46 protein-coding genes and 2 tRNA genes (1 of these 48 only partly in view) are annotated in these 57,671 nt (G+C 61.7%); 28 read left to right on the plus strand and 20 right to left on the minus strand.

What is annotated here, in order from left to right:
- Positions 1-708: 708 nt before the first annotated feature.
- From EGJ09_RS07490 to EGJ09_RS07500, 3 genes are all read right to left on the minus strand, one after another.
- On the minus strand, positions 709-3,519 hold the full coding sequence (locus EGJ09_RS07490) for an FAD-binding and (Fe-S)-binding domain-containing protein (protein WP_125923554.1): 2,811 nt from the start codon (positions 3,517-3,519) through the stop codon (positions 709-711).
- Between the two features lie 73 nt (positions 3,520-3,592).
- A complete protein-coding gene (gene lldD / locus EGJ09_RS07495) occupies positions 3,593-4,738 on the minus strand; it encodes an FMN-dependent L-lactate dehydrogenase LldD (RefSeq protein ID WP_012312630.1) in 1,146 nt (381 codons plus the stop codon).
- Positions 4,739-4,801: 63 nt separating this feature from the next.
- Positions 4,802-6,472 carry a lactate permease LctP family transporter gene (locus tag EGJ09_RS07500; protein WP_046788144.1) on the minus strand — a complete coding sequence of 557 codons (1,671 nt, stop codon included), beginning with the start codon at positions 6,470-6,472 and terminating at the stop codon, positions 4,802-4,804.
- A 256-nt stretch (positions 6,473-6,728) separates the two neighbouring features.
- Between EGJ09_RS07500 and EGJ09_RS07505 the strand changes: the two genes are divergently transcribed.
- The gene (locus EGJ09_RS07505; protein ID WP_012312632.1) at positions 6,729-7,496 is read left to right on the plus strand and encodes an FCD domain-containing protein; all 768 of its coding nucleotides are present in this window, start codon (positions 6,729-6,731) and stop codon (positions 7,494-7,496) included.
- Between the two features lie 161 nt (positions 7,497-7,657).
- Here the strand turns inward: EGJ09_RS07505 and smpB are convergent, their stop codons facing one another.
- A complete protein-coding gene (gene smpB, locus EGJ09_RS07510) occupies positions 7,658-8,140 on the minus strand; it encodes an SsrA-binding protein SmpB (protein ID WP_012312633.1) in 483 nt (160 codons plus the stop codon).
- Positions 8,141-8,302: 162 nt separating this feature from the next.
- Between smpB and EGJ09_RS07515 the strand changes: the two genes are divergently transcribed.
- Complete coding sequence (locus tag EGJ09_RS07515) at positions 8,303-8,737, plus strand: type II toxin-antitoxin system RatA family toxin (RefSeq protein WP_012312635.1); 435 nt, start codon at positions 8,303-8,305, stop codon at positions 8,735-8,737.
- A gap of 62 nt (positions 8,738-8,799) precedes the next feature.
- Here the strand turns inward: EGJ09_RS07515 and EGJ09_RS07520 are convergent, their stop codons facing one another.
- Positions 8,800-9,336, minus strand: coding sequence for an outer membrane protein assembly factor BamE (locus EGJ09_RS07520; RefSeq protein ID WP_119688246.1), 537 nt, complete (start codon positions 9,334-9,336; stop codon positions 8,800-8,802).
- A gap of 97 nt (positions 9,337-9,433) precedes the next feature.
- On the opposite strand from EGJ09_RS07520, the gene fur reads away from it, so the two are divergent.
- Positions 9,434-9,838, plus strand: a complete 405-nt coding sequence (gene fur / locus EGJ09_RS07525; protein WP_008096237.1) for a ferric iron uptake transcriptional regulator — start codon at positions 9,434-9,436, stop codon at positions 9,836-9,838.
- 112 nt (positions 9,839-9,950) lie between these two features.
- On the opposite strand, the gene recN is transcribed toward fur, so the two are convergent.
- Positions 9,951-11,624, minus strand: a complete 1,674-nt coding sequence (gene recN, locus EGJ09_RS07530; RefSeq protein WP_046788148.1) for a DNA repair protein RecN — start codon at positions 11,622-11,624, stop codon at positions 9,951-9,953.
- A 191-nt stretch (positions 11,625-11,815) separates the two neighbouring features.
- On the opposite strand from recN, the gene grpE reads away from it, so the two are divergent.
- The 8 genes from grpE to EGJ09_RS07570 all read left to right on the plus strand — a co-directional run bounded on the left by grpE (position 11,816) and on the right by EGJ09_RS07570 (position 22,280).
- Positions 11,816-12,370 carry a nucleotide exchange factor GrpE gene (gene grpE / locus EGJ09_RS07535; protein WP_012312638.1) on the plus strand — a complete coding sequence of 185 codons (555 nt, stop codon included), beginning with the start codon at positions 11,816-11,818 and terminating at the stop codon, positions 12,368-12,370.
- A gap of 101 nt (positions 12,371-12,471) precedes the next feature.
- Positions 12,472-14,397, plus strand: coding sequence for a molecular chaperone DnaK (gene dnaK / locus EGJ09_RS07540; protein WP_046788149.1), 1,926 nt, complete (start codon positions 12,472-12,474; stop codon positions 14,395-14,397).
- Positions 14,398-14,594: 197 nt separating this feature from the next.
- The gene (gene dnaJ, locus EGJ09_RS07545; RefSeq protein ID WP_039602362.1) at positions 14,595-15,719 is read left to right on the plus strand and encodes a molecular chaperone DnaJ; all 1,125 of its coding nucleotides are present in this window, start codon (positions 14,595-14,597) and stop codon (positions 15,717-15,719) included.
- A 13-nt stretch (positions 15,720-15,732) separates the two neighbouring features.
- Positions 15,733-16,536: a 4-hydroxy-tetrahydrodipicolinate reductase gene (gene dapB, locus EGJ09_RS07550; RefSeq protein WP_046788150.1), complete on the plus strand. Its 804-nt coding sequence runs from the start codon at positions 15,733-15,735 to the stop codon at positions 16,534-16,536.
- A gap of 374 nt (positions 16,537-16,910) precedes the next feature.
- Entirely contained in the window at positions 16,911-18,047 is a 1,137-nt protein-coding gene (carA, locus tag EGJ09_RS07555; protein WP_039602472.1) for a glutamine-hydrolyzing carbamoyl-phosphate synthase small subunit, read from the plus strand.
- Positions 18,048-18,152: 105 nt separating this feature from the next.
- The gene (carB, locus tag EGJ09_RS07560) at positions 18,153-21,374 is read left to right on the plus strand and encodes a carbamoyl-phosphate synthase large subunit (RefSeq protein ID WP_012312643.1); all 3,222 of its coding nucleotides are present in this window, start codon (positions 18,153-18,155) and stop codon (positions 21,372-21,374) included.
- A complete protein-coding gene (gene greA, locus EGJ09_RS07565) occupies positions 21,371-21,853 on the plus strand; it encodes a transcription elongation factor GreA (protein WP_012312644.1) in 483 nt (160 codons plus the stop codon). The genes carB and greA overlap by 4 nt, the downstream gene beginning before the upstream one ends.
- Complete coding sequence (locus EGJ09_RS07570; protein ID WP_012312645.1) at positions 21,831-22,280, plus strand: hypothetical protein; 450 nt, start codon at positions 21,831-21,833, stop codon at positions 22,278-22,280. The genes greA and EGJ09_RS07570 overlap by 23 nt, the downstream gene beginning before the upstream one ends.
- Positions 22,281-22,292: 12 nt before the next feature.
- On the opposite strand, the gene yhbY is transcribed toward EGJ09_RS07570, so the two are convergent.
- Complete coding sequence (gene yhbY, locus EGJ09_RS07575; RefSeq protein ID WP_003249945.1) at positions 22,293-22,601, minus strand: ribosome assembly RNA-binding protein YhbY; 309 nt, start codon at positions 22,599-22,601, stop codon at positions 22,293-22,295.
- A 102-nt stretch (positions 22,602-22,703) separates the two neighbouring features.
- Between yhbY and rlmE the strand changes: the two genes are divergently transcribed.
- The 16 genes from rlmE to EGJ09_RS07660 all read left to right on the plus strand — a co-directional run bounded on the left by rlmE (position 22,704) and on the right by EGJ09_RS07660 (position 38,672).
- Positions 22,704-23,330 carry a 23S rRNA (uridine(2552)-2'-O)-methyltransferase RlmE gene (gene rlmE / locus EGJ09_RS07580; RefSeq protein WP_012312646.1) on the plus strand — a complete coding sequence of 209 codons (627 nt, stop codon included), beginning with the start codon at positions 22,704-22,706 and terminating at the stop codon, positions 23,328-23,330.
- A 203-nt stretch (positions 23,331-23,533) separates the two neighbouring features.
- Positions 23,534-25,438, plus strand: coding sequence for an ATP-dependent zinc metalloprotease FtsH (gene ftsH / locus EGJ09_RS07585; RefSeq protein WP_012312647.1), 1,905 nt, complete (start codon positions 23,534-23,536; stop codon positions 25,436-25,438).
- An 8-nt stretch (positions 25,439-25,446) separates the two neighbouring features.
- Complete coding sequence (folP, locus tag EGJ09_RS07590) at positions 25,447-26,298, plus strand: dihydropteroate synthase (protein WP_125923555.1); 852 nt, start codon at positions 25,447-25,449, stop codon at positions 26,296-26,298.
- Positions 26,299-26,314: 16 nt separating this feature from the next.
- Positions 26,315-27,655: a phosphoglucosamine mutase gene (glmM, locus tag EGJ09_RS07595; protein WP_046788152.1), complete on the plus strand. Its 1,341-nt coding sequence runs from the start codon at positions 26,315-26,317 to the stop codon at positions 27,653-27,655.
- A gap of 66 nt (positions 27,656-27,721) precedes the next feature.
- Positions 27,722-28,477: a triose-phosphate isomerase gene (tpiA, locus tag EGJ09_RS07600; RefSeq protein ID WP_039603947.1), complete on the plus strand. Its 756-nt coding sequence runs from the start codon at positions 27,722-27,724 to the stop codon at positions 28,475-28,477.
- A gap of 4 nt (positions 28,478-28,481) precedes the next feature.
- A complete protein-coding gene (gene secG / locus EGJ09_RS07605; RefSeq protein ID WP_012312651.1) occupies positions 28,482-28,874 on the plus strand; it encodes a preprotein translocase subunit SecG in 393 nt (130 codons plus the stop codon).
- Between the two features lie 21 nt (positions 28,875-28,895).
- A tRNA-Leu gene (locus tag EGJ09_RS07610) sits at positions 28,896-28,981 on the plus strand.
- Positions 28,982-29,079: 98 nt separating this feature from the next.
- Positions 29,080-29,156, plus strand: a tRNA-Met gene (locus tag EGJ09_RS07615).
- 130 nt (positions 29,157-29,286) lie between these two features.
- On the plus strand, positions 29,287-29,745 hold the full coding sequence (gene rimP / locus EGJ09_RS07620; RefSeq protein ID WP_042111874.1) for a ribosome maturation factor RimP: 459 nt from the start codon (positions 29,287-29,289) through the stop codon (positions 29,743-29,745).
- A gap of 59 nt (positions 29,746-29,804) precedes the next feature.
- Positions 29,805-31,286: a transcription termination factor NusA gene (gene nusA, locus EGJ09_RS07625; protein ID WP_046788153.1), complete on the plus strand. Its 1,482-nt coding sequence runs from the start codon at positions 29,805-29,807 to the stop codon at positions 31,284-31,286.
- A 27-nt stretch (positions 31,287-31,313) separates the two neighbouring features.
- Positions 31,314-33,845 (plus strand): translation initiation factor IF-2, encoded by a 2,532-nt coding sequence (infB, locus tag EGJ09_RS07630; RefSeq protein WP_046788154.1) that lies wholly within the window; start codon positions 31,314-31,316, stop codon positions 33,843-33,845.
- A 116-nt stretch (positions 33,846-33,961) separates the two neighbouring features.
- On the plus strand, positions 33,962-34,360 hold the full coding sequence (rbfA, locus tag EGJ09_RS07635; protein ID WP_012312655.1) for a 30S ribosome-binding factor RbfA: 399 nt from the start codon (positions 33,962-33,964) through the stop codon (positions 34,358-34,360).
- 3 nt (positions 34,361-34,363) lie between these two features.
- A complete protein-coding gene (gene truB / locus EGJ09_RS07640; protein WP_046788155.1) occupies positions 34,364-35,281 on the plus strand; it encodes a tRNA pseudouridine(55) synthase TruB in 918 nt (305 codons plus the stop codon).
- A 146-nt stretch (positions 35,282-35,427) separates the two neighbouring features.
- A complete protein-coding gene (gene rpsO / locus EGJ09_RS07645; RefSeq protein ID WP_012274241.1) occupies positions 35,428-35,697 on the plus strand; it encodes a 30S ribosomal protein S15 in 270 nt (89 codons plus the stop codon).
- A gap of 251 nt (positions 35,698-35,948) precedes the next feature.
- The gene (gene pnp / locus EGJ09_RS07655) at positions 35,949-38,054 is read left to right on the plus strand and encodes a polyribonucleotide nucleotidyltransferase (RefSeq protein WP_046788156.1); all 2,106 of its coding nucleotides are present in this window, start codon (positions 35,949-35,951) and stop codon (positions 38,052-38,054) included.
- Between the two features lie 264 nt (positions 38,055-38,318).
- On the plus strand, positions 38,319-38,672 hold the full coding sequence (locus tag EGJ09_RS07660; RefSeq protein WP_039603841.1) for a BON domain-containing protein: 354 nt from the start codon (positions 38,319-38,321) through the stop codon (positions 38,670-38,672).
- Positions 38,673-38,796: 124 nt separating this feature from the next.
- Here EGJ09_RS07660 and EGJ09_RS07665 read toward each other — a convergent pair whose 3' ends face one another.
- On the minus strand, positions 38,797-39,051 hold the full coding sequence (locus tag EGJ09_RS07665) for a putative quinol monooxygenase (protein WP_125923556.1): 255 nt from the start codon (positions 39,049-39,051) through the stop codon (positions 38,797-38,799).
- Positions 39,052-39,111: 60 nt separating this feature from the next.
- Between EGJ09_RS07665 and EGJ09_RS07670 the strand changes: the two genes are divergently transcribed.
- On the plus strand, positions 39,112-39,525 hold the full coding sequence (locus EGJ09_RS07670) for a VOC family protein (protein ID WP_046788159.1): 414 nt from the start codon (positions 39,112-39,114) through the stop codon (positions 39,523-39,525).
- Positions 39,526-39,658: 133 nt separating this feature from the next.
- Here EGJ09_RS07670 and EGJ09_RS07675 read toward each other — a convergent pair whose 3' ends face one another.
- From EGJ09_RS07675 to gluQRS, 12 genes are all read right to left on the minus strand, one after another.
- Positions 39,659-42,595: a DUF748 domain-containing protein gene (locus tag EGJ09_RS07675; protein ID WP_125923557.1), complete on the minus strand. Its 2,937-nt coding sequence runs from the start codon at positions 42,593-42,595 to the stop codon at positions 39,659-39,661.
- Positions 42,596-42,675: 80 nt separating this feature from the next.
- The gene (locus tag EGJ09_RS07680; protein WP_125923558.1) at positions 42,676-43,545 is read right to left on the minus strand and encodes an oxygenase MpaB family protein; all 870 of its coding nucleotides are present in this window, start codon (positions 43,543-43,545) and stop codon (positions 42,676-42,678) included.
- Between the two features lie 42 nt (positions 43,546-43,587).
- Entirely contained in the window at positions 43,588-45,522 is a 1,935-nt protein-coding gene (acs, locus tag EGJ09_RS07685; protein WP_125923559.1) for an acetate--CoA ligase, read from the minus strand.
- Positions 45,523-45,651: 129 nt separating this feature from the next.
- Entirely contained in the window at positions 45,652-47,316 is a 1,665-nt protein-coding gene (gene pgi, locus EGJ09_RS07690; protein ID WP_125923576.1) for a glucose-6-phosphate isomerase, read from the minus strand.
- Positions 47,317-47,459: 143 nt separating this feature from the next.
- Entirely contained in the window at positions 47,460-48,323 is an 864-nt protein-coding gene (panC, locus tag EGJ09_RS07695; RefSeq protein WP_125923560.1) for a pantoate--beta-alanine ligase, read from the minus strand.
- A complete protein-coding gene (gene panB, locus EGJ09_RS07700) occupies positions 48,320-49,120 on the minus strand; it encodes a 3-methyl-2-oxobutanoate hydroxymethyltransferase (protein ID WP_046788164.1) in 801 nt (266 codons plus the stop codon). Before panB ends, panC begins: the two co-directional genes overlap by 4 nt.
- A 263-nt stretch (positions 49,121-49,383) precedes the next feature.
- Positions 49,384-49,863 carry a 2-amino-4-hydroxy-6-hydroxymethyldihydropteridine diphosphokinase gene (gene folK / locus EGJ09_RS07705; protein WP_012312667.1) on the minus strand — a complete coding sequence of 160 codons (480 nt, stop codon included), beginning with the start codon at positions 49,861-49,863 and terminating at the stop codon, positions 49,384-49,386.
- Positions 49,860-51,248, minus strand: a complete 1,389-nt coding sequence (locus EGJ09_RS07710) for a polynucleotide adenylyltransferase PcnB (RefSeq protein ID WP_046788165.1) — start codon at positions 51,246-51,248, stop codon at positions 49,860-49,862. The genes folK and EGJ09_RS07710 overlap by 4 nt, the downstream gene beginning before the upstream one ends.
- 776 nt (positions 51,249-52,024) lie before the next feature.
- Entirely contained in the window at positions 52,025-53,464 is a 1,440-nt protein-coding gene (locus EGJ09_RS07720; protein ID WP_125923561.1) for a sigma-54 dependent transcriptional regulator, read from the minus strand.
- Positions 53,465-53,468: 4 nt separating this feature from the next.
- The gene (locus EGJ09_RS07725; RefSeq protein ID WP_161872474.1) at positions 53,469-56,444 is read right to left on the minus strand and encodes a sensor histidine kinase; all 2,976 of its coding nucleotides are present in this window, start codon (positions 56,442-56,444) and stop codon (positions 53,469-53,471) included.
- The gene (locus EGJ09_RS07730) at positions 56,428-56,604 is read right to left on the minus strand and encodes a hypothetical protein (protein ID WP_003250005.1); all 177 of its coding nucleotides are present in this window, start codon (positions 56,602-56,604) and stop codon (positions 56,428-56,430) included. Before EGJ09_RS07730 ends, EGJ09_RS07725 begins: the two co-directional genes overlap by 17 nt.
- A 244-nt stretch (positions 56,605-56,848) precedes the next feature.
- A protein-coding gene (gluQRS, locus tag EGJ09_RS07735) for a tRNA glutamyl-Q(34) synthetase GluQRS (RefSeq protein WP_125923562.1) crosses the window boundary here: on the minus strand, positions 56,849-57,671 show its 3' portion. It continues 65 nt past the right edge of the window; the window shows 823 of its 888 coding nt (coding positions 66-888); its start codon lies beyond the right edge, outside the window; it ends in the stop codon at positions 56,849-56,851.

Here is a 57,671-nt window from a genome sequence, read left to right on the forward strand (position 1 = left end):
GGTTCGCCGGCGTGGGTGCGGCAGTGTTCGTCGATGGTTTCGGCGACGCCGCGCAGCAGTTCGCTGGCGTGGGCCAGGGCATCTGGAGGGGGCATGTCTGTGTGGATGGAGAAGTAAGGGTTGGTGAGAAGTTTGGAGCGGGGTGGGTCGGGTACGATTTTCTTCATGGTGCAGATCCGATCGTGGCTGGATTTGAGCTGCCCTTCGTCTTCCTCTCACAGAATAAGGTGGCAGCCGAACGCGGGGTGAGAGACCGGCAAAGATCGGCATAAGCCAGCCAGGCCGAAGCCTGCCCGCGTTGCGGCTGCCATAGCAGTACTGCCGAAGTTTGCGGGCTCTCACACCCAAATCGTCAAAGATGACGACCCAGGGAAGTTAGCCCTGATGGTTGTGAGCAACAACAGCGAAACGGCAGCGGCGGTCGTAGGATAAATCCCAAAGCATTTAATCCTGAAGCATTTGGTTGCAGGTTAGGAAATGTCTTACGGGTGGAGGGCGTAGGCGAGGGCTGTGCCCTCGATCGCCGGCAAGCCAGCTCCCACATGGATTGCGCCGGCTTTTAGAAATTGGGCAAGACGGTTGCTTCCACAGGTAAAGCGCAGGCCTGAAGAACTGCGCGCTCCCACAGGGATCGCGCCAGCTTTTAGAGGTTGAGCAAGACAGTTGCTACCACCGGGGGCAGCGTTTGCCGGCGAATCAGCGGGCAGATCAGAGGGTACGTGGGCGGGTGACGCGATCCACCAGGTAAACCAACCCGTGGTAATCGATCCCGCTGTGGCTGGACAACCCGATCTCACAGGTCCGGCTGGTGGAAATCCCTTCGCTGCAATGCTGTACCGCGTCCTTCAGGCTGCGCAGTGAGTGGGCATTGAGCTCTGGTGTGGTAAAGCCCTTGTCACCGGCAAACCCGCAACAGTGAATCCCTTCCGGGATCACCACTTGCGTGCTGCAGCGCCGCGCCAGGTCGATCAGCGCCTGGCTTTCACCCAGGTGCTGGGTGCTGCAGGTCACGTGCACCGCCACCGGTTCGTTTTGCGGGGTGAACTCCAGCTTGTCCATCAGGTGGGTGCGGATGAAGCGCACCGGGTCGTACAGGTCCAGGCGGGTGTCGCCCAGGTCCTGCACCAGGCGCAGGGTGCAGGGGCTGGTGTCGCAGTAGATGGGGTCGAGGCCGCCGCGGCTGGCGTGCAGCAGCGCGTTGATCAGCTCTTGGCGCTTGTGCTCCGCTTGCTCGGGGTAACCTTTGGACGCGAACGGCTGCCCGCAGCACAGGCTGTCGGCGTTGCCGGGGAACACCACCTGGTAACCGGCCTTTTCCAGCAGGGCGCGGGTCTTGTCCATTAGTGAACTTTGCTCGCGGTCGGCATAGGCCGGGCCCATCACTCGTGACACGCAAGCCGCCAGGTACACCACCCGTGGCCGGGCATCGTTGCTCGCCGGGCCGAAATCGATGCTGCGCAACGGCTGTGGCATGGCGGGGGACCATTGCGGCAGGCGGCCTTTGCTGGCCTTGCTCAACGAGGCACTCAGGCGGCCCAGGCGTGGGGCGCCGAGCAGCTTGCGGGCGGTGTTGGCGGCGGTCAGGGTCAGGCGGGCGCCACCCAGTGCAGTAGGGAAGTGCTCGGCCAGCCAGTCGGCGGTCTTTGCATGCTCGGCGGCCTGGCTGCGCAACTTCTTCACCAGCTCGCCGGTATTGATGCCCACCGGGCAGCGCTGGGCGCACAGGCCGGTGGCGGCGCAGGTGTCGATGCCTTGGTACTGGTAAGTCTGCAGCAGTGCGCGGGTATCGATGCCGGCGCGTTTTTTCGCCTGAATGTCACGCCACATGACGATGCGCTGGCGTGGGCTGAGGGTCAGGCCTTTGGAGGGGCAGACCGGTTCGCAGAAGCCGCACTCGATGCATTTGTCGACGATCTCGTCGGCGGCGGGCAGCGGCTTGAGGTTTTTCAGGTGAATGTCCGGGTCTTCGCTCAACACCACGTCGGGGTTGAGGATGCCGTTGGGGTCGAGCAGGCGCTTGAGCGTCCACATCAGCTGATAGGCGTCATGCCCCCACTCCAGCTCCACGAACGGCGCCATGTTGCGGCCGGTGCCGTGCTCGGCCTTGAGCGAGCCGCCGAACTCCACGGCCACCAGTTGCGCCACGTCATCCATGAAGGCCTGGTAGCGCGCGACTTCTTGCGCGCTGTTGAAACCCTGGGTGAAGACAAAGTGCAGGTTGCCCTCCAGCGCATGGCCGAAAATGATCGCTTCGTCGTAGTGGTGCTTGTCGAACAGCTGGATCAGGCGGTTGACGCCTTCGGCCAGTTGCTCGACGGGGAAGGTGACGTCTTCGATGATCACCGTGGTGCCGGTCTGGCGCACGGCGCCGACGGCGGGGAAGGTGTCCTTGCGGATCTTCCACAGCTGGTTGTACACCGCCGGGTCTTCGCTGAAGTCGACTTTCTGTTCCAGCGGGTATTCGGCGATAGAGGCCATGACCTGTTGCAGTTGTTCGTGCAGCAGGCTCTGGCTGGCGGCCCTGGACTCGATCAGCAGCGCGCAGGCATTGTCCGACAGGCCTTTTACCCACAGCGGCATGCCCGGCATGTTTTGCACCGAACGCAGGCTGCGGCGGTCGAGCAGCTCCACGGCGGACACCGGCTGGCGCTTGAGCACGGTCACCGCGCGGCAGCAGCTTTCCACGCTGGGGAACACCAGCAGCGCGCTGGCCTTGTGCGGGTGATCGGGCACGGTGTCGTAGGTGACGGCGCTGATGAAGCCCAGCGTACCTTCAGACCCAACCAGCAAATGCTGGAGGATATCCAGCGGCTTGTCGTAGTCCACCAGGGCGTTGAGCGACAGACCGGTGGTGTTCTTCAGCCGGTACTTGTGCCGGATGCGCTCTGCCAGTGCGGTGTTGGCGCGGGTTTCGCGGCCAAGCCGGGCCAGCGCTTCGAGCAGGTCGGCGTGGCTGTTTTCAAAGGCGGCAACGCTGGCCGGGTCTTCGCTGTCCAGGCGCGTGCCGTCAGCCAGTACCAGGCGCAGGCCGGCCAGGGTGTGGTAGGTGTTCTGCGCGGTGCCGCAGCACATGCCGCTGGCGTTGTTGGCAACGATGCCGCCGATCTTGCAGGCATTGATCGAGGCCGGGTCCGGGCCAATCTTGCGCCCGTAAGGGGCCAGCCAAGCGTTGGCCTGGGCACCGATAACCCCCGGTTGCAGGCGGATCTGTTCGCCTTGGCCACGGATCTCTTTGTTGCCCCAGTTATCGCCGAGCACGATCAGCACCGAGTCACTGATAGCCTGGCCGGACAGGCTGGTGCCCGCGGCGCGGAAGGTCACCGGCACGCGCTCGCGCTGGGCCAGTTGCAGCAGCCCGACCACTTCGTCTTCCGACTCCACGCGCACGACCAGCTTGGGGATCAGCCGGTAGAAACTGGCGTCGGTGCCGAAGGCCAGGGTGGACGTGGCGTCGTCGAAACGGCGATCGGCGGGTATCAGGCGCTCGGCATCACGCAGGAATGCGGCGGGCAGGCTCATGCTATCTCCTCACCGGGCCACGGCGTCTGGCGCGCCGCATGCCCGGTCATACAGGCGGTGTTTTTGCAGGCGCTCAAGCGCCCAGTTCGCGTACCAGCGAGTCGCGGCTGATCTCGCTGATCGCCTTGGCGCCCGTGAGCACCATGGCCACGCGCATTTCCTTTTCGAACAGTTCGAGCAGGTTCTTCACCCCGGCCTGGCCGTGCACGGCCAGGGCCCAGAGGAAGGCGCGGCCGATCAGTACGGTGTCTGCGCCCAGGGCGATCATGCGCACTACATCGAGGCCGCTGCGGATGCCGGAGTCGGCGAGGATTTTCAGGTCGCCTTTCACTGCGTCGGCAATCGCCGGCAACGCACGGGCGCTGGACAGCACGCCGTCGAGCTGGCGGCCGCCGTGGTTGGAGACGACGATGCCGTCGGCACCGAACTTGACCGCGTCACGTGCGTCGTCGGCGTCGAGGATGCCTTTGATGATCATCGGGCCGTCCCAGAATTCGCGGATCCATTCCAGGTCCTTCCAGGAAATCGATGGGTCGAAGTTGCTACCCAACCAGCCGATGTAGTCGGCAAGGCCGGTGGGGTTGCCGCGGTATTTGGAAATGTTGCCCAGGTCGTGCGGGCGGCCCATCACGCCAACGTCCCAGGCCCATTCGGGGTGGGTCATGGCCTGCAGCACGCGGCGCATTGGCCCGTTGGCACCGCTCATGCCGGAGTGTGCATCACGGTAACGGGCACCTGGCACCGGCATGTCGACGGTGAACACCAGGGTTTTGACCCCGGCGGCCTTGGCCCGCTCCAGCGCGTTGCGCATGAAACCGCGGTCTTTGAGCACATACAGCTGGAACCACATCGGCCGGTCGATGGCTGGCGCCACTTCTTCGATCGGGCAGACCGACACGGTAGACATGGTGAAGGGGATGCCATGGGCGGCTGCCGCACGGGCTGCCTGCACTTCGCCGCGGCGGGCATACATACCGGTGAGGCCGACCGGGGCGAGGGCCACGGGCATGCTCAGGGTTTCGTCGAACAGCCTGGTTTCCAGGCTCAGCTCGGACATGTTCTTCAGCACCCGCTGGCGCAGGGCAATGCCGGCCAGGTCCGAGACGTTGTGGCGCAGGGTGTGCTCTGCGTACGCGCCGCCGTCGGCATAGTGGAAGAGGAAGGGGGGCAGCTTGCGTTGGGCCGCGGCGCGATAGTCGGTGGAGGCGGAAATGATCATGGATTCTCGCAGCGTGGGTTGAAGGAGATGCCGGGCGCTCGGTGGCGCCCGGCCCCTTTCACTTTAGTGATGGACCAGCATGCCGGTCAGCCAGTAGGCCTGGACCAAGGTGATCAGGCCGACGATGGTGGCGAAGAACAGGCTGTGCTTGACGGTGAAGCGGAACAGGTCGGACTCCTTGCCGACCAGGCCGGTGGCTGCGCAGGCCACGGCGATCGACTGCGGCGAGATCATCTTGCCGGTCACGCCGCCGCTGGTGTTGGCCGCTACCAGCAGGGTGTCGTTGACCCCGATCTGGTGGGCGGTGGTGGCCTGCAGCGAACCGAACAGGGCATTGGACGAGGTGTCGGAGCCTGTGAGGAACACACCCAGCCAGCCCAGGAACGGTGAGAAGAACGGGAACGCGGCGCCGGTGCCGGCCAGTACCAGGGCCATGGTCGAAGACATGCCCGAATAGTTGGTGACGAAGGCGAAAGCCAGAACCATACCGATCGACAGGATCGGCCAGCGCAGCTCCCAGAAGGTTTCCTTGAAAGTGGTAAGACCAGTTTTGAAGTTGATCTTCAATACGGCCATGGAGATCAGCGCGGACAGGAAGATCGCCGTGCCGGTGGCGGAGATCGGGTCGAGCTTGAACACCGCTGGCATGGCGGTCGGCGCGGCGACGATAGGCGCGGTCTTGATCACCAGTTGGTCGAGGTGCGGGATGGCGAAGTTGAACACGAAGTTGTACATCGCGCCGCCCGGGGCGAACGCTGCCTTGAACGGTTTCAGGGTCCAGATGGTGACCAGCACGGTGAGGATCAGGAACGGCGACCAGGCCTTGAAGATTTCACCGAAGCTGTAAGGGCTTGGCTGGCTGCCGCCGCTGCTGACCACGGCGGCGCCGACGCTGCCTTTGGCTTCGGCGAACGAGCGCTTGGGCTGCCAGACCTTCAGGAACAGGGTCAGGGCGACAAGGCTGGCCAGGGCCGAGGTGATGTCCGGCAGTTCCGGGCCGATGAAGTTGGAGGTGAAGTACTGGGTGACGGCGAAACTCAGGCCGGCCACCAGGGCTGCAGGCCAGGTTTCTTTGACGCCGCGCAGGCCGTCCATCATGAACACCAGCCAGAACGGCACGAACAACGACAGCAGAGGCAGCTGGCGGCCGGTCATGGCGCCGATGTGGAAGGCGTCGATGCCCGTGACCTGGCCGGCGACGATGATCGGGATGCCCAGGGCGCCGAACGCCACGGGGGCGGTGTTGGCGATCAGGCACAGGCCGGCGGCGTACAGCGGGTTGAAGCCCAGGCCCACCAGCAGCGCGGCAGTGATTGCCACTGGTGCGCCGAAGCCGGCCGCGCCTTCGAGGAAGGCACCGAAGCAGAAGCCGATCAGCAGCACCTGCAGGCGCTGGTCGTCGGTGATCGACAGTACCGAGCTGCGGATCACCTCGAACTGGCCGCTCTTGACCGTGAGTTTGTACAGGAACACCGCGGCTACGATGATCCAGGCGATTGGCCAGAGGCCGTAGAGGAAGCCATAGCCCGCGGCAGCAAGGGCCATGTCGACCGGCATCTGGAAGGCGAAGATCGCCACCAGCATCGATAATCCAAGGGTAATGCTGCCGGCGACGTGGCCTTTGAGGCGGAACACGGCGAGGGCCAGGAAGAAGAACACGATGGGTATGACCGCCGCCAGTGCGGACAGGCCAAGACTACCAAGCGGGGAATAGAGTTGTTGCCAGGTTTGCATATGGGGTAGCCCCTAATTGTTGTTGGTCAGGCACTGGCATTGGATAATTGGTAAGACCAATTTACAATGGCTGGACGCTAGGTTAAAAGCGCTGTCATGGGTGTGTCAATTTGTCCTGTGCAAAACTTTGGTCGTGTGCCGATGAGCGGGCGGCTGATGGTGTTTGAAAATCGTCGCCTGATGGGTGTCGGCGTGGCGTGGATCGGCGAGAATAGACGCCCCCTGAACTTTGCCGGGGGTTTGTGGAGAGCATGTGATGGTTTTTGATCAGGTCCGCCAGCGGCGCCTGTCCGACGACATCGTCGATCGGTTGGAAGGGATGATTCTCGAAGGCACGCTGACCTCAGGCCAGCGGCTGCCGGCCGAGCGCGCCCTGGCCGAGCAGTTCGGTGTGTCGCGCCCCTCACTGCGCGAGGCGATCCAGAAGCTGGTGGCCAAGGGGCTGTTGGTCAGCCGGCAGGGTGGCGGTAACTATGTGGCCGAATCGCTCGGTTCAACCTTCAGTGACCCGTTGCTGCAGCTGCTGGAGCACAGCGCCGAGGCGCAGCGCGATTTGCTGGAGTTCCGTCACACCCTGGAGGCGTCGTGCGCCTACTACGCTGCCCAGCGCGCCACCGAGCCTGATCGGGCGCGCCTCAAGGCTGCATTCGACACCCTGCAGGACTGTTATGCGCGGGCTGACCAGGTCACGCGTGCAGAGGAGGGCGCGGCGGATGCGCGATTCCACCTGGCGATTGCCGAAGCCAGCCACAATGCCGTGCTGCTGCATACCATTCGCGGGTTGTTCGACCTGCTAAAGCGCAACGTGGTGACGAATATCGGGGGCATGTACCAGCAGCGTACCGAGACGCGGGACATGCTGATCAGCCAGCACCGTGAGTTGTACCAGGCGATTGTCGAGGGCAGGGCGGACGATGCGCGGGAGGTGTCCAGCCGGCACATTCTGTATGTGCAGGAGGTGCTGGAAGAGGCGCAGAACGAAGCCCAGCGCGTAGCGCGGGCAGAGCGGCGCAGCGGGCGCTGATCGGTTGCCGCTGAATGCGCGCCCTGTAGGAGCGGCCTTGCGTCGCGAAAGGGCCGCAAAGCGGCCCCAGGGATCTCGGCAGCGCCGCAGAAAGCTGGGGCTGCTACGCAGCCCTTTCGCGACACAAGGCCACTCCTACGGCGGCCGCGCAAGGGCGGGAATTAGTCTTCCTTGCCCTTGTTCCGCACCGCACGCTGCAGCTCGCGGTTGGAATCGCGTTCGCGCACGGTGTCGCGCTTGTCGAATTCCTTCTTGCCCTTGCCAAGCGCAATCTCGCACTTGATCAGGTGCTTGCTCCAGTACAGCGCCAGGGCCACACAGGTGTAGCCCTTTTGCGCCACCGCAGCTTCCACACGCTCCAGCTCGCGCTTGTTCAGCAGCAGCTTGCGCGAGCGGATAGGGTCGGCGATGACGTGGGTGCTGGCAGTGGTCAGCGGGGTGATGTGGCTGCCGAACAGCCAGGCTTCGCCATCCTTGAGCAGCACGTAGCTGTCGGTCAGGTGCGCCTTGCCGGCCCGCAGGCTTTTTACTTCCCAACCGGACAGGACCAGCCCGGCCTCGAACTTGTGTTCGATGAAGTAATCGTGTCGCGCCTTTTTGTTTTGCGCGATGGTCCCGGTCGGATGTTTCTTTTGTTTAGCCATAGGGGCGGCATTATAGGCAAGTCACCGCGTGGTCGGCTACGGGATTTAGGTGCGCTTGAGCCACCGCAATGAATACCGGACAATACAGGCCCTGTCTTACGCACAGAACCTGTTTTTGGCACGCTGCGAAGCCCGCCACCCAGCCTTGGAAGTGACGCCTGGATGACTACCCATATTCAACGCTCCGCCCTGCTGCCGTACCCTGCCCAGGCGCTGTACGACCTGGTCAATGATGTAGCCAGCTACCCGCAGTTCCTGCCCTGGTGCTCGGCCTCGACGGTGCTCGAAGCCAGTGACACGCACATGCGCGCCAAGCTGGAGGTGGCCAAAGGGGGCATGAGCCAGCAGTTCGTGACCCGCAATGTGCTGGTGCCGGGGCAGTCCATCGAGATGAACCTGGAAGAAGGGCCGTTCACCCAGCTGCACGGCGTGTGGGTGTTCAAGGCATTGGGTGAAAAAGCCTGCAAGATCAGCCTGGACCTGTCCTTCGATTACGCCGGGCCGATTGTGCGGGCGACCTTGGGGCCGCTGTTCAATCAGGCCGCCAACACGCTGGTGGATGCGTTCTGCCAGCGTGCCAAGCAGCTCAATACGTGATGCTGCCAAGTCATCAGGCACAAAAAAGCCCGGACTGATCCGGGCTTTTTTTGCGCCTGCATTTACTGCGGCGAAGTATCCAGCGGGGCAGGTGTCGGCACCGGTGTGGTCTCGATGGTGTCGATCTCGCGCTGGATGGATTCTTCCACCGAACCAGGTTTGGCCGGCTTCTCTTCCGGTTGCGACGCTGGCTGGCCTGGCTGGGTGGCCGGGCTGACCGTGGTATCACCGCTGCCGCCCAGGATTTCCTGGTCGCGGCTCACGCCTGGCATGAAGTCGCCCGACAGGCTGACCAGTTGGTCGCTGTCGTTGAAGAAGATGCTCATGCGCTCCTGCTGGCGTTGGCCGCCACCAGGTTGCAGGCTGTACAGGTAATCCCAACGATTGGTGTTGAAAGTATCCTGGAGCAGAGGGTTACCCATGATAAACCTTACTTGCCGGCGGGTCATTCCGGGGCGTAATTGGTCTATCATGTCTTGCGTAACGACATTGCCCTGCTGGATGTCGATTTTGTAAACCCCGGGAAACGAGCAACCGGCGAGTGCGAGCAGTCCCACGAAGGTGAGGCTGGTTAGCAAGAGCTTGGTGTTGTTTTGCATCGGTGGGCGACTTCCACTATCTTGGCTGGACAACGTAAACCCCGATCATACCCGTATTAAGAGAAGCTGCGAAGCAGCATCGGCGAGAAAGCTGACCATGGTTGAAAATAGCGAATTGCGCAAAGCCGGTCTCAAGGTGACACTGCCTCGAGTCAAGATCCTTCAGATGCTCGACTCGACCGAGCAACGTCACATGAGCGCCGAGGATGTCTACAAGGCGCTGATGGAGGCTGGCGAGGACGTCGGCCTGGCAACCGTTTATCGCGTACTCACCCAGTTCGAGGCTGCTGGGCTGGTGGTACGGCACAACTTCGATGGCGGTCACGCAGTTTTCGAGCTGGCGGACGGCGGTCACCACGACCATATGGTCAACGTGGAGACCAGTGAAGTCATCGAATTCATGGACGCCGAAATCGAGCGGCGCCAAAAAGAGATCGTGGCCGAGCATGGCTACGAGTTGGTGGACCACAATCTGGTCCTCTACGTGCGTAAGAAAAAGTAACGATTGCGGTCGTTATGAAGAGCAAAGGCGACCCTGAGGTCGCCTTTGTGCTTTCTGCGGCAGGGGTAACTGCCGAAGCCGGCTATCGGTGATGACGCCAGTGCAGGCAGCATTACGCCTTACCGGACACCACCATCTTGCGTGCATGCGCCAGCGATTCCTTGGTCAGGTCGATCCCGCCCAGCATCCGCGCCACTTCCTCGACCCGTTCGCGCTTGCCAAGGCTGGCCACGGCAGTGTGCGTGGTGTCGCTATTGCGCACCTTGTGCACGAACAAATGATGATGCCCCTGCGCCGCGACCTGCGGCAGGTGGGTGACGGTCAGCACCTGGCCTCGCTCACCGAGGCGGCGCAACAGCTGGCCGACGATCTCGGCCGTCGGGCCACCGATGCCCACGTCAACCTCATCGAAGACCAGTGTCGGGATGCGTGAGGTTTGCGCCGTGATGACCTGGATCGCCAAGCTGATCCGTGACAGTTCGCCGCCCGAGGCCACCTTGGCCAAACCTTTGAGCGGCTGCCCGGGGTTGGCGCTGACCAGTAGCTCGATCTGCTCCAGGCCGTGTGGCGACAGGTCGCTGCTTTCGTTGGGTGTGAGTTCGATGCAGAACCGCCCGCCAGGCATGCCCAGGCGCTGGATCTCCTGTTCGACCGCGATGGCGAGCTGCTGGGCCGCCTGCTGGCGCAGGGCGCTCAACTCGATCGCCCTTTCCTGATAGTGCTTGGCATAGGCCGACAGTTCTTCGCCCAGGCGCTCGATCGATTCGTCGCTGGCATTCAGGCCTTCCAGCTCCTCCATCAACTGCTGCTGCAGGTGGGGCAGTTCGGTCGGGTGCACGCGATGTTTGCGTGCCAGGGTGTAGATGGTGTCGAGGCGCTCTTCCAGGGCTTGCAGGCGCATGGGGTCGGCGTCGAAATTGTCGAGGAAGCGGTTGAGTTCGCCTACGGCTTCTTCTATCTGGATCTGTGCGCTGGCGATGAGGTTGGCGGCTTCACCCAGCGCCTTAGGGGTGTTGGCTGCGGCGCCCAGGCGATTGAGGCTGGAGGTGAGGGCGCCTAGCACATTGCCTGAGTCGCTTTCGCTGCATTGGTCGATGACCTGGCGGCAGATGCCGAACAGGGCCTCGGCGTTGGTCAGGTTCTTGTGTTCCTGCTCCAGCTGCTCCAGTTCGTTTTCACCCAGGCCAAGGTTGTCGAGCTCTTCCAGCTGATAGCTGAGCAACTGGTGGCGTGCGCGCTGCTCATCGCCGGAGTTGGACAGGCGCTCGAGCTCCAGGCGGGTCTGGTTCCAGCGCTTGGCTGCGAGCTGGACCTGGCGGGACAGGTCGATGGCGCCGGCATATTCGTCGAGCAGGCGGCGGTGGGTGTCGGTCTTGAGCAGTGACTGGTGCTCATGCTGGCTGTGGATGTCGATCAGCAGTTCACCGAGCGCCTTCAGGTCACCCAGCGGGCAGGGCGTGCCGTTTATGTAGCCGCGGCTGCGGCCTTCGGCCGTGATGACGCGGCGCAGGATGCACGGGCCGCCGTCGTCCAGGTCGCGCTCGGCCAGCCAGGTGTGCGCTTCGGGGATATCCACCAGATCGAAGGTGGCCAGGATGTCCGCCTTGTCCGCGCCAGGGCGCACCACGCCGCTGTCGGCGCGATCACCAAGGGCCAGGCCGAGGGCGTCGAGCATGATCGATTTGCCTGCGCCGGTCTCGCCGGTGATGACGGACATGCCGCGGGCGAGTTCGAGGTCGAGGTGTTCGACGATGGCGTAGTTGTGAATGGACAGATGCACCAGCATGGGGCGGCTCCCGAGAAGTCAGGTCTGGTTATTTATACAGTACTTTTTTCGAGCCTGCCAATGCCTGCTCGCAGTTTCCATCGTCGACCTGAAAACCGCTTTGCCCCTTGAAGCTGATTTTTCCGGCCCCATATAGCCGGCAGACACGGCGAGCTTTGCTCGTACTACAGAGATTGCGGAGGAGAGACCCCATGGCTGACGAACAGCTGAATGAGAAAGACCTTAACGCCGAAGAGGCTGGTGCAGTGGATAACGGCGCCCGCGTTCAAGAGCTCGAGGAGCAGCTGGCCGCCGCCAAGGATCAGTCCCTGCGTGCCGTCGCCGACCTGCAGAACGTGCGTCGCCGCGCCGAGCAGGATGTCGAGAAGGCGCACAAGTTCGCCCTGGAGAAGTTTGCCGGCGACCTGTTGCCGGTGATCGACAGCCTGGAGCTGGCTCTGGCGCACTCCAGCGCTGAAGATGAGCAGGTCAAGAAGATCCGTGAAGGCGTCGAACTGACCCTCAAGATGTTCCAGGACACCCTCAAGCGTTACAACCTCGAAGCCATCGACCCGCACGGCCAGCCGTTCAATGCCGAGCACCATCAGGCCATGGCCATGCAGGAAAGCGCCGAGGTAGAGCCCAACAGCGTGCTGAACGTGTTCCAGAAGGGCTACCTGCTCAACGGCCGCCTGCTGCGCCCTGCCATGGTGGTGGTCAGCAAGGCGCCGAGCGCGCCGCAGCCTTCGATCGATGAAAAGGCTTGAAATCTGACGGGCCATCCCCATCTAGGTGTCAAGCCTTCAAGTATTACCGCAGTTGGCCAAAGTAGTCGCTGCTACCAAATTCAAGTTTCGGGAGAGTAAACATGGGCAAAATCATCGGTATCGACCTGGGGACCACCAACTCGTGCGTCTCCATTCTGGAAAACGGTAACGTCAAGGTCATCGAAAACGCCGAAGGTGCGCGTACCACCCCTTCGATCGTGGCCTACGCCAATGATGGCGAAATCCTGGTTGGCCAGTCGGCCAAGCGCCAGGCCGTCACCAACCCGCACAACACCCTGTTCGCAGTGAAGCGCCTCATCGGCCGCCGCTTCGAAGAAGATGTCGTGCAGAAAGACATCAAGCTGGTGCCGTACAAGATCGTCAAGGCTAACAACGGTGACGCCTGGGTCGAGGCTGCCGGCAAGGAAATGGCGCCGCCGCAGATCAGCGCCGAAGTTCTGAAAAAGATGAAGAAGACCGCCGAAGACTACCTCGGCGAGCCAGTCACCGAAGCGGTCATCACCGTTCCGGCCTACTTCAACGACAGCCAGCGTCAGGCCACCAAAGATGCCGGTCGCATCGCGGGTCTGGACGTAAAGCGCATCATCAACGAACCGACCGCTGCTGCGCTGGCCTATGGCATGGACAAGGCCAAGGGCGACCACACTGTCATCGTTTATGACCTGGGTGGCGGTACCTTCGACGTATCGGTCATCGAAATCGCCGAAGTTGACGGTGAGCACCAGTTCGAAGTGCTGGCCACCAACGGCGACACCTTCCTGGGTGGCGAAGACTTCGACATGCGCCTGATCGACTACCTCGTCGACGAGTTCAAGAAAGAGTCGGGCATGGACCTGAAGAACGACCCTCTGGCCCTGCAGCGTCTGAAAGAAGCCGCGGAAAAGGCCAAGATCGAACTGTCCTCCGCTCAGTCGACCGACGTCAACCTGCCGTACATCACTGCAGATGCGACCGGTCCGAAGCACCTGAACGTGAAGATCTCCCGCGCCAAGCTGGAGTCGCTGGTGGAAGATCTGGTCAACCGTACCATCGAGCCTTGCCGCATCGCCCTGAAAGACGCAGGCATCGACGCCAGCAAGATCGACGACGTGATTCTGGTCGGTGGCCAGACCCGTATGCCGCTGGTTCAGAAGGCCGTTGCCGACTTCTTCGGCAAGGAAGCCCGCAAGGACGTCAACCCGGACGAAGCAGTTGCCATGGGCGCTGCCATCCAGGGTGCCGTACTGGCCGGTGACGTGAAAGACGTACTGCTGCTGGACGTCAGCCCGCTGACCCTGGGTATCGAAACCATGGGCGGCGTGATGACCCCGCTGATCGAGAAGAACACCACCATTCCGACCAAGAAGTCGCAGGTGTTCTCGACTGCCGACGACAACCAGGGCGCAGTGACCATTCACGTGCTGCAGGGTGAGCGCAAGCAGGCTTCGCAGAACAAGTCGCTGGGCAAGTTCGACCTGGCTGACATCCCGCCAGCACCGCGTGGTGTTCCGCAGATCGAAGTGACCTTCGACATTGACGCCAACGGCATCCTGCACGTCGGCGCCAAAGACAAGGCCACCGGCAAGACTCAGTCGATCGTGATCAAGGCCAACTCCGGTCTGTCCGACGAAGAGATCGAAAAAATGGTGCGTGACGCCGAGGCCAATGCCGAGGAAGACCGCAAGTTCGAAGAGCTGGCCGCTGCCCGCAACCAGGGTGATGCGCTGGTTCACTCGACCCGCAAGATGGTCGCTGACGCCGGTGACAAGGTCACTGCCGAAGAGAAGACTGCCATCGAAGCGGCCGTGGTTGCCCTGGAAGCCGCTGTCAAAGGCGACGACAAGGCTGCCATCGATGCCAAGGTCGAAGAGCTGTCCAAGGTCTCCGCGCCAGTAGCCCAGAAGATGTACGCCGAGCAGTCGGCCGAACAGCCTCAGGGCGGCGCTCAGCAGGCCGAGCCGGAAGCCAAGCACGATGACGTGGTTGACGCCGAGTTCGAAGAAGTGAAAGGCGACGACAAGAAGTAATCGTTGCATGTTGTCGGCCAGCCCACCGCCGTTTGGCGGTGAGCTGGTAGGATGTCGCCGCGCGGGGGCTTGCTCCCGCGTTGGCGTATCTGGAATTCGAGAATTTTTACAGCATCTGTCTGGGCCGCATCGGGTCTTCAGGCGGGTGCTGACGGCGCGGCGCGGATGCCGAACGCCCAACAAGGTGCAAATGACCTATGTCCAAGCGTGATTATTATGAGGTCCTGGGTGTCGAGCGCGGCGCCAGTGAAGCAGACCTGAAAAAGGCTTATCGCCGCCTGGCGATGAAGTACCACCCGGACCGCAACCCGGGCGATAAAGAGTCCGAAGACAAGTTCAAGGAGGCCAACGAGGCCTACGAAGTACTGTCTGACGCGAGCAAGCGGGCGGCGTTCGACCAGTATGGTCACGCCGGCGTCGACCCGAGCATGGGTGGCGGCGGTGCAGGCTTCGGTGGCGCCAACTTCTCCGACATCTTTGGCGATGTGTTCAGTGACTTCTTCGGTGGTGGTCGTGGCGGTGGTCGTGGTGGTGCTTCGCGCGGCAGCGACCTGCGCTACACCCTGGAGCTGAACCTGGAAGAAGCCGTGCGCGGCACCACGGTCAGCATTCGGGTGCCGACCCTGGTCAACTGCCAGCCTTGTGACGGCAGTGGTGCGAAGAAGGGTTCGACCCCGTCGACCTGCCCGACGTGCGGCGGTATCGGCCAGGTGCGCATGCAGCAGGGCTTCTTCTCGGTGCAGCAGACCTGCCCGCGCTGCCATGGCCAGGGCAAGATCATCACCGACCCTTGCGGTTCGTGCCACGGTGAAGGCCGTGTCGAGGAATACAAGACCCTGTCGGTCAAGGTGCCGGCCGGCGTCGACACTGGCGACCGCATCCGCCTGTCCGGCGAAGGCGAGGCAGGCACCCATGGTGGCCCGACCGGCGACCTTTACGTGGTGATCAACGTGCGTGAGCACGAGATTTTCCAGCGTGACGGCAAGCACCTGTATTGCGAAGTGCCTATCAGCTATACCGATGCCGCTCTGGGTGGCGAGCTGGAAGTGCCGACCCTCGATGGTCGTGTGAAGCTGAAGATCCCGGAAGGCACGCAGACCGGCAAGCAGTTCCGCTTGCGTGGCAAGGGTGTGGCACCGGTGCGTGGTGGTGGTGCGGGTGACCTGCTGTGCCGCGTTGCGGTCGAGACCCCGGTCAACCTCAGCCGTCGCCAGCGTGAACTGCTCGAAGAGCTGCGCGACTCGCTCGAAGGCGACAGCTCCCACTCGCCCAAGGCCAATGGCTGGTTCGATGGCGTGAAGCGCTTCTTCGGCGATCTCTGACAAGGAACAGGCTATGCGACGTATTGCAGTGATGGGCGCGGCTGGGCGGATGGGCAAGACCCTGATCGAAGCCGTGCAGCAAACCCCGGGTGCCGGGCTGACGGCGGCGATCGACCGCCCGGACAGCTCGCTGGTCGGTGCGGATGCCGGTGAGTTGGCGGCGCTCGGTCGGATCGGTGTGCTGTTGTCGGATGACCTGGCCAAGGTTGCCGACGAATTCGACGTGCTGATCGACTTCACTCACCCTTCGGTGACCCTGAAGAACCTGGCGTTCTGCCGCAAGCATGGCAAGGCGATGATCATCGGCACCACCGGTTTCACCAGCGAGGAGAAGCAGCTGCTGGCCGAGGCAGGCAAGGACATCCCGATCGTCTTCGCCGCCAACTTCAGCGTAGGCGTCAACCTCAGCCTGAAGTTGCTGGACATGGCGGCGCGTGTGCTGGGCGATGATGTCGACATCGAGATCATCGAGGCGCACCACCGCCACAAGGTCGACGCGCCGTCAGGCACTGCGCTGCGCATGGGTGAGGTGGTTGCCAATGCCCTGGGCCGTGATCTGCAGGAAGTGGCGGTGTATGGTCGTGAGGGCCAGACGGGCGCGCGTGATCGCCAGACCATCGGCTTTGCCACCGTGCGTGCCGGCGATGTGGTCGGTGACCACACCGTATTGTTCGCCGCTGAAGGTGAGCGCCTGGAAATCACCCACAAGGCTTCCAGCCGCATGACCTTCGCCAAGGGTGCGGTGCGTGCCGCGCTGTGGCTGGATGGGCGCGAGGCGGGCTTGTACGACATGCAGGATGTGCTAGAGCTGCGTTAAGCCGTTCCCTCGGGGTGCATGTGATCCCTGGTAGGAGCGGCCTTGTGTCGCGAAAGGACTGCGCAGCAGTCCCAGGATATCTGTGGCGCCGCTGATATCCTGGGGCCGCTTTGCGACCCTTTCGCGACACAAGGCCGCTCCTACACGCGTGTGCATTGCCCAAGAAGGTCAGTCTGTCGCAATCATGTGTTTTAGAGGCACATTTGCGGTAGACCAAAAAAGCACTTTTCTGTAAGCTACAGCTTTAGTGTGTCCACTAAAAGCGCGCAGCGAATTGAATTCAGCACATAGAAGCGGGGTGACGTGTCCATACGTCACTCCGCTTTTTTGCAACCTGCGATCGCCCTTTCATGCTTGATTTACGGGAGGTCTTCTTGACAAAGCCAGCCATACTCGCCCTTGCCGACGGCAGTATTTTTCGCGGTGAAGCCATCGGAGCCGACGGTCAGACCGTTGGTGAGGTGGTGTTCAACACCGCTATGACCGGCTACCAGGAAATCCTTACAGACCCTTCCTACGCGCAGCAAATCGTTACTCTGACCTACCCGCACATTGGCAACACCGGTACCACCCCGGAAGACGCCGAGTCGAACCGTGTATGGTCCGCCGGCCTGGTCATCCGTGACCTGCCGCTGCTGGCCAGCAACTGGCGTAACACCCAGTCGCTGCCCGACTACCTCAAGGCCAACAATGTCGTTGCCATCGCCGGCATCGACACCCGTCGCCTGACCCGTATCCTGCGTGAAAAGGGCGCTCAGAACGGCTGCATCCTCGCCGGTGACAACATCAGCGAAGAAGCCGCCATCGCCGCTGCCCGCGCCTTCCCTGGCCTCAAGGGCATGGACCTGGCCAAGGTCGTTTCCACCAAGGAGCGTTACGAGTGGCGCTCCAGCGTGTGGGAGCTGAAAACCGACAGCCACCCGACCCTGGAAGCTTCCGAGCTGCCGTACCACGTTGTTGCCTTCGACTACGGCGTCAAGCTGAACATCCTGCGCATGTTGGTCGCCCGTGGCTGCCGCGTGACCGTGGTGCCTGCCCAGACCCCGGCCAGCGAAGTGCTCGCGCTCAACCCCGATGGTGTGTTCCTGTCCAACGGCCCTGGTGATCCGGAGCCATGCGACTACGCGATCCAGGCGATCAAAGAGATCCTCGACACCGATATTCCGGTGTTCGGCATCTGCCTGGGCCACCAGCTGCTGGCGCTGGCCTCTGGCGCCAAGACCGTGAAAATGGGCCACGGCCACCATGGTGCCAACCACCCGGTCCAGGACTTGGACACCGGTGTGGTCATGATCACCAGCCAGAACCACGGTTTCGCCGTAGACGAAGCCACCCTGCCGGGTAACGTCCGCGCCATCCACAAGTCGCTGTTCGACGGCACCCTGCAGGGTATCGAGCGTACCGACAAGAGCGCGTTCAGCTTCCAGGGCCACCCTGAAGCGAGCCCGGGCCCGACCGACGTCGCGCCACTGTTCGATCGTTTCACCGATGCCATGGCCAAGCGCCGCTGAGCATCCTGCTTCAAGGCCCCGGGCCGGCACCTGCCGCGCCCGGAAGCGCCTGACCCAGATTGTTCAAAGCGGCTTGCCGACTGACCCCGGATTTGAGTGACCACCATGCCAAAACGTACAGACATCAAAAGCATCCTGATTCTCGGCGCTGGCCCGATCGTGATCGGCCAGGCCTGCGAATTCGACTACTCCGGCGCCCAGGCCTGTAAAGCCCTGCGCGAGGAAGGTTTCCGCGTCATCCTGGTGAACTCCAACCCAGCCACCATCATGACCGACCCGGCCATGGCCGACGCCACCTACATCGAGCCGATCAAGTGGCAGTCGGTGGCCAAGATCATCGAAAAAGAGCGCCCGGACGCCGTATTGCCGACCATGGGTGGCCAGACCGCACTGAACTGCGCCCTGGACCTGGAGCGCCACGGCGTTCTGGAGAAGTTCGGCGTAGAGATGATCGGTGCCAACGCCGACACCATCGACAAGGCCGAAGACCGTTCGCGCTTCGACAAGGCCATGAAGGATATCGGCCTGGAGTGCCCGCGCTCCGGTATCGCCCACAGCATGGAAGAGGCCAATGCGGTCCTTGAGAAGCTTGGCTTCCCATGCATCATTCGCCCGTCGTTCACCATGGGTGGCACAGGCGGTGGTATCGCTTACAACCGTGAAGAGTTCGAAGAAATCTGCACCCGTGGTCTGGACCTGTCGCCGACCAAAGAGCTGCTGATCGACGAATCGCTGATCGGCTGGAAAGAGTACGAGATGGAAGTGGTCCGCGACAAAAAGGACAACTGCATCATCGTCTGCTCGATCGAAAACTTCGACCCGATGGGCGTGCACACCGGTGACTCGATCACCGTTGCTCCGGCGCAGACCCTGACCGACAAGGAATACCAGATCATGCGCAACGCCTCGCTGGCGGTGCTGCGTGAAATTGGCGTTGAAACCGGCGGTTCCAACGTGCAGTTCGGTATCTGCCCGAACACCGGCCGCATGGTCGTGATCGAGATGAACCCGCGTGTTTCGCGTTCCTCGGCGCTGGCTTCCAAGGCAACTGGCTTCCCGATCGCCAAGATCGCCGCCAAGCTGGCCATTGGTTACACCCTGGACGAACTGCAGAACGACATCACTGGCGGCCGTACCCCGGCGTCCTTCGAGCCGTCGATCGACTACGTCGTCACTAAGCTGCCACGCTTCGCCTTCGAGAAATTCCCGAAAGCCGACGCCCGCCTGACCACCCAGATGAAGTCCGTGGGTGAAGTCATGGCCATCGGCCGTACCTTCCAGGAATCCCTGCAGAAAGCCCTGCGCGGCCTGGAAGTCGGTGCTTGCGGTCTCGACCCTAAAGTCGACCTGGCCAGCCCGGAAGCCGCCGGCATCCTCAAGCGCGAGCTGACCGTGCCGGGCGCCGAGCGCATCTGGTACGTGGCTGACGCCATGCGTTCGGGTATGACCTGCGAAGAGATCTTCGCCCTGACCGGCATCGACATGTGGTTCCTGGTGCAGATGGAAGACCTGATCAAGGAAGAAGAGAAGGTCAAGACCCTGGCCCTGTCGGCGATCGACAAGGACTACATGCTGCGCCTCAAGCGCAAGGGCTTCTCGGACCAGCGTCTGGCCAAGCTGCTCGGCATCACCGACAAGAACCTGCGCCGTCACCGCCACAAGCTGGAAGTGTTCCCGGTGTACAAGCGCGTCGACACCTGCGCTGCCGAGTTCGCCACCGACACCGCCTACCTGTACTCCACCTACGAGGAAGAGTGCGAGGCCAACCCGTCGACCCGCGACAAGATCATGATCCTGGGTGGCGGCCCTAACCGTATCGGTCAAGGCATCGAGTTCGACTATTGCTGCGTACACGCGGCACTGGCACTGCGTGAAGACGGTTACGAGACCATCATGGTCAACTGCAACCCGGAAACCGTCTCCACCGACTACGACACCTCCGACCGCCTGTACTTCGAGCCGTTGACCCTGGAAGACGTGCTGGAAGTCTGCCGCGTCGAGAAGCCCAAGGGTGTCATCGTGCACTACGGCGGCCAGACCCCGCTGAAACTGGCTCGCGCCCTGGAAGAGGCCGGCGTACCGATCATCGGTACCAGCCCGGACGCCATCGACCGTGCCGAAGACCGTGAGCGCTTCCAGCAGATGGTTCAGCGCCTGAACCTGCTGCAGCCGCCAAACGCTACCGTGCGCAGCGAAGAAGAAGCCATCCGTGCTGCGGGCGGTATCGGTTACCCGCTGGTGGTGCGCCCGTCCTACGTACTGGGCGGCCGCGCGATGGAGATCGTCTACGAACTGGACGAGCTCAAGCGCTACCTGCGTGAAGCCGTGCAAGTGTCCAACGACAGCCCGGTACTGCTGGACCACTTCCTCAACTGCGCCATCGAGATGGACGTGGATGCGGTCTGTGACGGCACCGACGTGGTGATCGGCGCGATCATGCAGCACATCGAACAGGCCGGCGTTCACTCCGGTGACTCGGCGTGCTCGCTGCCGCCGTACTCGCTGAGCAAGGACGTGCAGGACCAGGTTCGCGATCAGGTGCGCAAGATGGCCCTGGAGCTGGGCGTGGTTGGCCTGATGAACGTGCAGCTGGCCTTGCAGGGCGACAAGATCTACGTGATTGAAGTCAACCCGCGCGCCTCGCGTACCGTGCCGTTCGTGTCCAAGTGCATCGGCACTTCCCTGGCGATGATCGCTGCCCGCGTCATGGCTGGCAAAACCCTGAAAGAGCTGGGCTTCACCCAGGAAATCATCCCGAACTTCTATAGCGTCAAGGAAGCCGTCTTCCCGTTCGCCAAGTTCCCGGGGGTTGACCCGATCCTCGGCCCTGAGATGAAATCGACCGGTGAAGTCATGGGTGTCGGTGACAGCTTCGGTGAAGCGTTCGCCAAGGCTCAGATGGGTGCCAGCGAAGTGCTGCCAACTGGCGGTACCGCGTTCATCAGCGTACGTGACGACGACAAGCCACAGGTGGCTGGCGTTGCCCGTGACCTGATCGCCCTGGGCTTCGAAGTGGTCGCTACTGCAGGTACCGCCAAGGTCATCGAGGCGGCCGGCCTGAAAGTGCGCCGCGTGAACAAGGTGACCGAAGGCCGTCCGCACGTGGTCGACATGATCAAGAACGACGAAGTGTCGTTGATCATCAACACCACCGAAGGCCGTCAGTCGATTGCCGATTCCTATTCGATTCGTCGCAATGCGTTGCAGCACAAGATTTACTGCACCACGACCATTGCGGCTGGTGAAGCCATCTGCGAAGCGCTGAAATTCGGCCCTGAAAAGACCGTTCGTCGCTTGCAGGATCTGCATGCAGGACTTAAAGCATGAGCATTACCAAGTATCCGATGACCGTCCAGGGCGCTCGCGCCCTGGAAGAGGAGCACCTGTTCCTGAGCAAGACCGAGCGCCCGCGCCTGAGCCAGGCCATTGGCGAAGCACGCGAACTGGGCGACCTCAAGGAAAATGCCGAATACCATGCCGCCCGTGAGGAGCAGGGCATGGTCGAGGCGCGTATCCGCGACATCGAAGGCCGTCTGCAGAACTCGGTAGTGATCGACGTGACCACTATCCCTCACACCGGCAAAGTGATTTTCGGCACCACTGTGGTGCTGGCCAACACTGAAACCGATGAAGAGGTGAGCTACCAGATCGTTGGTGAGGATGAAGCCGACGTGAAGCAAGGCAAGCTCTCGAGCGGCGCACCGATCGCCCGTGCCATCATCGGCAAGGAAGAAGGTGATACTGTCGTCGTCAAGACGCCAAGCGGCTCGGTCGAGTACGAGATTGTCGAAGTCAAGCACATCTGACCGGCGCCTGCGGGCGCCATCCCTTGAGGGGATCCTCTGGCAACTGGCCCAGGTTTTCTGGGTCGGTGGCCTTTGGGTGTTCCATGTTGGGCTGGTGCCTGCGCTCAAGGTCAGTGGCCTGGCACCTTTGCTGGTACAGGATATCGCCGGGCAGATTGACCGTTGGTTGATTGGCGTGGCGTTGCTCGGGCTGTTGACGCAGCTGGCAGTACTGGCGAGGGTCGATGGCCTGGCGGCCTGGTGGCGGCAATTTCGTGGCCAGATGCTGTTGCTGGGCTTTGCGGCCTGCGTGGGGTACTACACCTTGCGCTATGGCATCTCGGTCGGCGAGCGCTGGCAGATGTTCTGTTTTCTGGTTCTGGGTTTTTCCGGCATCGTGCTGGTGGCTCAACCGGTACCGGTCAGGGCGCGCCAAGCGCGCCACTGATCGGCGCCACCGTTACTTGTAGCGGTGGATGTTGGACAGCTGTTTGTTCGGCTGTGGGTTCTTGCGGTAGATCAGCGCTTTCTTGCCGATGGTCTGCACCAGCTCGGCGCGGCCGGCCTTGCACAGCTCTGCGATGGTCTCGGCGCGCTCTTCGCGATCTTCCGAGCGAATTTCGACCTTGATCAGCTCGTGGTCGACCAGTGCGCGCTCCAGTTCGGCGATCACGCCTTCATTCAAACCGTTGCCAGCAACGATTAGGACCGGTTTCAGGTCATGACCAATGGATTTGTATTGCTTCTTCTGCTCGTTATTGAGCGGCATAATCTGACCCTTTCCGTCTGATTCTGTAAAATTGACGGGCATTTTACCCGAGGGCCTGTGGCTCCGCCCAGTCAAACACGACGCATATCATCGAGGTGCCCCGTGGTACAACGTTCCAAAAGCAGCGCTAACTGGCTGCGAGAGCATTTTAACGACCCTTTTGTTAAGCAGGCGCAGAAGGATGGCTACCGCTCGCGTGCGAGCTACAAACTGCTTGAGATCCAGGAGAAAGACCGCCTGATCCGCCCAGGCATGAGCGTGATCGACCTGGGCGCGGCGCCGGGTGGCTGGTCGCAGGTGACCAGTCGTCTGATTGGTGGCCAGGGCCGTCTGATCGCTTCGGACATTCTGGAAATGGACTCGATCCCGGACGTTACCTTCATTCAGGGCGACTTCACCCAGGATGAGGTCCTGCAGCAGATCCTCGATGCGGTCGGTGATTCGCACGTAGACCTTGTGATTTCCGACATGGCCCCCAATATGAGTGGTACGCCTGAGGTGGACATGCCGCGCGCCATGTTCCTCTGTGAGTTGGCCCTGGACCTGGCAACCCGTGTGCTCAAGCCCGGCGGTGATTTTCTGATCAAGATTTTCCAGGGCGAAGGCTTTGACATGTACCTGAAGGATGTGCGCACCAAGTTCGACAAGGTGCAGATGCGCAAGCCGTCCTCTTCACGGGATCGCTCGCGTGAACAGTACCTGTTGGGTAAGGGTTTCAAGGGCGCTTGAATGGCGTGCTGCGGGGTGGTCGATAGTTATTTCCAATCGGCCGCCCCGTCTGGATTGTCCGAACTTCGTGTAGTCTAGATTTCACAAAGGGTTACAGACGGTGCCTGCGGTTGCGTAGGTAATGTAGTAAGTTAGGGCGATGAATATCATGCGAGGCACGGCTGCGTCGTGCGCCGGCCTCAGAGGGTAGCGAATTGAACGACATGGCAAAGAATCTGATCCTGTGGTTGATCATCGCAGCTGTCCTGGTGACAGTGATGAACAACTTCTCCAGCCCTAACGAGCCGCAGACCCTCAACTACTCCGACTTCATCCAGCAGGTCAAGGATGGCAAGGTCGAGCGTGTGACCGTCGACGGCTACATCATTACCGGCAAGCGCGCCGACGGCGACAGCTTCAAGACCGTTCGCCCGGCCATTACCGATAACGGCCTGATCGGCGACCTGGTCGACAATAACGTGGTCGTCGAAGGCAAGCAGCCCGAGCAGCAGAGCATCTGGACTCAGCTGCTGGTGGCGAGCTTCCCGATCCTGGTGATCATTGCCGTGTTCATGTTCTTCATGCGCCAGATGCAGGGCGGTGCAGGCGGCAAGGGCGGGCCGATGAGCTTCGGCAAGAGCAAGGCGCGCCTGCTGTCCGAAGACCAGGTCAAGACCACTTTGGCTGACGTTGCAGGTTGCGACGAGGCCAAGGAAGAAGTCGGCGAGCTGGTCGAGTTCCTGCGCGACCCGGGCAAGTTCCAGCGCCTGGGTGGCCGCATCCCGCGTGGCGTGCTGATGGTCGGCCCGCCGGGTACCGGTAAGACCTTGCTGGCCAAGGCGATTGCCGGCGAAGCCAAGGTGCCTTTCTTCACCATTTCCGGTTCGGACTTCGTCGAGATGTTCGTCGGTGTGGGTGCCAGCCGTGTGCGCGACATGTTCGAGCAGGCCAAAAAGCACGCCCCATGCATTATCTTCATCGACGAGATCGACGCCGTTGGTCGCCACCGTGGCGCCGGCATGGGCGGTGGTCACGACGAGCGTGAACAGACCCTCAATCAGTTGCTGGTCGAGATGGACGGCTTTGAAATGAACGATGGCATCATCGTCATTGCCGCCACCAACCGTCCGGACGTACTGGACCCGGCCCTGCTGCGTCCTGGCCGCTTCGACCGCCAGGTGGTGGTCGGCCTGCCAGACATCCGTGGTCGTGAGCAGATCCTCAAGGTTCACATGCGCAAGGTTCCGATCGGCGAGAACGTCAACCCGGCAGTCATTGCCCGTGGTACTCCAGGCTTCTCCGGTGCTGACCTTGCCAACCTGGTCAACGAAGCTTCGCTGTTCGCTGCGCGCTCCAACAAGCGCCTGGTCGAGATGAAAGAGTTCGAACTGGCCAAAGACAAGATCATGATGGGCGCCGAGCGCAAGACCATGGTCATGTCCGAGAAGGAAAAACAGAACACCGCCTACCACGAGGCCGGTCACGCCATCGTTGGTCGCCTGGTGCCTGAGCATGACCCGGTTTACAAGGTCTCGATCATCCCGCGCGGTCGCGCCCTGGGTGTGACCATGTTCCTGCCCGAGGAAGACCGTTACAGCCTGTCCAAGCGTGCGCTGATCAGCCAGATCTGCTCGCTGTACGGTGGCCGTATCGCCGAGGAAATGACCTTGGGCTTCGATGGTGTTACCACCGGTGCCTCGAACGACATCATGCGTGCCAGCCAGATTGCTCGGAACATGGTCACCAAGTGGGGCCTGTCCGAGAAGCTCGGCCCGCTGATGTATGCCGAAGAAGAGGGCGAGGTTTTCCTCGGCCGCAGCGCCGGCAGCCAGCACGCCAGTGTTTCTGGCGAAACGGCCAAGCTGATCGACTCGGAAGTGCGCAGCATCATCGACCAGTGCTACGCCACTGCCAAGCAGCTGCTGACCGACAACCGCGACAAGCTCGATGCCATGGCCGAAGCGCTGATGAAATACGAGACCATCGACGCCGACCAGATCGACGACATCATGTCCGGTCGTACGCCTCGCGAACCGCGTGACTGGGATGACGACAAGACTTCGGGCACGCCTGCTGCCCAGAATGATCGCCCTGAATCGCCGATCGGCGGCCCAGCGGCTCAACACTAAGGGCATCTATGAGCTCTAAGCTGTACCCGACCCGGTTGCCTTGCGGCAGCCGGGTTCTTGATTTGTCCCGTACCCATGTCATGGGTATCCTCAATATCACCCCCGATTCCTTCTCTGATGGCGGGCGCTTCAGTCAGCGCGACGAGGCCCTACGTCATGCAGAAGCCATGGTTGCGGCGGGCGCGACGCTGATCGACATCGGCGGCGAATCGACGCGCCCCGGCGCCCGTGCGGTCTCGGTGACCGAGGAGCTCGAGCGTGTGGCGCCGATGGTCGAGGCGATCAACAGTCGCCTTGATGTGGTCATTTCGGTCGATACCTCAACGCCTGCCGTCATGCGTGAGTCGGCTCGCCTCGGTGCTGGCCTGATCAACGACGTGCGTGCGCTGGAGCGTGATGGCGCCCTCGATGCCGCTGCAGATACCGGGCTGCCGGTGTGCCTGATGCACATGCGCGGCGAGCCGGGGAACATGCAGGACGACCCGCATTACGAGGATGTGACCGCCGATGTAACGCGCTATCTTGAACAGCGGATGGCGGCTTGCGCAGCAGCGGGTATCGGTGCCGAACGCATCATCCTCGACCCGGGTTTCGGGTTCGCCAAGACACTGGCGCATAACCTGAGCCTGTTCAAGCATATGGAAGCACTTTACAGTCTCGGGCGCCCGTTGCTGGTGGGTGTTTCACGCAAGAGCATGATCGGCCTGACGCTGGATCGTCCGGTTGGTGAGCGGCTGTACGGCAGCCTGGCGCTGGCGGCCTTGGCCATGACCAAGGGGGCCAGCATTCTGCGCGTCCATGATGTGGCCGAGACCGCCGATGTGGTGCGCATGATTGCTGCGGTACAGAACGCCGAATAAGAACATTGGAGTCCCTATGAGCAGAAAATACTTTGGTACCGACGGCATCCGTGGCCGCGTCGGCGAATACCCGATCACCCCTGACTTCATGCTGAAGCTGGGCTGGGCGGCGGGCATGGCCTTCCGCAAGCAGGGTAACTGCCGCGTGTTGGTGGGCAAGGACACGCGCATTTCCGGTTACATGTTCGAGTCCGCGCTCGAGGCGGGCCTTTCTGCTGCAGGTGCTGACGTCTTGCTGCTCGGGCCGATGCCTACCCCGGCCATCGCCTACCTGACCCGTACCTTCCATGCTGAAGCGGGTATCGTCATCAGTGCTTCGCACAACCCGCACGATGACAACGGTATCAAGTTCTTCTCAGGCCAGGGCACCAAGCTGCCCGACGAAATCGAGCTGATGATCGAGGAGCTTCTTGACCAGCCGATGACGGTGGTCGGCTCGAGCAAGTTGGGCAAGGTCTCGCGCATCAACGATGCCGCTGGCCGCTACATCGAGTTTTGCAAGAGCAGTGTGCCGTCCAGCACCGGCTTCGAAGGGCTCAAGCTGGTCGTCGACTGCGCCCATGGCGCCACCTACAAAGTCGCGCCGAGCGTGTTCCGCGAGCTGGGTGCCGAAGTGACGGTGCTGCATGCGCAGCCTGACGGCCTGAACATCAACGAAAGCTGCGGCTCGACCCACATCGAGTCGCTGCAGGCGGCAGTGCTGGTCGGTCACGCCGACTTGGGCATTGCCTTCGACGGTGATGGTGACCGGGTGTTGATGGTCGATCATACCGGCGCGATCGTCGATGGCGACGAGCTGCTGTTCATCATCGCCCGGGACCTGCACGAGCGGGGCAAGCTGCAGGGCGGGGTGGTCGGTACGCTGATGAGTAACCTGGGCCTGGAGCTTGCACTCAAGGACCTGGACATTCCTTTCGTGCGGGCCAAGGTTGGCGACCGTTACGTCATGGCCGAGCTGCTGGAGCGCGGCTGGCTGGTGGGGGGTGAAAACTCCGGGCATGTCGTGTGCTGCAACCACACCACCACCGGTGATGCGATCATTGCCGCACTGCAGGTACTGCTGGCGCTCAAGCGCCGCGGCGAGACCCTGGCGCAGGCTCGCCAGGCCTTGCGCAAGTGCCCGCAGGTGTTGATCAATGTTCGTTTCGGCGCCAGCAAGGTCGACCCCCTGGAGCATCCGGCTGTCAAGGAGGCCAGTGCCAAGGTTACCGAGGACATGGCGGGGCGTGGGCGTGTGCTGTTGCGCAAGTCGGGCACCGAGCCGTTGGTGCGGGTGATGGTTGAAGGTGACGATGAAAGCCAGGTGCGCACGCATGCCGAAGCCCTGGCTAAACTGGTCGCTGAAGTTTGTGTCTGAATTGGGCTTGCCAGCGCAGATCTGGTTGGGTAAGATCTGCGCCCACTTTGACCGACGAGGTAAAGCATGCGTCGCCCCATGGTAGCTGGTAACTGGAAGATGCACGGTACCCGCGCCAGCGTCGCTGAGCTGACTCAGGGCTTGGGCAATATGCTCATTCCCGAAGGTATCGAAGTCGCGGTTTTTCCTCCGGCCCTGTTCATCAATGAAGTCATTGATGGCCTGAAAGGCAAAGGAATCATCGTTGGAGCACAGAATTCTGCAGTACAGCCCGAACAGGGTGCGCTGACTGGTGAAGTTGCACCGAGTCAGTTGGCTGAAGTGGGTTGCAAGTTGGTGTTGATTGGTCACTCCGAACGTCGCCAGGTTATCGGTGAAAGTGAAGAAGTGCTTAATCGCAAGTTTGCAGCTGCTCAGAAAAGTGGTTTGACGCCGGTGCTCTGCATAGGGGAAACTCTACAAGAGCGCGAAGCAGGCAAGACGCTTGAAGTTGTAGGGCGTCAACTAAGCAGTGTTATCGACGCGTTCGGTATTGCCGCTTTTGCCAATGCAGTAATTGCCTATGAGCCTGTATGGGCCATCGGTACAGGTTTGACGGCCTCGCCGCAGCAAGCTCAGGATGTGCATGCAGCCATCCGTAAGCAGTTGGCAGCGAAGGACGCCGAAGTTGCGCAGAATGTGCAGCTTCTCTACGGCGGTAGCGTGAAGGCGGCCAATGCGGCCGAACTGTTCGGCATGCCGGATATTGATGGGGGGCTCATTGGTGGAGCATCCCTGAACGCAGACGAATTCGGTGCAATTTGTCGCGCCGCAGGAAACTGAACAAATGCTGGAAACAGTCATCGTTGTTTTTCATCTGTTGGCAGCGCTGTCGCTTGTAGTGCTGGTGCTGTTGCAACAGGGTAAGGGTGCGGAAGCAGGTGCATCTTTCGGCGCAGGTGCTTCAAATACTGTGTTCGGAAGCCAAGGTTCTGCTACCTTCCTGAGTAAATTCACTGCTATACTTGCTGCCACTTTCTTTTTGACAGCACTTGGGTTAGGATACTTCGCCAAGCAACAAGCTCACCAGCTTGGTCAGGCGGGACTTCCGGATCCAGCGGTGTTGGAAGTAAAGCAGCCAAAGCCGGCAGTAAATGATGATGTACCGGTGCTCCAGGAGCAGAAGAGCGAAACCACCCCAGCGGGTGACGTACCTCCTCCAGCCGAAGAGCAGAAGTAACGGGTTTCAAGAAGTAATATTGCCGAGGTGGTGGAATTGGTAGACACGCAACCTTGAGGTGGTTGTGCCCATAGGGTGTAGGGGTTCGAGTCCCCTTCTCGGTACCAATTAAAGCTTGAGAGCCCGCTTTAGCGGGCTTTCTTGCAGGTGGAGGTTAGATTGACCCAGCGACGGGTTCAGTCTTATACTTTCGCCCCAGCTTTGTCGCGGGGTGGAGCAGCTTGGTAGCTCGTCGGGCTCATAACCCGAAGGTCGTTGGTTCAAATCCAGCCCCCGCAACCAGCTTCAGCGGAGCCCCTTTTCAGGGGCTTTTTGCTAGCCGAACAGTTTACGGCGTCGTTGTCCAACGGCGCTTTCAGGGATGGGCGCTTCGCCCATTTTTTATTTGCACAGCATGCACGAGGGGGTTCAGGTGTCGAGCAAGCTAGAACAGTTGCAGGCCTTGTTGGCCCCGGTGGTCGAGGGTCTGGGCTATCAATGCTGGGGGATCGAGTACGTTTCCCAGGGTAAGCATTCGGTATTGCGCATCTATATCGACAAGGAAGGCGGCATTCTGGTGGAGGACTGTGAAGCGGTCAGCCGTCAGGCCAGCGCCATTCTTGATGTGGAAGATCCGATCAGCAGTGAATATACCCTTGAGGTGTCCTCTCCAGGCATGGATCGCCCGCTGTTCACGCTGGAACAGTTTGCCTCGCATGCCGGCGAACAAGTGAAGATCAAGCTGCGTACGCCCTTCGAGGGTCGTCGTAACTTCCAGGGCCTTCTCCGCGGTGTGGAGGAGCAGGATGTGGTGGTCCAGGTGGACAGTCATGAGTTCCTGTTGCCGATCGACTCGATCGACAAGGCCAATATTATTCCCAGTTTTGACTGAGACGTGCCGGGCCCGGCGGACTATCCGGGCCCAATGGCTTGCGCAAGGCGAGGCGTACGATGAGCAAAGAAGTACTGCTGGTTGTTGAATCGGTATCCAACGAAAAAGGTGTACCGCCCGGCGTCATTTTCGAAGCGCTGGAAGTGGCCTTGGCTACTGCAACCAAAAAACGTTTTGAAGACGAAGTCGACCTGCGTGTGGAAATCAACCGCCACACCGGTAGCTACGAGACCTTCCGTCGCTGGACCGTGGTCGACGAAGCCGATCTGGACGATCCGGCAATCGAGACCTGGCTGGCCAAGATCCACGAGACTCACCCTGAAGCCAAGGTGGGTGACGTGATCGAGGAGAAGATCGAGTCCATCGAATTCGGTCGTATCGCCGCCCAGACCGCCAAGCAGGTCATCGTGCAGAAGGTCCGTGAGGCCGAGCGCGCCCAGGTGGTCGATGCCTACCGCGAACGCGTTGGCGAGATCATCTCCGGTACTGTCAAGAAGGTTACCCGCGACAACGTCATCGTCGACCTGGGCAACAACGCCGAGGCGCTGCTGGCTCGCGAAGACATCATTCCACGTGAGACCTTCCGGGTTGGCGTGCGCTTGCGTGCGCTGCTCAAGGAAATCCGCACCGAGAACCGCGGTCCGCAGCTGATCCTGTCGCGCACCGCGCCACAGATGCTGATCGAACTGTTCCGCATCGAAGTGCCGGAAATCGCAGAAGGCCTCATTGAAGTCATGGCCGCTTCCCGTGATCCGGGATCGCGTGCCAAGATCGCCGTCCGCTCCAAGGACAAGCGCATCGACCCGCAGGGTGCCTGTATCGGCATGCGCGGTTCGCGCGTCCAGGCCGTATCCGGCGAGCTGGGTGGCGAGCGTGTGGATATCGTCCTGTGGGACGAGAACCCGGCGCAATTTGTCATCAACGCCATGTCGCCGGCTGAAGTCGCGGCGATCATCGTTGACGAAGATGCCCATGCCATGGACATCGCCGTTGCCGAGGACAACCTGGCCCAGGCCATTGGCCGTGGTGGTCAGAACGTTCGCCTGGCCAGTCAGTTGACCGGCTGGACCCTGAACGTGATGACCGAGAAGGACATCCAGGCCAAACAGCAGGCGGAAACCGGTGACATCCTGCGCAACTTCATCGAGGAACTGGAAGTCGACGAGGAGCTGGCCCAAGTGCTGGTCGACGAAGGCTTTACCAGCCTTGAAGAAATTGCCTACGTACCGTTGGAAGAAATGCTCAACATCGATGGCTTTGACGAGGATATCGTCAATGAGCTCCGCGCTCGAGCCAAGGACCGTTTGTTGACCAAGGCCATCGCTACCGAAGAAAAACTGGCAGACGCCCATCCGGCCGAAGACCTGCTCTCCCTTGAGGGCATGGACAAGGACCTGGCGGCGGAACTGGCGGTGCGCGGCGTGGTTAACCGCGAAGACCTGGCCGAGCAGTCGATTGACGACCTGCTCGACATCGACGGCATCGACCAAGAGCGTGCCGGCAAGTTGATCATGGCCGCCCGAGCCCACTGGTTCGAGTAATTAGGCGCGGCCTGAGGAGAGAAGTGCATGACGCAAGTCACGGTGAAAGAACTGGCCCAAGAGGTCGAGGCACCGGTAGAGCGCCTGCTGCAGCAGATGCGTGAGGCAGGTCTGCCGCACACCGACGCCGGTCAGGTAGTGACCGACAATGAGAAGCAGACTCTGCTGACCCATTTGAAGAGCAGCCACAAGAGCAAGGCGGAAGAGCCGCGCAAGATTACCTTGCAGCGCAAGACCACCAGCACCCTGCGTGTCGCCGGTAGCAAAAGCATCAGCGTAGAAGTACGCAAGAAGAAAGTATTCGTTCAGCGCAGCCCTGAAGAGATTCAGGCTGAGCAGAAACGTGAGCAGGACGAGCGCCGTGCGGCTGAAAATGCCGCGCGTGACAAGGTCGACGCCGACGTTCGCCAGCGTAACGAAGAGCAGGCTCGTCGCCACGCGACCGCTACTGCTGCCGCTGCGCCGGCCGCCAAGGCCGAGCCGGCACCGGCTGCTGCTGCTCCGGCACCAGCACCGGCCGTCGCTAACGCCCCGGCTTCCGAAGACGCTGCAGCCCGTGCTGCCGAGCGCAAGAAGGACGAGACCCGTCGCAACGAAAGCCGTACTCGCGATGACGACCGTCGCCGTGGCGAGGCGCCACGTGTGTCGATCAAGGTCAAGGTGAAGGAGAAAGAAAAGGCTCCGACCCCTCGTGCCGCTCCGCGCACCACCGACGAAGAGAGCGATGGCGCTCGCCGTGGTCGTGGTGGCAAAGGCAAGCTGAAGAAGCGTAACCAGCATGGCTTCCAGAACCCGACCGGTCCGGTCATCCGTGACGTGACCATCGGCGAGACCATCACCGTCTCGGAGCTTGCGCAGCAGATGTCGGTCAAGGCCGCTGAAGTCGTCAAGTTCATGTTCAAGATGGGCACTCCGGTCACCATCAACCAGGTGCTCGACCAGGAAACCGCTCAGCTGATCGCAGAAGAGCTGGGCCACAAGGTCACCCTGGTCAGCGATACCGCCCTGGAAGATTCCCTGGCCGAATCGCTGAAGTTCGAAGGCCAGGCCGAGTCGCGTGCACCGGTCGTTACCGTCATGGGTCACGTTGACCATGGCAAGACCTCGCTGCTCGACTATATCCGTCGTGCCAAGGTTGCCGCTGGCGAAGCCGGTGGTATCACCCAGCACATCGGTGCCTACCACGTGGAAACCGACCGCGGCATGGTCACCTTCCTCGATACCCCAGGCCACGCTGCGTTCACTCAGATGCGTGCCCGTGGTGCCAAGGCGACCGACATCGTCATCCTGGTGGTGGCGGCGGACGATGGCGTGATGCCACAGACCCGTGAAGCCGTTCAGCATGCCAAGGCAGCTGGCGTCCCTCTGGTGGTTGCGGTGAACAAGATCGACAAGCCTGGTGCTGACCTCGATCGCATCCGTAACGAGCTGTCCGTCGAAGGCGTGACCTCCGAGGAATGGGGTGGTGACACGCCGTTCGTCAAGGTTTCGGCGAAGATGGGTACGGGCGTCGACGAACTGCTTGAAGCCGTATTGCTGCAGGCCGAAGTCCTCGAGTTGACGGCCACTCCGACCGCGCCTGGTCGTGGTGTGGTTGTCGAATCGCGCCTGGACAAGGGCCGCGGCCCGGTGGCGACCATCCTGGTTCAGGACGGTACCCTGCGTCAGGGCGACATGGTCCTGTGCGGCTCCAACTATGGCCGCGTGCGTGCCATGCTGGACGAGAACGGCAAGCCTGTTAAGGAAGCCGGCCCGTCGATCCCGGTCGAAATCCTCGGCCTGGATGGCACTCCGGAAGCCGGTGACGAGCTGTCCGTGGTTGCCGACGAGAAGAAGGCCCGCGAGGTTGCACTGTTCCGTCAGGGCAAATACCGCGAGGTCAAGCTGGCCCGTGCTCACGCCGGCAAGCTGGAAAACATCTTCGAGACCATGGGTCAGGAAGAGAAGAAGACCCTCAACATCGTCCTCAAGACCGACGTGCGCGGTTCCCTGGAAGCACTTCAGGGTTCGCTCGGCGGCCTGGGCAACGACGAAGTTCAGGTTCGCGTGATCGGTGGCGGCGTCGGTGGTATCACCGAGAGCGATGCCAACCTGGCGCTGGCGTCCAATGCGGTGCTGTTCGGCTTCAACGTGCGTGCCGATGCCGGTGCGCGCAAGATCGTCGAGCAGGAAGGTCTGGATATGCGTTACTACAACGTGATCTACGACATCATCGAAGACGTCAAGAAGGCCCTGACCGGCATGCTCGGCAGCGATGTTCGCGAGAACATCCTGGGTGTGGCCGAAGTGCGTGACGTGTTCCGTTCGCCGAAGTTCGGCGCCATCGCTGGCTGTATGGTCATCGAGGGTACCGTGTACCGCAACCGTCCGATCCGCGTACTGCGCGACGACGTGGTCATCTTCGAAGGCGAGCTGGAATCGCTGCGTCGTTTCAAGGACGACGCTGCAGAAGTGCGTTCGGGCATGGAGTGCGGTATTGGCGTCAAGAGCTACAACGACGTCAAGGTCGGCGACAAGATCGAAGTCTTCGAGAAAGTCCAGGTTGCTCGTACCCTTTAAGGGCGAGCAGGGTGTCGGCCCCCGCCCCAGGGCGGTGGGCAGCCCCTCAGTAGGTAGCGCCCGGTCAGGCTTCAGCCTGACCGGGCGTTTGCCGCTTTAAGTTACAGGTAGCAAGAATGGCCAAAGAATACAGCCGTACCCAACGTATCGGTGATCAGATGCAGCGCGAGCTGGCAGAACTGATCCGCCGTGAAGTCAAGGACCCACGCGTCGGCCTGGTGACCATCACCGCCGTGGACGTCAGCCGCGACCTGGGCCATGCCAAGGTCTTCATCACCGTCATGGGTGAAGAAACGCCGGACGCAGTGCAGCAATCGCTCAAGGCGCTGAACAGCGCTGCCAGCTTCCTGCGCCTGCACCTGGGCCGCTCGATGCAGCTGCGCAGCGTGCCGCAGTTGCACTTCCATTTCGATGAGAGCGTCAGCCGTGGTGTCCACCTGTCGGCGCTGATCGAGCGTGCAGTGGCCGAAGACCGCCTGCACAAGGATACCGACGAGCAGGACACCAAGGAGTAACCGGTGGCCCAGGTCAAACGTATCCGCCGCAACGTCAGCGGCATCATCCTGCTCGACAAGCCACTGGGGTTCACCTCCAACGCCGCACTGCAGAAAGTGCGCTGGTTGCTCAACGCGGAAAAGGCCGGCCACACCGGCAGCCTCGACCCGTTGGCCACCGGTGTGCTGCCGCTGTGCTTCGGCGAAGCGACCAAGTTTTCGCAGTACCTGCTCGATTCCGACAAGGGCTACGAAACCGTCATGCAGCTGGGGCAGACTACCAATACTGCCGATGCTGAAGGCGAGGTCCTGCAAACCCGTGAAGTGACCGTTGGTCGTGCCGACATCGAGGCGCTACTGCCACGTTTTCGCGGCCCGATCAGCCAGATACCGCCGATGTACTCGGCGCTCAAGCGTGACGGTCAGCCGCTTTACAAGCTGGCACGTGCAGGAGAGGTAGTGGAGCGCGAGGCGCGTTCTGTTACTATTAACCGCTTGGAGTTGCTCGAGTGCGAAGGCACCCGTGCACGGCTGAGCGTAGGATGCAGCAAAGGCACCTATATCCGCACCCTGGTGGAGGATATCGGCGAGGCCCTCGGCTGTGGCGCCTATGTTGCCGAGCTGCGCAGGACCCACGCCGGGCCCTTCGAGCTGGCCCAGACCGTGACCCTCGAGGAACTCGAACAGGCCCACGCCGAAGGCGGCAACGAAGCGCTCGATCGCTTCCTCATGCCTTCGGACAGTGGCCTGCAGGACTGGCCGCTGATCGGCTTGTCCGAACACAGCGCGTTCTACTGGCTGCATGGCCAGGCGGTACGTGCTCCGGACGCGCCGCAATTTGGCATGGTCCGGGTACAGGATCACAATGGTCGTTTCATCGGTATCGGTGAAGTGAGCGAAGACGGGCGTATTGCGCCGCGTCGACTGATTCGGTCGGAATGATCGAAACCGCAGGCTTCGGCTCATGCTGTGGCCTGCGGATACAAGGGTGGCTGTCAGTAGGCACGGTCACACCTTTTTTATTAATACAGGGATTTGTCCCTGGCCTATTGGACCCGCTTGCGGGTTCCGTTATCAGGAGAAGCCACATGGCCCTCAGCGTTGAAGAAAAAGCTCAAATCGTTACCGACTTCCAGCAAGCTGCTGGTGACACTGGTAGCCCTGAAGTTCAGGTCGCTCTGCTGACCGCGAACATCAACAAGCTGCAAGGCCACTTCAAGGCCAACGGTAAAGACCACCACTCGCGTCGTGGCCTGATCCGCATGGTTAACCAGCGTCGTAAGCTGCTGGACTACCTGAAGGGCAAAGACACCACTCGTTACAGCGCCCTGATCGGTCGCCTGGGCCTGCGTCGCTAATAGCGGCCTGGTCAGTGGTGTGCATGGCGTGTCGCATGCTTCGCCAGCGCTGCTTGGCAGCGTTTGCGTCGGACACGCCACGCGTATCTTCGAGGTTGGCAGCCTGGCAACGCCGAGCGGTTTTTTCCGCTCGGCGCCAGGCTCCCAGCCTCGTGTTGTATCTGGACGGTCAATGGGGCCGATTCCCCGTTCTGCCCAAGAATTCGCAAGAAACCAGTTCCCCCAGAGCCACTGAAAAAAGGTAGGAAACCGTGAACCCGGTAATCAAGAAATTCCAGTTCGGTCAATCGACCGTTACTCTCGAAACGGGCCGCATTGCCCGTCAGGCAACCGGCGCCGTGCTGGTTACCGTCGACAACGATGTCACCGTGCTGGTGACCGTGGTCGGTGCCAAGCAGGCCGATCCAGGCAAGGGCTTCTTCCCTCTGTCGGTCCACTACCAGGAAAAGACCTACGCCGCCGGCAAGATCCCGGGTGGCTTCTTCAAGCGCGAAGGCCGTCCTTCCGAGAAAGAGACGCTGACCTCGCGCCTGATCGACCGTCCGATCCGCCCGCTGTTCCCTGAAGGCTTCATGAACGAAGTCCAGGTCGTCTGCACCGTGGTATCGACCAGCAAGAAGACCGATCCGGACATCGCTGCGATGATCGGTACCTCGGCTGCGCTGGCCATCTCCGGCATCCCGTTCGAAGGCCCGATCGGCGCTGCCCGTGTTGCCTTCCACGAAAGCACCGGCTACCTGCTGAACCCGACTTACGAGCAACTGGCTGCCTCGAGCCTGGACATGGTCGTTGCCGGTACTTCCGACGCCGTGCTGATGGTTGAGTCGGAAGCCCAAGAGCTGACCGAAGACCAGATGCTGGGCGCTGTACTGTTCGCCCACGACGAATTCCAGGCCGTTATCCAGGCTGTCAAAGAGCTGGCTGCCGAAGCTGCCAAGCCGACCTGGGACTGGAAACCTGCCGTTGCCAACACCGAGCTGTTCAACGCCATTCGCGCTGAATTCGGCGAAGCCGTTTCGCAGGGCTACACCATCACCGTCAAGGCCGACCGCTACGCGCGCCTGGGCGAGCTGCGCGACCAGGCGATCGCCAAGTTCTCCGGTGAAGAAGGCCAGCCATCGGCCAGCGAAGTAAAAGAAATCTTCGGTGAGATCGAATACCGCACCGTTCGCGAAAACATCGTCAACGGCAAGCCGCGTATCGATGGTCGTGACACCAAGACCGTTCGCCCGCTGAACATCGAAGTCGGCGTTCTGCCGAAGACGCACGGTTCGGCACTGTTCACCCGTGGTGAAACCCAGGCCCTGGTCGTCGCGACCCTGGGTACTGCCCGTGACGCCCAGCTGCTGGACACCCTCGAAGGCGAGAAGAAAGACCCCTTCATGCTGCACTACAACTTCCCGCCGTTCTCGGTGGGCGAGTGTGGTCGCATGGGCGGTGCTGGCCGTCGTGAAATCGGTCACGGCCGCCTGGCCCGCCGTTCGGTACAGGCCATGCTGCCTGCCGCTGACGTGTTCCCGTACACCATCCGTGTTGTGTCGGAAATCACCGAGTCCAACGGTTCCAGCTCCATGGCGTCGGTCTGCGGTGCTTCCCTGGCACTGATGGATGCCGGTGTACCGATGAAGGCACCGGTGGCCGGTATCGCCATGGGCCTGGTCAAGGAAGGCGAGAAGTTCGCAGTCCTGACCGACATCCTGGGTGACGAAGACCACCTGGGTGACATGGACTTCAAGGTTGCCGGTACTGCCAAAGGCGTTACCGCACTGCAGATGGACATCAAGATCAACGGCATCACCGAAGAGATCATGGAAATCGCCCTGGGCCAGGCCCTGGAAGCGCGCCTGAACATCCTCGGCCAGATGAACCAGATCATTGGCCAGTCGCGTACCGAGCTGTCGGCCAACGCCCCGACCATGATCGCGATGAAGATCGACACCGACAAGATCCGTGACGTCATCGGTAAAGGCGGCGCCACCATCCGCGCCATCTGCGAAGAGACCAAAGCTTCGATCGATATCGAAGACGATGGCTCGATCAAGATCTTCGGCGAAACCAAAGAAGCTGCAGAAGCCGCGCGTCAGCGCGTTCTGGGCATCACCGCTGAAGCCGAGATCGGCAAGATCTACGTGGGCAAGGTCGAGCGTATCGTCGACTTCGGCGCCTTCGTCAACATCCTGCCTGGCAAGGACGGCCTGGTACACATCTCCATGCTCAGCGATGCACGCGTAGAGAAAGTGACCGATATTCTGAAAGAAGGTCAGGAAGTCGAAGTGCTGGTACTGGACGTGGACAACCGCGGCCGTATCAAGCTGTCGATCAAAGACGTTGCCGCGGCCAAGGCCTCGGGCGTCTAAGCGACCTGCAACGTTGTACAAAAAGGGCCCTTAGCGGGCCCTTTTTTATTGTCTGCACGGAACCTTTTGCACGCTTGCATCTTGCACGCAGATTTATCTCGCAGGTTGCAATTTGCACGATTGATGACTTGTTGTGATTTTAGTAAGTAGTTGATATACAAGGAAAAAATTAAATATTAAAACCTGGCACAGCCCGTGCAACTACCTTCATACCTGCCGCCAGGACATACGGCGCAGACCTTTCGAAAAACAGGAGTGACTCACATGAAGAAGTTCGCCATTGCTGCCGCTACTGCTACCGCCCTGACCCTGACCATGGCTAATGGTGCGTTCGCCGCCGAGCCTGTCCAGGCTCCAGTCATGCTGGCTGCCAACGACACTGTGGACAACATGCAACAGGAAGGCTCCGACACTTGGATCACCACCAAAGTCAAAGCTGACCTGATGACTGAAAAAGGCGTTCCAGGCAGTGACATCAAAGTCGAAACCAGCCAAGGCGTCGTGTCGCTGTCTTCTGACGTGAAGGTCACCGATTCTCAGAAAGAAGAAGCGGTCCGCATTGCCAAGAACATCAAGGGCGTCAAGAGCGTCATGTCTGATGGTCTGAAGTCCGAATAAGGAATGTCCCGTCGGCCAAAGGATCTGGCCACCTTTCAAAACAGCCCCGGCCTTGGCCGGGGCTTTTCGTTACCGCTCAATTCACTGGGTTACGCGCGATAACGTTGCTTTCGAAATACTCCTGCTAGGCGATCAGAGGCTCTACAAGGGGGCGGCTGTCACGAAAGTGCGCAGTGCGGGTATGCGCTTCATATGCCTCGTCGTCGCGGTAGATTTCGTACAGGTAGATTACCTCCGGATCGACCCGGTCCTGTGACACATCGAACACCAGGCACCCGGGTTCCGTGGCCACGGAGGCGGCAGCGTTTACCTTGATGGCCGTGAGAAAGCGTTCGGCGCAACCAGGCTTGACGCGCGTCTTGATGAACAAGCTATACACATGAAGCTCCTTTTGTTTTAAATTCTATTATGAATTGTATACAAAAATGGAGTCGCGCTAATGTCTGAATTACCTGCACGCCCCGGTCGTCTCAATGGCCTGCGCCATATCGCCCTGCTGGTGCCCAACCTTGAAGAGTGCGAGCGTTTCTATGTCGATGTGCTGGGCATGGAGGTGTTGAACCGGGCCAACGAGGATCTGGTCTACTTGACGTGTGGTAACGACAACCTCTCGCTGGGGCGGGGGGCCGGGGCTGCCAATGGCCTGCAGACGCTGGATCACTACGGCTTCATCGTCGACAGCGTGGAGGAATTGGAGGCCTGGTATCAGTACTTCAAGGCTCGTGGGGTGACCTTGCTGGACCGGCCCTTCAATCATGGGGATGGCGCGCGCAGCTTCCACTTGCTGGACCCGGCAGGCAACAAGGTGCAGCCGCTGTACCACCCGGCGGTATCCGGGCAGCGGCTTTCGTAGGAGCGGCCTTGTGTCGCGAAGGGCTGCGCAGCAGTCCCAGGATAGCTGTGGCGCCGCTGATATCCTGGGGCCGCTTTGCGGCCGTTTCGCGACGCAAGGCCGCTCCTACAGGGCGCGTCAGGGCAGACATTGTTTACTCAGCATCCAGATGCATCGGCGTAATCACCCGGCCATCTGATTCAGCCTGCCCCAGCGTGGTATCGATGAAGTAGACGCGGTCATCCTCAAGCTTGCCCTTGTCGACCAGGTAGTCCTTGATACTGCTGGCCCGCTCCTGGCCCAGGGTGCGCAGCAATGCGGCGCTTTCGGCCCATGACTTGATCACCGCCTCGCGCAGCCTGGCGGTGCGCTCCTCGCGGCTCAGCTGTTCCCAGTCGGCCGGCGGTTGCTGTTTCAGACGGGTACGGTAGATGCCTTCGAGCATGGCCGGTTTGTCGCTGTCGTCGACCACCAGCATGGAGGCGTTGGCCGGCACCTTGTCGCCACGGCGTTGCAGGATCTTGTACCAGGTGGCCTGATACTCCCGCTCCAGGCGCTGCTGAGCGAGCAGTGGGCCATCGCTGCTCTGGGCACTGGTGCCTTCGATTTCCAGGCGCAGCTCGGGGCGCTCCTTGAGGGCCGAGGCGAGTTTGTCCAGGGCCGATTGCGCATCGCCACTGAGCTCGCTGGAACCTGGGGCGAACGATACATTGCCGAGGTCTTGCGAGCCGCCGCCAGCAATCAGCCCGCCGATGAATTTGAAAGGCGCCTGAGCCGCACGCAGCACCAGGTTGCGCAATGTCTGCCAGACGATAGGCATGACGCTGAATTGCGGGTTGTTGAGGTCGCCGGTCACCGGTAGCTCGATCGAAATCTTGCCTTCGGTGTCTTTGAGCAGCGCGACCGCCAAGCGAATGGGCAGGTCGACCGCATCCGGGCTATCGACCTTCTCACCCAACTGCAATTGCTCGACCACCAGCTTGTTCTCGGCCTTCAATTGGCCATTGGTGATCAGGTAGTGCAGGTCGAGGTTCAGGCGGCCCTTGCGGATACGGAAGCCGGCGAACTTGCCAGAGTAGGGCGTCAGCGTGGTCAGCTCGACACGTTTGAAGCTGGTGGCGATATCCAGGCTTGCCATCGGGTTGAACGGGTTCAGCGCGCCTTTGATGGTAACCGGTGCATAACGGTCGACCTTGCCCTTGATGTCGACCTTGGCCGGCGCCGGCTTGCGGTTGTCGATGGTGCCGATCTGGCCGTTGAGCTGCTGCACCGCCGTGGCGAAGTTAGGTGTCAGAGTGAGGTCGGCAAAGTTGGCTGAACCATCGTTGATGCTGATCTGCCCGATGCGGATGCCCAGCGGCTTGCTGCTTTGGGTGCTGGCCGGCTTGACTTGGCTTGGCGCGGGGGCATTGGCAGGCTGCGGGATCAGCAGGTCATCGACATTGGTGGTGCGGTCTTCGTTGATGATGAAGCGGGCATAAGGTTGCAGCAGGGTTACCTTGTCGATCGACAGGGCATCACCGTGCACATAGGCCAGGCCGTCCACATTCACCTGTTGCCATTTGACGAAGTCGCGGGTCTTGATGGTGTCCAGGGTGTGCAGCTGGTTGACCTGCGCCTTGCCGGCCACGGTGAAGGCCAGTGGTTCGGTACCTTTGAGGTCGACCTTGAGGTCGCTGGCAAGCATGCCGCTACGCAGCTCCAGGCGGATGAACGGGCTGATGTAGGCCTGCGCAATACGCAGGTCGATGTCGCGTGTGCTGACATCGAGCCTGGCGCTGACCGGCGCCAGGTTGACCTCGCCACTGGCCTGCAACTTGCCCTGCTTGCCAATGCCGGTGTCGAGCTTGAGGGTGAAGGGTGACTGGTTGAGGCTGTCGAAACCCTGAAGGTCGACGTTCAGAGGCCCAACGTCCAGCGCAACTGGCTCTTTCTGGCTACGGTCCGCCAGGTGCACCTGATAATTGCGCAGCTGAACGTCCTTGAGTAGCACTTGCCATGGCTTGCCTGGTTCCTTGGCTGCCTTGTCGTTGGCAGCCGGTTCGGCGGCGGCCGGCTCTGCCTTTTCCGTTGGCGTGGGCTTGGCCGGCTGGCTGGCGAAGAGTTTCTGCCAGTCGAGCTGGCCGTCCTGCTCCAGGGCGGCCCAGGTTTCCAGTTTTTCACTGCGGATCTTGCCCACGGTAACCCGCTGTTTGGCCAGGTCGATGCTGGTTTCGCTGACATCGAGGCTCGCCAGGCGTACCAGTGGGCGACCATCTGGCGCCTTTATGGCGAATGGCGCGACACGTACCGAGGTGTTGTCCAGCAGCAGCTCGGTTTCCTTGGACAGGTTGAGCGTGTAGTGCGTGTCGAGGTTGACCACGCCGTCCTCCAGCACCAGCGGCACGGCATCGCGAACGTAGGGCCAGAACAGCTTCATCTTGCCGTCGGTGATTTTCAGAGTGCCCTTTGAAGCTATAGGCGCAAGGCTCAAGGTGCCGTTCCAGTCGATGCGCCCACCGTTAGGGCCCAATGCCACCAACGTCATGTCAGCGTTGTCGTCCGGCAAGGTGCTGAGGTTTTTCAGCTCCAGGTTCATGTCGTCGTAGATGAATTCGATCGGCTCGCTTGGGCGCGCATCGGCAAAATGCAGGTAGCCAGCGCTGAGCTTGATGCTGCCGATGCGCAAGGGGAACGGATCGGATGCAGGCTCTTCAGCTTTGGGTTCGCTGGCTGGCAGCTTGAACAGCTGGGTGAGGTTGAGCGTGCCGTCCTTGGCGAACAGCACTTCGTTGCGGGGTTTGTCGAGTTCGATCGCCTGCAGGTGCAGGGCGCCGCTCCACAGGCTGTCGAGCGCAAGGTTCGCATACAGCCGCTCAAACCCTACCTGTTCTTTGCCCGGTTCGCCGATCTGCAGGCCCCACAGCGTCAGCTCGAGGCTGAACGGGTTGAGCTCGATACGCTGAAGGTGCGCCGGCAGTGTGGCGTATTGGGCCAGCTGCTGGTTGGCGATGCGCAGGGCAACGCCAGGAACGATGAGGAAGCCAAGCAGGCTGTAGAGGGCCACGAGAGCCAACAGGGCGCCGAGGGCGCGAGTCAATCCTTTGTACATGTGTCGCTTCGTCTGTCCAGGCAGGAGAGCTTGGAGTATGGCAGGTTAAATCGGTTCCGCTGGGGGCGCGGCATTTGCGCTCACTCGATCCCCATGCGCCTTTTGGCGCGATGCGCCGAACCGTCACGCATGGCCCAACGCAGTACCGGGGCGGTGCGGCTTAGCCCCAAACGGATCATGCGCTGCTGCAGCGGGCCCTGATGCAGGCCGAGCATGGCCTGGGCCCAGGCCGGCAACAGGTCGATACCCGCTTGCAGCATCAACCTGCCAACCGGCTGGGCAAGACGGCTCGGTGCAGGGGCCTGAAGCAGGATCTCGATCACTTCCAGGCTGCGCGCGTCGCAGTGCAGTTGAGGGCGCATACGCTGCAGGTACTCGTCGACCTGCTGGCATGAACGGGGCACATCGCGGGCGCCGAGGCGTTCGGCGATCAGGGCGATTTCGTCGTAATAGGCATCCTGCTCGGTGCGTGACAGCTGCGGGTCGCGATAGCGCAGGTGGGCCGCGAGGAAGCTGCTGACTTCGGCCACATGTACCCAGGTCAGCAGATCGGGGTCGCTGGCAGCGTATGGACGGCCATCGGGCGCAGTCCCGGTCACTTGCAGGTGAATGGTGCGCACCTTGTCGATCAGCCACTCGGCGTCACGGGTCGAGCCGAATGTCGTGCCCGAAATGAATTGGCTGGTGCGGCGCAAGCGGCCGAGCAGGTCGTGGCGAAAGTTGGAGTGGTCCCACACGCCCGCCAGTGCCAGCGGGTGCAGCAGTTGCAGCATCAGGGCGCTGATACCGCCAACCAGCATGCTGGGGAAATCGCCATGCACCCGCCAGCTCATGCTGTGCGGGCCGAACAGGCCGGGGTCACCTTTGGGGGATTCCAGGTCGAGCTGGCCGAGGGCCAGCCCGGTGAGGCTCATGACCTGGGTTTCGATACGGCGGCGTAGGGCTTCCATGGTGACCTGTCGTTCAGGGCGGCCATGAACAGGTGCCGCCGGCTATTGGTTGAGGCGTTTGTCGATCAACCCCTGCACCACGCTCGGGTCAGCCAGGGTCGAGGTGTCGCCCAGGGTGTCGAGTTCGTTGCAGGCGATCTTGCGCAGTATACGCCGCATGATCTTGCCCGAGCGGGTCTTGGGCAAGGCCGGCGCCCACTGGATCAGCTCGGGTTTGGCGAAGCTGCCGATTTCCTTGCTGACCAGTGCCAACAGTTCGGCTTTCAGGGCATCGTCCGCTGTCACGCCGTTCATGGTCGTCACGAACGCATACACACCCTGGCCCTTGAGATCATGGGGGTAACCGACCACTGCGGCCTCGGCGACGCTTTCATGCAATACCAGTGCGCTTTCCACTTCAGCGGTGCCGATGCGGTGGCCGGAAACGTTGATCACATCATCGATGCGGCCGGTGATCCAGTAGTCGCCATCGGCATCGCGCCGGGCACCGTCGCCGGTGAAGTAATAGCCGGGGATGGGTTTGAAGTAGGTGTCGACCATGCGTTGGTGGTCGCCGTAGACGCTGCGGATCTGCCCCGGCCAACTCGCCTTTATCGCCAGCAGGCCGGCGCCGGGCCCTTCGATCAGCTTGCCTTGGTCATCCAGCAGCACCGGTTGCACGCCGAACATGGGTTGTGTCGCACAACCTGGCTTGAGCTTCTGCGTGCCGGGCAGCGGGGTGAGCATGATGCCGCCGGTTTCGGTCTGCCACCAGGTGTCGACGATGGGGCAGCGTTTTTGGCCGACTTCCTCGAAGTACCATTCCCACGCCTCTGGGTTGATCGGCTCGCCGACGCTGCCGAGCAGGCGCAGGCTCTTGCGCGACGTACCCTGCAACGGGCCAGAGCCTTCACGCATCAGAGCGCGCAGTGCGGTGGGCGCGGTATAGAAAATATTGACCTTGTGCTTGTCCACCACCTGCCAGAACCGCGAGGTGTCCGGGTAGTTGGGAACACCCTCGAACATCAGTGAAACCGCGCCGTTGGCCAGCGGGCCATAGACGATGTAACTGTGGCCGGTGACCCAGCCCACGTCGGCGGTGCACCAGAACACCTCGCCGTCACGGTAGTCGAACACCACCTTGAAGGTCATGGTGGCCTGCAGCAGGTAACCGGCGGTGGTGTGCAGCACGCCCTTGGGCTTGCCGGTGCTGCCGGAGGTGTAGAGGATGAACAGCGGGTCTTCGGCCTCCATGGGTTCAGGTGGGCAGTCGTCACCCGCGTTTTCCGTTGCCTGGTCATACCAGAGGTCGCGGCCCTCGCTCCAGGCCACATCGGTACCGGTACGGCGCACCACCAATACGCTGCTGACGTCCGGGCAACTGGCCATTGCCTTGTCGACATTCTGCTTGAGCGGGATGCGTTTGCCGCCGCGTACACCCTCATCGGCGGTGATCACGGTGCGGCAGTCAGCATCGAGAATGCGGTCGCGCAACGCATCCGGGGAAAAACCGCCGAACACCACCGAGTGGATCGCGCCGATCCGCGTGCAGGCAAGCATGGCGTAGGCAGCTTCGGGAATCATCGGCATATAGATGCATACCCGGTCGCCTTTCTTCACGCCACGTGCCTTGAGTGCATTGGCCAGGCGACAGACCTGGCGGTGCAGCTCTTGGTAGGTGATGGCCTTGGAGTCCGCAGGATCGTCGCCTTCCCACAGCAGGGCGGTCTGCTCGCCGCGTTGGGCCAGGTGGCGATCGATGCAGTTGTAGCTGACGTTCAGCTGGGCACCTTCGAACCAGCGGGCTTCGCCGGTCTTGAGGTCGCATTGCTGTACCCTGGACCACGGTTTGATCCAGGCCAGGCGTTTGGCCTGTTCGGCCCAGAAGGTGTCGGGGGCTTCGACCGACTGGCGGTAGAGGCGGCTGTAGTCGTCGGTAGAAAGGCTGGCGGACTGGCTGACGGCCAGGGCCTGGGGGTAGTCGCGTATATCGAACATGGCAGGTGGTCCTTTGCTCTTGTCGGGGCGGTGGACTGCAACGGCTATTCGATTGGACAGTGTAGCTGGAAGAGGTGTTCAACCTGTGCCGGCGTCTTCGCGGGCTGGCCACGAAGACGCCGGCATCGGTCAGCCGCGGTGACGGCCGCGGAAGTAGTTGATCAGGCCCTGGGTGGAACCATCTTCGGCGCTGTCTTCCAGGCTGCCGACGATACGCTGGTAGACACCCTTGCCCAGCTCCTTGCCCAGTTCCACACCCCACTGGTCGAAGGCGTTGATGCCCCAGATCACGCTCTGTACGAACACCTTGTGCTCATACATCGCCACCAGCGCGCCAAGGCGGCGCGGGCTGATGCGCTCGACCACAAGGGTGTTGCTCGGGCGGTTGCCCGGGATCACCTTGTGTGGAGCGAGCTGTTCGATGTCGGCTTCATTCAGGCCCTTTTGGCGCAATTCGGCCTCGGCCTCCTCACGCGTTTTGCCCAGCATCAGCGCCTGGCTTTGCGACAGGCAGTTGGCGTACAGCCACTGATGGTGGTCGGCAACCGGGTTGAAGCTCACCACCGGGACAATGAAGTCGGCCGGGATCAGCTGGGTGCCTTGGTGCAGCAACTGGTGGTAGGCGTGCTGGCCGTTGCAGCCGACGCCGCCCCAGATCACCGGGCCGGTATCGGTCTTCACTGGCGTACCGTCGGTCAGCACGCTCTTGCCGTTGGACTCCATGTCCAGCTGCTGCAAGTGTTTGGTGATGTTGCGCAGATAATGATCGTAAGGGAGGATCGCGTGGCTGCGGGCACCCCAGAAATTACCGTACCAGACGCCCAGCAGGGCCAGCAGCACCGGCATGTTCTTCTCGAACGGCGCGGTCTGGAAGTGCTGGTCCATGGTGTAGGCACCCGACAGCAGTTCCTTGAAGTTGGCGGTACCGATGGCCAGGGCAATCGGCAGGCCGATGGCCGACCACAGCGAATAGCGCCCGCCGACCCAGTCCCACATGGGGAAGATGTTCTCTTCGCGGATGCCGAAGGCTACGGCGGCAGCCTTGTTGCTGGAAACGGCGATGAAGTGGCGATACAGCTCGGCTTCCGAACCGCCCTGGGCCAGGTACCAGGTACGCGCGGCCATGGCGTTTTTCAGGGTCTCGAGGGTGTTGAACGACTTGGACGAGACGATGAACAAGGTGGTTTCGGCGCGCAGGTTGGCCGACAGCTCATGGAACTCACTGCCATCGATGTTGGCCAGGTAGTGGCAGCGCACGCCGCGCTGGGCGTAGGGCAGCAGCGCCTCGGAAACCAGTTCAGGGCCCAGGAAAGAACCGCCGATGCCGATATTGACCACATCGGTGATCGGCTTCTCACTGTAGCCACGCCACAGCCCGTCATGGATACGCCCCACCAGCTCGGTGATCTGGTTGAGTACCTTGTGCACCTCGGGCATCACGTTGACGCCGTTGACGCTGAGCTTGTCACCCACCGGGCGGCGCAGGGCGGTGTGCAGCACCGGGCGGCCTTCGGAGGCGTTGATGATTTCGCCGCTGAACATCGACTTGATCGCATCCTGCAGGCCGACTTGTTCGGCCAGCTGCACCAGCAGGTCGCGGCTTTGTTCGTTGATCAGGTTTTTCGAGTAGTCGAGGAACAGGCCGCAGCAGCTCAGGGAAAACTCGTCGAAGCGCTTGGAGTCGGCGGCGAAGGCTTCGCGCATGCTGAAATCCTGCATGGCGTCGCGGTGCTGCTGGAGGGCCTGCCAGGCTGGCAGGGCCGTAACATCATGGGGTGTCCGGTAATACGCCATTGCGCAGAATTCCTTGTTGCGTAGTGTGGCCTTGGACAGGGGCGTCATGGCCAGGTTCAGGCAGGCCATCATTATAGGCATTGGTTGCGCGCAGGGAATGGGGCGGGGAGGGGAATTTGGGGCTGCAGGGCAGCCCCCCGGCATCACGCAGTTTTTTCGTCCAGGTGCACGTAAAGGTTGTCGATAAGCCGCGTGTTACCCAGGTAGGCCGCCACCAGAATCACCAGGTCCCGGTCATCGACCATCGCTGGGCGAAGGGTCAGCGCATGGCGTACCTGCAGATAGTCCGGGCGCAGGCCGGCCGCTGTCAGCTGAGCCTGCCCATCGGCAACCAGCGCTGCAAAGTCGCGCTGGCCACGGCGGATGGCGTCGCCGATCTGCTGCAGCGTGCGGTAAACAACCGGGGCGGTAGCACGCTGTTCTGCCGTCAGGTAACCATTACGCGACGACAGCGCCAGGCCATCCTCGGCGCGCACGGTCGGCTCGCCGATGATCTGGATCGGCATGTTCAGGTCACGCACCATGGCGCGAATCACCGCCAGTTGCTGGTAGTCCTTTTCGCCGAACACCGCGAGATCGGGCTGAACCATGTTGAACAGCTTGCTGACCACGGTGGCTACGCCCTCGAAATGCCCCGGGCGGCTTGTGCCACACAGGCCTTCGGAAAGGTTCGGCACGCTGACGCGGGTCTGCACGGCCATACCGTCGGGGTACATCTCTTCGACAGTGGGAGCGAACAGCAGATTGCAGCCAGCCTGGAGCAGGCGCTCTTGGTCGGCGGCGAGGGTGCGTGGGTACTTGTCGAGGTCTTCGTTGGCGCCGAACTGCAGCGGGTTGACGAAGATGCTGGCAACGACGAAGTCGGCACGTTGGGCCGCTGTGGTCACCAGCGCAGCATGGCCGCTGTGCAGGTTGCCCATGGTTGGCACGAAGCCGATACGCTTGCCCTCGCCACGGGCGCGCGCAATGGCTGCGCGCAGTTCACGGACGGTCTTGACTGTGTTCATGCGCTGAATCCGTGCTCGCTCGCTGGGAAACTGACGTCTTTGACAGCCTTGACGTAGGCGGTAAGTGCGCTCGCGATGTCCGGTTGGCCGACCATGAAGTTCTTCACGAACTTTGGTACCCGACCGCTAAGGGACAAGCCCAGCATGTCGTGCAGGACCAGCACCTGGCCGTCGGTAGCGTTGCCGGCTCCGATGCCGATCACTGGGATGCTCACGGCCTGGGTAATCTCTGCGGCCAATTCGCTAGGTACGCATTCGAGCAACAGCATGGCGGCGCCGGCCTGTTCCAGGGCGATGGCATCGGCGCGCATCTGCCGTGCCTGGGCTTCCTGGCGCCCCTGCACTTTATAACCGCCCAGAACGTTGACGGTTTGCGGGGTCAGGCCCATGTGAGCGCACACCGGCACACCGCGCTCGGCCAGCAGGCGAATGGTCTCGCCCAGCCAGGCAGCGCCTTCAAGCTTGATCATGTGGGCGCCGGCCTGCATCAGCGTGGCGCAGTTGGCGAAGGCCTGCTCGGGGGTGGCATGGGCCATGAAGGGCAGGTCGGCAAGAATCAGCGCACCCTCGTTGCCGCGTTTGACGCAGGCGGTGTGGTAGGCCATTTCCGCCGTGGTGACGGGCAGCGTGCTGTCATGGCCCTGCAGGACCATCCCCAAGGAGTCGCCCACCAGCAACACTTCGACGCCGGCCTGGCTTGCAGCCTTGGCAAAGGTAGCGTCGTAGCAGGTCAGCATGGTGATCTTTTCACCCTTGGCCTTGAGGCCGTGCAGGGTGGTCAGGGTTACTTCAGGCATGTAGGAAAATCCTCGTTCAGGCGCTGTGAAAAACGACCGCCAACAACGCGTGTAGTCATCTTCCGGAGCGGCACATCATCGCGTGTGATGTTCGGGGCACAGGTCCGTCCGGGCCTAAATACGGGTATGCGGCACTTTGGTGCCACACGGGACGCCTATAGTCGTGAGCGAGGTGGGGGAAGTCAATCACCCTGTTACCGCATTGTTACGAACAGGGTGTTACTGGCGTTACCGCCCTTGGAGAAAGGCCCCAAGCGCCTGGGCTACAGGCGTTCCAGGCCGACAAACGGGCAGGCTTGGAGCAACTGGGCAAGCGGGCGGCCGTCGGCCAGGTGAAAGTCGTCTGCCACCAGTTCGGCCAGTGGGTACAGCACGAAGGGGCGGGCATGCATGTGGTAGTGCGGCACCTGCAGGCGTGGCACATCGATGACGTGGTCGCCGAACAGCAAGATGTCCAGGTCGAGCGTGCGTGGGCCCCAGCGTTCCTTGCGTACACGGCCCTGTTCATTCTCGATGGCCTGCAGGGCGTCCAGCAGGTCCAGGGGGGCGAGAGAGGTATCCAGGGCGGCGACGGCGTTGGTGTAACGCGGCTGGCCAGGCAGCAGGGAGTCGCTGGTGTACAGGGCTGAGGCCGCCACCAGACGGGTGCTCGCGACCCGGTCCAGCGCCTGCAGGGCGTTGCCCAGTTGCTCGGCAGGCGCATCCAGGTTGCTGCCAAGGCCGATGTAGGCGCGAGTGGTCACTCGAACGCCTCATCGCCACCACGTTTGCGCTTGCTGTTGCTGCGCTTGCGCTTGCGTGGGCCGGCCCCGGTGCCTTCATCACGGCTGCCCAGCTCGCGGATCATCTCGCGGCGCTCGGAGTCGTTGGCATCCTGGTAATCGGTCCACCACTGGCCAAGGTCGTCGGTTTCTTCGCCTGCGCTCTCGCGCAGCAGGAGGAAATCGTAGCCGGCACGGAAGCGTGGGTTGTCGAGCAGCAGGTCGGCGCGTTTGCCGCTGCGTCGTGGCAGGCGCTCCTGCATGTCCCAGATCTCGCGGATAGGCAAGGTGAAACGCTTCGGAATGGCAATGCGCGCACACTGTTCGGCAATCAGGTCGTGGGCTGCGCCATTCATGGCCGGGATCGGCGGTACACCCTGGTTTTGCAGGTGCAGTACGCGGCTTGGCAGGGCTGGCCAGAGCAGGGCGGCGAACAGGAAGGCCGGGGTCACCGGTTTGCCTTGCTTGATACGCAGGTCAGTGTTGCTCAGCGCCTGGCTGATCAGGGTATGGGTGTAGGTCGGGCGCTCTTCCAGTGCATGCGCGCTGGCCGGGAACAGCGGCTCGAACAATGCCAGGTCGACCAGCATCTCGAAGACGATCGCGCCTTGGCCGGACAGGAACAGCTTGAGGCATTCCTCGAACAGCCGCGCAGGCGGGATTTCGCGCAGCAGCGGTGCCAGGCCGCGGATCGGCTGGAAAGTGTGCTTTTCGATGCCGAAGTCGAGTTTGGCGGCAAAACGCACCGCACGCAGCATGCGTACCGGGTCTTCCTGGTAGCGATGCGTCGGGTCACCGATCAGGCGCAACAGGCGGTTGCGTACGTCGTGCACGCCGTTGGCGTAATCGAGGACGCGTTCGCTGACCGGGTCGTAGTACAGGGCGTTGATGGTGAAGTCGCGGCGTTGCGCGTCCTCTTCCAGGCTGCCATATACGTTGTCACGCAGAATGCGACCACTGGCATTGTGCGACGAGCGGTGACTGTCACCTTGGTCGTCTTCTGAGTGATGGGCACGGAAGGTCGCGACTTCGATGATTTCACGGCCGAAATGCACGTGAACCAGCTTGAAGCGACGGCCGATGATGCGCGCATTGCGGAACTCGGCACGTACCTGCTCAGGTGTTGCGCTGGTGGCGACGTCGAAGTCCTTGGGCGTGATGCCCAGCATCAGGTCGCGCACGCAACCACCGACCAGGTAGGCCTGGTAGCCCGCGCCTTGCAGGCGCTCGACGATATTCACCGCATGGCGGCTGAACTGGTGGCGCTGCAGCGAGTGTTGGCTCTTGTTGATCACCTCAGGCGTGGTGCGCTTGTGGTGCTGGCCCGGTACGGGAGGGCGGAAAGACTGGAACAGCTTCTTCAGCATGGGATGCACTGTGTGAAGGAATGTTCGGCCAAGAATAGGAGAATGGCCGCATGATGGGCGGGGATTCTAGCATTTACTCGGGGAATGGTGTAGGCGGTAGCAGGATGGACTGCCAGAAGGGAGAAACGACAAGGGGAGCCTAAGCTCCCCAAGAAGTCGTTGCGTGCTCTTATTGTTTTTATGCCGGGCTTCTTGTTTTTGTTGAGTGCCCTGCCCACAAATCTCAAAGCTTGTGGACGACCCCCAATCCAGGGGTTAAGAGCAAACGGATTGCTTTGGCCGCTGATGTCACGCTGATCATTCGATCCAACCAGTTCAGGCGCTGCTTTTTAGTGCAGTTTTTGTTGTTCTCTGCCTGGTCGTGGGGCAAGCCCCAAACACGCATCCTCTCCAAAAGAATCAGTTAGCTGCGCCTCCGCCGTCTTGTTTTTATTGTGCGTGAGCCGTTTCGTCTTGTTCTTATTCTGAGTTGCAGTGCTTGTTATTGTTCTTGTACTGAACATATAGCAGGTGGCGTGCCAACTTTTGCAAACCCAATGAAATCAATGGTTTGGCGGGTTTTTGAGAAGGCTGGCGGGTGGTAAATGTCGGAATTTCGTTACCGTACGCCTCGGGAACTGTTACGGCGCAAAGATTGGGTAACAGATTTTTGCGGTACTGATGTGTTACCACGGGTTGCCGCGACGCTGTTCAGCGTCCAAGCGATCAAGCGCCGCGCGGGCGGCGCTCGATCTGACTGGCGCCACCTTTGTTGCGGCGTGCACCATCGGAGTCGATCATTCGCTGGTAGCGTTGCTCTTGCGGCGCGGTATGCCCAGGCGCTGACGGCGCTCCCACAGGCACTTGCGGCTGACCCCGAGCTTGCGGGCAAGCTCGGTTTCGGTCATGTGGTCCTGGTGCTCAAGCACGAAATGCTGGAAGTAGTCTTCCAGCGACAGATCCTCGGTCGGCTCATGGCTGGCGTTGCTGGCAGCGCCAGCGGCCATCGCCTTGTCGAGAAGGTCGTCATCGTCCATATCGCTCAGCTCGATATCGATACCCAGCAGTTCTGCCGATATTTCCGCGCTCTCGCTCAGAATCACCGCACGCTCTACGGCGTTCTCCAGTTCGCGCACGTTGCCCGGCCAGCTGTAATGACGAATGGCTTGCTCGGCTTCAGGCGAGAAGTGCAGGTCGTCACGACCGATGCGCGCGCTCTGCCTGGCGAGGAAGGCGCTGGCGATCTCGTTGACGTCACTGCCGCGCTCGCGCAGGGCTGGCAATTTCAGGGCGATCACATGCAGGCGATAGTAAAGGTCTTCACGGAATTGCCCAGCCTTGGCCAGGTTTTTCAGGTCGCGGTGGGTCGCGGCAATCAGGCGCACATCGACTTTTTGCGACTGTACCGAACCCACCCGGCGGATTTCGCCCTCCTGCAGTACGCGCAGCAGACGGGCCTGGGCTTCCAGTGGCAGTTCACCGATCTCATCGAGGAACAGGGTGCCGCCGTCTGCCGCTTCCACCAGGCCGGCACGCCCGGCGCTGGCACCGGTGAACGCGCCTTTTTCGTGGCCGAACAGTTCCGACTCGATCAAGGTTTCGGGAATGGCCGCGCAGTTCACCGAGATCATCGGCGCTTTGGCGCGCCGTGACAGGTTGTGCAGGGCACGGGCTACCAGTTCCTTGCCGGTACCGGACTCGCCCTGGATGAGCACATTGGAATCGGTGGGCGCCACCTTGCGGATCTTGCTGTACATATCCTGCATGGGGGGGCAGGAGCCAATGATGCCGATCTCGCCGTTGGCAGATGCCGGGGCGCCTTTGTCGGCAGGCGCTGCCTTGCCGTTGCTGCGTGGCTCGGCGGCTGGGGTGGGTGCCGGCGCACTCTGCCGGTCGCGCAGGATGCGCGCCACGGCCTGGAGCATTTCGTCGTGGTCGAAAGGCTTGGCGATGTAGTCCACCGCGCCCATCTTCATCGAGTCCACCGCCGAGCGCAGGCTGGCGTAACTGGTCATGATCAGCACCGGGGTGCCTTGGCCGAGCTTGATCAACTCGGTTCCCGGCGCGCCGGGCAGGCGCAGGTCGCTGACGATCAGGTCGAAGGTGGCAATGCTGAAGCGTTCCTGGGCTTCCTGCACCGAGCCGGCTTCGCTGACCTGGTACTGGTTCCGCTCAAGCAGACGACGCAAGGCCGAGCGGATGATGGTTTCGTCTTCGACGATCAGAATATGCGGCATTGATTCAATTCTCTCGACGGTCTCGAATTTCAGGGGACGTCGCTACGACATGCCGGGGCAGGGTCACGCGGATCCGTGTGCCACGTTGCCGTTCGATGTCGGCCGGGCTGTCGATGGTGATTTGCCCATAATGCTCTTCCACGATGGAATAGACCAGAGCGAGCCCCAGTCCGGTTCCTTCGCCCGGGTCCTTGGTGGTGAAGAAAGGTTCGAACAGGCGGTCCATGATGTTCTTCGGAATCCCACTGCCTTCGTCCTCGACGATCAGGTCGACGGTGTGCTCGCTGACTTCGGTGCGTACCCGCACGGCGCTGCCGGGCGGCGAAGCATCGCGCGCGTTGGAGAGCAGGTTGATCAGGACTTGGGCCAGGCGCTGGGGGTCCCCCTCGGCCCAGTGGTCGGGGTCGCAGAGGTTGAAGAACTGTACTTCGAAATTGCGCCGGTTCAACGCCAGCAGACCGATGGCATCCTGGGCCACTTCAGCCAGGCACACCGGCTCTTCGCTGTTCTGGTGGCTACCGCCGGCATGGGCAAAGCTCATCAGCGACTGCACGATGCGCGACACCCGTTTGGTCTGTTCGAGTATCTGGCTCGACAATTCGATGATCTCGCCGTCCCCTTCGCGCTCCTCGCGCAGGTTTTGCGCCAGGCAGGCGATGCCGGTGATCGGGTTGCCGATCTCGTGGGCCACGCCCGCAGCCAGGCGGCCGATACTGGCAAGACGCTCGGAGTGCACCAGCTTGTCTTCCAGGGCCTGGGTCTCGGTGAGGTCTTCGACCAGCAGCACCAGGCCGCTGTTGCCGGGTGCCAGGGGCTCATCGATGGCTGCCTTGTGCAGGTTCAGCCAGCGCGGCTGCCCGTCCAGTACCAGGCGCTGCTTGTGCAAGTGCTCATCAGGCACGTTGATGAAACCTTGCAGCAGGCCGCGCCAGGGTTCATCGATGGTTACCAGGCGCGACCCTACCACGTGCTTGGCGGCGATGCCGGTCAGCTCCTCCATGGCCTTGTTCCACATCAGGATTTCCTGGTCCTTGGCCAGCGAGCAGACGCCCATGGGCAGCTCCTGCAGGGTCTGGCGGTGGTAGCGGCGCAAGGCATCGAGTTCAGCAGCCAGGCCCGTCAGGCGCGAGTGGTAGTCTTCCAGGCGGCTTTCGATGAAGTGAATGTCTTCGGTGACGTAGTTCTCGTTGCCAGACTTGTAAGGCAGGAAGGTTTCGACCATGTCCTGGGCCACGCTCGGCCCCATCAGGCCCGAAAGGTTGGCCTCGATGCGGTCACGCAGGCGGCGCAGGGCATAGGGGCGGCGCTCGTCGAACGGCAGGTAGAGGTCACGCAGGGCTTGTTCGACTTCCTTCTGTGCAGCCTTGGCACCCAGTGGCTTGGCCAGTTGGGTGGCGAATTCCTGCGGTGAAGCAGCATGCAGCTCGCGGCGCTGGGGGCGGCGCACGTTGTCCACCGCGCATGCTTCAGCGGCGCTGACTTCCTCGCTGCTGGCGTTGGTGAACAGTGAAATCAGCGTGAACAACAATACGTTGGCGGCCAGCGAGGCAATTGCCGCCATGTGCCAGCTGGTGTCGTCGAGCACATAGATCATGTCCAGCAGCGGGATGTAGAAGCCCTGCAGATTGCCCAGCAGGGGCAGCAGCATGGTCACCATCCATACCAGGGTGCCGGCCAGCAGGCCGGCGATGAAGCCGCGGCGGTTGGCGGTCGGCCAGTACAGCACCGACAGCACCCCAGGCAGGAACTGCAAGGTGGCGACGAAGGCGACGATGCCCAGGTTGGCGAGGCTCTGGTGGGTGTTCTGGTTCAGGTAGAACATGAAGCCAGCGGTGATGATGGCGACTATCAGCGCGCGGCGGGTCCATTTCAGCCAGCGGTAGATGTTGCCTTCGGCCGGTGGCTGGTACAACGGCAGCACCAGGTGGTTGAGCGCCATGCCAGACAGCGCCAGGGTGGTGACGATGATCAGGCCGCTGGCGGCAGACAAGCCACCGACATAGGCCAGCAGTGCCAGCGCCTTGTTGTTGGCGGCGATACCAAGGCCCAGTGTGAAGTACTCGGGGTTGGTGCTGGCACCCAGGCGCAGGCCTGCCCACAGCACCAGCGGCACGGCCAGGCTCATCAACAGCAGGAACAGCGGCAGGCCCCAGCTGGCGCTGACCAGCGAGCGCGGGTTGAGGTTTTCGGTGAAGGCCATGTGGTACATGTGCGGCATGACGATGGCCGAGGCGAAGAACACCAGCAGCAGGGTGCGCCATGGGCCCTCCTGCAGGGGGGTATGCAGCGCTGCCAGGGCGGTCTGGTTCTGCAGCAGCCACACTTCCAGCCCGTGCGGGCCACCAAACACGCCGTACAGGGCATACAGGCCAATGCCGCCCAGGGCCAGCAGCTTGATCACCGACTCGAAGGCGATGGCGAACACCAGCCCTTCATGCTTTTCGCGCGTGGCGATGTGGCGTGAGCCGAAGAAGATGGTGAACAGGATGATCAGCGCACAGAAGGCAAAGGCCACCCGGGCCTTGACTGGTTCACCGGTGAGAATGCTGATCGAGTCGGCCACTGCCTGGATTTGCAGCGCCAGCAGGGGCAGTACCCCGATCAGCATGAAAATGGTCGTCAGCGCACCGGCCCAGGTGCTGCGAAAGCGAAAGGCCAGCAGGTCGGCCAGTGACGACAATTGGTAGGTGCGGGTGATCTTGAGGATCGGGTAGAGCAGCACCGGTGCCAGCAGGAAGGCGCCGGACACCCCAAGGTAACAGGCGAGGAAGCCGTAGCCATACTGATAGGCCAGGCCCACCGAGCCGTAGAACGCCCAGGCGCTGGCGTAGACACCCAGCGACAGGGTGTAGGTCAGCGGGTGGCGAATGATCGAACGGGGTATCAACCCACGCTCGCTGATCCAGGCCACGCCGAACAGCACCATCAGGTACGCGGCGCTGATCAGGATCATCTGGGTCAGGCTAAAGCTCATCGGCATCTCGTTGGCTCTGCAGGATGAAGGTGACGACGATCAGGATCAGCCAGAGCAGGTAAGGGCGGTACCAGGCACCGGTCGGTTCGATCCACCAGTCCATGATGGCCGGGGAGAACAGGTAGATCCCCACGACCAGAAGCAGGACCAAACGATAGATGTACATGCTGGCCTCGATGGTTGGGCGCTGCGGGCTTGGACTTATTATTGGCGCAAATGGCTGGGGCGATGCTAGCGGGAATCGGTGGTGTTCGCCAAGGGTTTGAAATTATTGGGCTTTTGTTTTTGAGACGTTAGTTGCCTGTAATGGCCCTATCGTCGGTAAGCCCGCCCCCCACAAGTACCCACACCTATAGGTACTGCACTGTACCTGTGGGGGTCGGCTTGCCGGCGATAGGGCCGGTGATGCTTCAGTTCAACTCAGCCTCGGGCACCGTCGTTCGCTGTGCAATGGCCGCTGGCTGCCAGCGCTGGCGCGCCACGGCCAACACTTCAGCCGGCGTCGCCGTCAACAACTGGGGGTCGGCTTCCTGGCCCAATGCCCGCAACGCCCGCAACAGCAACGGCGTCGCCTGGCCAGCCTCAAGGGGCGGCGAACGGTACGACTTGCCCAGCTTGTGCCCATCAGGTTGCACGATCAGCGGAATGTGCAGGTAGCGCGGCTGGGAAAAGCCCAGCAATTCCTGCAGGTACAACTGGCGCGGCGTGTTGTCGAGCAGGTCGGCCCCGCGCACGATGTCGGTAACACCTTGCCAGGCATCATCCAGCACAACGGCCAACTGGTACGCATACAGCCCGTCGCGGCGCTGAATCACGAAATCGCCCACCTCGCGCCCAAGGTGTTGCTGGAACGCCCCTTGCACCCGATCGGTAAAGCGGTAGAGCAGTTCTGGCACCCGCAGGCGGATGGCCGCGCCTTCACGGGCATGCCCGGCGTTGCGGCAAAACCCTGGATAGATGCCGTTGTAGCCTTCGAGCTGCTTGCGCGAACAGGTGCAGGCATAGGCCAGGCCCATATTGAACAAGCGCTCGACCACTTCTGCATAAGCCGGGTGGCGCTGGCTCTGGAAGACAACCTCGCCGTCCCACTCCAGCCCATAGCGCTCCAGCGTCTGCAGGATTGCATCACGGGCGCCCGGCATTTCCCGGGGCGGGTCGGTGTCTTCCACGCGAAGCAGCCAGCGGCCATTGACCGCACGGGCGTCAAGCCAGGAGGCGAGGGCTGCGACCAGC

The organism is Pseudomonas sp. p106, assembly GCF_003936645.1.
Lineage (GTDB): Bacteria > Pseudomonadota > Gammaproteobacteria > Pseudomonadales > Pseudomonadaceae > Aquipseudomonas > Aquipseudomonas putida_E.

Coding starts and splice junctions, on each gene's coding strand:
- EGJ09_RS07675 (WP_125923557.1), bottom strand. CDS start 42,595: ATGTACAAAGGATTGACTCGCGCCCTCGGCGCCCTGTTGGCTCTCGTG.
- rpsO (WP_012274241.1), top strand. CDS start 35,428: ATGGCCCTCAGCGTTGAAGAAAAAGCTCAAATCGTTACCGACTTCCAG.
- dapB (WP_046788150.1), top strand. CDS start 15,733: ATGCGACGTATTGCAGTGATGGGCGCGGCTGGGCGGATGGGCAAGACC.
- folP (WP_125923555.1), top strand. CDS start 25,447: ATGAGCTCTAAGCTGTACCCGACCCGGTTGCCTTGCGGCAGCCGGGTT.
- greA (WP_012312644.1), top strand. CDS start 21,371: ATGAGCATTACCAAGTATCCGATGACCGTCCAGGGCGCTCGCGCCCTG.
- EGJ09_RS07660 (WP_039603841.1), top strand. CDS start 38,319: ATGAAGAAGTTCGCCATTGCTGCCGCTACTGCTACCGCCCTGACCCTG.
- smpB (WP_012312633.1), bottom strand. CDS start 8,140: ATGGCTAAACAAAAGAAACATCCGACCGGGACCATCGCGCAAAACAAA.
- rbfA (WP_012312655.1), top strand. CDS start 33,962: ATGGCCAAAGAATACAGCCGTACCCAACGTATCGGTGATCAGATGCAG.
- pgi (WP_125923576.1), bottom strand. CDS start 47,316: ATGGCGTATTACCGGACACCCCATGATGTTACGGCCCTGCCAGCCTGG.
- carB (WP_012312643.1), top strand. CDS start 18,153: ATGCCAAAACGTACAGACATCAAAAGCATCCTGATTCTCGGCGCTGGC.
- grpE (WP_012312638.1), top strand. CDS start 11,816: ATGGCTGACGAACAGCTGAATGAGAAAGACCTTAACGCCGAAGAGGCT.
- EGJ09_RS07710 (WP_046788165.1), bottom strand. CDS start 51,248: ATGCTGAAGAAGCTGTTCCAGTCTTTCCGCCCTCCCGTACCGGGCCAG.
- tpiA (WP_039603947.1), top strand. CDS start 27,722: ATGCGTCGCCCCATGGTAGCTGGTAACTGGAAGATGCACGGTACCCGC.
- recN (WP_046788148.1), bottom strand. CDS start 11,624: ATGCTGGTGCATCTGTCCATTCACAACTACGCCATCGTCGAACACCTC.
- EGJ09_RS07500 (WP_046788144.1), bottom strand. CDS start 6,472: ATGCAAACCTGGCAACAACTCTATTCCCCGCTTGGTAGTCTTGGCCTG.
- fur (WP_008096237.1), top strand. CDS start 9,434: ATGGTTGAAAATAGCGAATTGCGCAAAGCCGGTCTCAAGGTGACACTG.
- EGJ09_RS07730 (WP_003250005.1), bottom strand. CDS start 56,604: ATGTACATCTATCGTTTGGTCCTGCTTCTGGTCGTGGGGATCTACCTG.
- EGJ09_RS07725 (WP_161872474.1), bottom strand. CDS start 56,444: ATGCCGATGAGCTTTAGCCTGACCCAGATGATCCTGATCAGCGCCGCG.
- EGJ09_RS07515 (WP_012312635.1), top strand. CDS start 8,303: ATGACTACCCATATTCAACGCTCCGCCCTGCTGCCGTACCCTGCCCAG.
- dnaJ (WP_039602362.1), top strand. CDS start 14,595: ATGTCCAAGCGTGATTATTATGAGGTCCTGGGTGTCGAGCGCGGCGCC.
- glmM (WP_046788152.1), top strand. CDS start 26,315: ATGAGCAGAAAATACTTTGGTACCGACGGCATCCGTGGCCGCGTCGGC.
- dnaK (WP_046788149.1), top strand. CDS start 12,472: ATGGGCAAAATCATCGGTATCGACCTGGGGACCACCAACTCGTGCGTC.
- infB (WP_046788154.1), top strand. CDS start 31,314: ATGACGCAAGTCACGGTGAAAGAACTGGCCCAAGAGGTCGAGGCACCG.
- acs (WP_125923559.1), bottom strand. CDS start 45,522: ATGTTCGATATACGCGACTACCCCCAGGCCCTGGCCGTCAGCCAGTCC.
- EGJ09_RS07670 (WP_046788159.1), top strand. CDS start 39,112: ATGTCTGAATTACCTGCACGCCCCGGTCGTCTCAATGGCCTGCGCCAT.
- EGJ09_RS07680 (WP_125923558.1), bottom strand. CDS start 43,545: ATGGAAGCCCTACGCCGCCGTATCGAAACCCAGGTCATGAGCCTCACC.
- yhbY (WP_003249945.1), bottom strand. CDS start 22,601: ATGCCGCTCAATAACGAGCAGAAGAAGCAATACAAATCCATTGGTCAT.
- panB (WP_046788164.1), bottom strand. CDS start 49,120: ATGCCTGAAGTAACCCTGACCACCCTGCACGGCCTCAAGGCCAAGGGT.
- secG (WP_012312651.1), top strand. CDS start 28,482: ATGCTGGAAACAGTCATCGTTGTTTTTCATCTGTTGGCAGCGCTGTCG.
- ftsH (WP_012312647.1), top strand. CDS start 23,534: ATGGCAAAGAATCTGATCCTGTGGTTGATCATCGCAGCTGTCCTGGTG.
- EGJ09_RS07520 (WP_119688246.1), bottom strand. CDS start 9,336: ATGCAAAACAACACCAAGCTCTTGCTAACCAGCCTCACCTTCGTGGGA.
- EGJ09_RS07720 (WP_125923561.1), bottom strand. CDS start 53,464: ATGCCGCATATTCTGATCGTCGAAGACGAAACCATCATCCGCTCGGCC.
- lldD (WP_012312630.1), bottom strand. CDS start 4,738: ATGATCATTTCCGCCTCCACCGACTATCGCGCCGCGGCCCAACGCAAG.
- panC (WP_125923560.1), bottom strand. CDS start 48,323: ATGAACACAGTCAAGACCGTCCGTGAACTGCGCGCAGCCATTGCGCGC.
- nusA (WP_046788153.1), top strand. CDS start 29,805: ATGAGCAAAGAAGTACTGCTGGTTGTTGAATCGGTATCCAACGAAAAA.
- EGJ09_RS07490 (WP_125923554.1), bottom strand. CDS start 3,519: ATGAGCCTGCCCGCCGCATTCCTGCGTGATGCCGAGCGCCTGATACCC.
- EGJ09_RS07505 (WP_012312632.1), top strand. CDS start 6,729: ATGGTTTTTGATCAGGTCCGCCAGCGGCGCCTGTCCGACGACATCGTC.